Source organism: Pseudomonas sp. SMN5 (assembly GCF_052041925.1).
Lineage (GTDB): Bacteria > Pseudomonadota > Gammaproteobacteria > Pseudomonadales > Pseudomonadaceae > Aquipseudomonas.
On record NZ_JBKGGX010000032.1, the window covers coordinates 1 to 54,166 of the forward strand.

The 54,166-nt window shown below is 59.4% G+C and carries 64 protein-coding genes and 1 pseudogene (1 of these 65 cut by a window edge); 53 read left to right on the forward strand and 12 right to left on the reverse strand.

The window, feature by feature from the left end:
* The 8 genes from ACLEJR_RS23945 to ACLEJR_RS23980 form a co-directional block, all read left to right on the forward strand.
* The coding region (locus tag ACLEJR_RS23945) for a hypothetical protein (RefSeq protein WP_440816957.1) at window positions 1-186 on the forward strand (186 nt) is incomplete at its 5' end.
* A 94-nt stretch (window positions 187-280) separates the two neighbouring features.
* The gene (locus tag ACLEJR_RS23950) at window positions 281-697 is read left to right on the forward strand and encodes a recombination protein NinB (protein ID WP_440816959.1); all 417 of its coding nucleotides are present in this window, start codon (window positions 281-283) and stop codon (window positions 695-697) included.
* Complete coding sequence (locus tag ACLEJR_RS23955) at window positions 697-852, forward strand: hypothetical protein (protein ID WP_440816960.1); 156 nt, start codon at window positions 697-699, stop codon at window positions 850-852. Before ACLEJR_RS23950 ends, ACLEJR_RS23955 begins: the two co-directional genes overlap by 1 nt.
* On the forward strand, window positions 849-1,457 hold the full coding sequence (locus tag ACLEJR_RS23960) for a recombination protein NinG (RefSeq protein WP_440816962.1): 609 nt from the start codon (window positions 849-851) through the stop codon (window positions 1,455-1,457). The genes ACLEJR_RS23955 and ACLEJR_RS23960 overlap by 4 nt, the downstream gene beginning before the upstream one ends.
* Window positions 1,458-1,660: 203 nt before the next feature.
* A complete protein-coding gene (locus tag ACLEJR_RS23965) occupies window positions 1,661-2,284 on the forward strand; it encodes an HNH endonuclease signature motif containing protein (protein WP_440816964.1) in 624 nt (207 codons plus the stop codon).
* A complete protein-coding gene (locus tag ACLEJR_RS23970; protein ID WP_440816966.1) occupies window positions 2,281-2,871 on the forward strand; it encodes a hypothetical protein in 591 nt (196 codons plus the stop codon). The genes ACLEJR_RS23965 and ACLEJR_RS23970 overlap by 4 nt, the downstream gene beginning before the upstream one ends.
* A complete protein-coding gene (locus tag ACLEJR_RS23975) occupies window positions 2,868-3,104 on the forward strand; it encodes a hypothetical protein (RefSeq protein WP_440816968.1) in 237 nt (78 codons plus the stop codon). Before ACLEJR_RS23970 ends, ACLEJR_RS23975 begins: the two co-directional genes overlap by 4 nt.
* A gap of 23 nt (window positions 3,105-3,127) precedes the next feature.
* Entirely contained in the window at window positions 3,128-3,538 is a 411-nt protein-coding gene (locus ACLEJR_RS23980) for a hypothetical protein (RefSeq protein WP_440816971.1), read from the forward strand.
* Window positions 3,539-3,948: 410 nt separating this feature from the next.
* Here the strand turns inward: ACLEJR_RS23980 and ACLEJR_RS23985 are convergent, their stop codons facing one another.
* Window positions 3,949-4,371, reverse strand: coding sequence for a type II toxin-antitoxin system HicB family antitoxin (locus ACLEJR_RS23985; RefSeq protein ID WP_440816973.1), 423 nt, complete (start codon window positions 4,369-4,371; stop codon window positions 3,949-3,951).
* Between the two features lie 52 nt (window positions 4,372-4,423).
* Window positions 4,424-4,603, reverse strand: coding sequence for a type II toxin-antitoxin system HicA family toxin (locus ACLEJR_RS23990; protein WP_072458260.1), 180 nt, complete (start codon window positions 4,601-4,603; stop codon window positions 4,424-4,426).
* A 203-nt stretch (window positions 4,604-4,806) separates the two neighbouring features.
* Between ACLEJR_RS23990 and ACLEJR_RS23995 the strand changes: the two genes are divergently transcribed.
* The 31 genes from ACLEJR_RS23995 to ACLEJR_RS24145 all read left to right on the forward strand — a co-directional run bounded on the left by ACLEJR_RS23995 (window position 4,807) and on the right by ACLEJR_RS24145 (window position 29,071).
* A complete protein-coding gene (locus ACLEJR_RS23995; protein ID WP_440816976.1) occupies window positions 4,807-5,130 on the forward strand; it encodes a phage holin, lambda family in 324 nt (107 codons plus the stop codon).
* Complete coding sequence (locus tag ACLEJR_RS24000; RefSeq protein WP_440816979.1) at window positions 5,127-5,513, forward strand: hypothetical protein; 387 nt, start codon at window positions 5,127-5,129, stop codon at window positions 5,511-5,513. Before ACLEJR_RS23995 ends, ACLEJR_RS24000 begins: the two co-directional genes overlap by 4 nt.
* Before the next feature lie 199 nt (window positions 5,514-5,712).
* Window positions 5,713-5,880 (forward strand): hypothetical protein, encoded by a 168-nt coding sequence (locus tag ACLEJR_RS24005; RefSeq protein ID WP_440816980.1) that lies wholly within the window; start codon window positions 5,713-5,715, stop codon window positions 5,878-5,880.
* Entirely contained in the window at window positions 5,877-7,673 is a 1,797-nt protein-coding gene (locus tag ACLEJR_RS24010) for an anti-CBASS protein Acb1 family protein (RefSeq protein ID WP_440816982.1), read from the forward strand. Before ACLEJR_RS24005 ends, ACLEJR_RS24010 begins: the two co-directional genes overlap by 4 nt.
* Entirely contained in the window at window positions 7,652-8,602 is a 951-nt protein-coding gene (locus ACLEJR_RS24015; protein WP_440816984.1) for a phage head morphogenesis protein, read from the forward strand. Before ACLEJR_RS24010 ends, ACLEJR_RS24015 begins: the two co-directional genes overlap by 22 nt.
* Window positions 8,603-8,605: 3 nt before the next feature.
* A complete protein-coding gene (locus tag ACLEJR_RS24020; RefSeq protein WP_440816987.1) occupies window positions 8,606-9,700 on the forward strand; it encodes a DUF2213 domain-containing protein in 1,095 nt (364 codons plus the stop codon).
* Complete coding sequence (locus tag ACLEJR_RS24025; protein ID WP_440816989.1) at window positions 9,700-10,209, forward strand: structural cement protein Gp24; 510 nt, start codon at window positions 9,700-9,702, stop codon at window positions 10,207-10,209. Before ACLEJR_RS24020 ends, ACLEJR_RS24025 begins: the two co-directional genes overlap by 1 nt.
* 11 nt (window positions 10,210-10,220) lie before the next feature.
* Entirely contained in the window at window positions 10,221-11,198 is a 978-nt protein-coding gene (locus tag ACLEJR_RS24030) for a major capsid family protein (protein WP_440816991.1), read from the forward strand.
* A gap of 9 nt (window positions 11,199-11,207) precedes the next feature.
* Window positions 11,208-11,588 carry a hypothetical protein gene (locus ACLEJR_RS24035; RefSeq protein WP_440816994.1) on the forward strand — a complete coding sequence of 127 codons (381 nt, stop codon included), beginning with the start codon at window positions 11,208-11,210 and terminating at the stop codon, window positions 11,586-11,588.
* Window positions 11,589-11,652: 64 nt separating this feature from the next.
* Entirely contained in the window at window positions 11,653-12,090 is a 438-nt protein-coding gene (locus tag ACLEJR_RS24040; RefSeq protein WP_440816996.1) for a DUF4054 domain-containing protein, read from the forward strand.
* Window positions 12,087-12,584, forward strand: coding sequence for a hypothetical protein (locus ACLEJR_RS24045; RefSeq protein WP_440816999.1), 498 nt, complete (start codon window positions 12,087-12,089; stop codon window positions 12,582-12,584). Before ACLEJR_RS24040 ends, ACLEJR_RS24045 begins: the two co-directional genes overlap by 4 nt.
* Window positions 12,584-13,003, forward strand: coding sequence for a hypothetical protein (locus ACLEJR_RS24050; protein WP_440817002.1), 420 nt, complete (start codon window positions 12,584-12,586; stop codon window positions 13,001-13,003). Before ACLEJR_RS24045 ends, ACLEJR_RS24050 begins: the two co-directional genes overlap by 1 nt.
* Window positions 12,996-13,553 carry a phage neck terminator protein gene (locus ACLEJR_RS24055; protein WP_440817004.1) on the forward strand — a complete coding sequence of 186 codons (558 nt, stop codon included), beginning with the start codon at window positions 12,996-12,998 and terminating at the stop codon, window positions 13,551-13,553. Before ACLEJR_RS24050 ends, ACLEJR_RS24055 begins: the two co-directional genes overlap by 8 nt.
* A gap of 67 nt (window positions 13,554-13,620) precedes the next feature.
* Entirely contained in the window at window positions 13,621-14,667 is a 1,047-nt protein-coding gene (locus tag ACLEJR_RS24060) for a DUF3383 family protein (protein WP_440817007.1), read from the forward strand.
* A 13-nt stretch (window positions 14,668-14,680) separates the two neighbouring features.
* Window positions 14,681-15,085 carry a hypothetical protein gene (locus ACLEJR_RS24065; RefSeq protein ID WP_440817009.1) on the forward strand — a complete coding sequence of 135 codons (405 nt, stop codon included), beginning with the start codon at window positions 14,681-14,683 and terminating at the stop codon, window positions 15,083-15,085.
* Complete coding sequence (locus ACLEJR_RS24070; protein ID WP_440817012.1) at window positions 15,082-15,567, forward strand: phage tail assembly chaperone; 486 nt, start codon at window positions 15,082-15,084, stop codon at window positions 15,565-15,567. Before ACLEJR_RS24065 ends, ACLEJR_RS24070 begins: the two co-directional genes overlap by 4 nt.
* Before the next feature lie 187 nt (window positions 15,568-15,754).
* Entirely contained in the window at window positions 15,755-17,308 is a 1,554-nt protein-coding gene (locus ACLEJR_RS24075; RefSeq protein ID WP_440817015.1) for a phage tail tip lysozyme, read from the forward strand.
* Window positions 17,305-17,925 (forward strand): phage baseplate protein, encoded by a 621-nt coding sequence (locus ACLEJR_RS24080; RefSeq protein WP_440817017.1) that lies wholly within the window; start codon window positions 17,305-17,307, stop codon window positions 17,923-17,925. Before ACLEJR_RS24075 ends, ACLEJR_RS24080 begins: the two co-directional genes overlap by 4 nt.
* Window positions 17,922-18,224, forward strand: a complete 303-nt coding sequence (locus tag ACLEJR_RS24085) for a phage baseplate plug family protein (protein ID WP_440817020.1) — start codon at window positions 17,922-17,924, stop codon at window positions 18,222-18,224. Before ACLEJR_RS24080 ends, ACLEJR_RS24085 begins: the two co-directional genes overlap by 4 nt.
* Window positions 18,217-19,167, forward strand: coding sequence for a baseplate hub protein (locus ACLEJR_RS24090; RefSeq protein WP_440817022.1), 951 nt, complete (start codon window positions 18,217-18,219; stop codon window positions 19,165-19,167). Before ACLEJR_RS24085 ends, ACLEJR_RS24090 begins: the two co-directional genes overlap by 8 nt.
* Entirely contained in the window at window positions 19,164-19,820 is a 657-nt protein-coding gene (locus ACLEJR_RS24095) for a Gp138 family membrane-puncturing spike protein (protein WP_440817024.1), read from the forward strand. Before ACLEJR_RS24090 ends, ACLEJR_RS24095 begins: the two co-directional genes overlap by 4 nt.
* Window positions 19,817-20,182, forward strand: coding sequence for a hypothetical protein (locus ACLEJR_RS24100; protein WP_440817027.1), 366 nt, complete (start codon window positions 19,817-19,819; stop codon window positions 20,180-20,182). The genes ACLEJR_RS24095 and ACLEJR_RS24100 overlap by 4 nt, the downstream gene beginning before the upstream one ends.
* Window positions 20,182-21,441: a baseplate J/gp47 family protein gene (locus ACLEJR_RS24105; protein ID WP_440817028.1), complete on the forward strand. Its 1,260-nt coding sequence runs from the start codon at window positions 20,182-20,184 to the stop codon at window positions 21,439-21,441. Before ACLEJR_RS24100 ends, ACLEJR_RS24105 begins: the two co-directional genes overlap by 1 nt.
* Window positions 21,438-22,097 carry a DUF2612 domain-containing protein gene (locus tag ACLEJR_RS24110; RefSeq protein WP_440817030.1) on the forward strand — a complete coding sequence of 220 codons (660 nt, stop codon included), beginning with the start codon at window positions 21,438-21,440 and terminating at the stop codon, window positions 22,095-22,097. Before ACLEJR_RS24105 ends, ACLEJR_RS24110 begins: the two co-directional genes overlap by 4 nt.
* A complete protein-coding gene (locus ACLEJR_RS24115; RefSeq protein ID WP_440817032.1) occupies window positions 22,097-22,876 on the forward strand; it encodes a phage tail protein in 780 nt (259 codons plus the stop codon). The genes ACLEJR_RS24110 and ACLEJR_RS24115 overlap by 1 nt, the downstream gene beginning before the upstream one ends.
* Window positions 22,876-23,085, forward strand: a complete 210-nt coding sequence (locus ACLEJR_RS24120; RefSeq protein ID WP_440817034.1) for a hypothetical protein — start codon at window positions 22,876-22,878, stop codon at window positions 23,083-23,085. The genes ACLEJR_RS24115 and ACLEJR_RS24120 overlap by 1 nt, the downstream gene beginning before the upstream one ends.
* A gap of 7 nt (window positions 23,086-23,092) precedes the next feature.
* Complete coding sequence (locus tag ACLEJR_RS24125; RefSeq protein ID WP_440817036.1) at window positions 23,093-23,536, forward strand: terminase small subunit; 444 nt, start codon at window positions 23,093-23,095, stop codon at window positions 23,534-23,536.
* Entirely contained in the window at window positions 23,533-25,143 is a 1,611-nt protein-coding gene (terL, locus tag ACLEJR_RS24130; RefSeq protein ID WP_440817038.1) for a phage terminase large subunit, read from the forward strand. The genes ACLEJR_RS24125 and terL overlap by 4 nt, the downstream gene beginning before the upstream one ends.
* 75 nt (window positions 25,144-25,218) lie before the next feature.
* A complete protein-coding gene (locus ACLEJR_RS24135; protein ID WP_440817041.1) occupies window positions 25,219-27,399 on the forward strand; it encodes a hypothetical protein in 2,181 nt (726 codons plus the stop codon).
* Window positions 27,400-27,461: 62 nt separating this feature from the next.
* Window positions 27,462-27,887 carry a cell wall hydrolase gene (locus ACLEJR_RS24140; RefSeq protein ID WP_440817043.1) on the forward strand — a complete coding sequence of 142 codons (426 nt, stop codon included), beginning with the start codon at window positions 27,462-27,464 and terminating at the stop codon, window positions 27,885-27,887.
* Window positions 27,888-27,982: 95 nt separating this feature from the next.
* The gene (locus ACLEJR_RS24145) at window positions 27,983-29,071 is read left to right on the forward strand and encodes an acyltransferase family protein (RefSeq protein ID WP_440817046.1); all 1,089 of its coding nucleotides are present in this window, start codon (window positions 27,983-27,985) and stop codon (window positions 29,069-29,071) included.
* A 23-nt stretch (window positions 29,072-29,094) separates the two neighbouring features.
* On the opposite strand, the gene ACLEJR_RS24150 is transcribed toward ACLEJR_RS24145, so the two are convergent.
* Together ACLEJR_RS24150 and ACLEJR_RS24155 are read right to left on the reverse strand one after the other, a co-directional pair.
* The gene (locus tag ACLEJR_RS24150) at window positions 29,095-29,790 is read right to left on the reverse strand and encodes an SOS response-associated peptidase (protein ID WP_440817074.1); all 696 of its coding nucleotides are present in this window, start codon (window positions 29,788-29,790) and stop codon (window positions 29,095-29,097) included.
* A 46-nt stretch (window positions 29,791-29,836) separates the two neighbouring features.
* A complete protein-coding gene (locus tag ACLEJR_RS24155) occupies window positions 29,837-30,061 on the reverse strand; it encodes a hypothetical protein (RefSeq protein WP_440817047.1) in 225 nt (74 codons plus the stop codon).
* A 113-nt stretch (window positions 30,062-30,174) separates the two neighbouring features.
* On the opposite strand from ACLEJR_RS24155, the gene ACLEJR_RS24160 reads away from it, so the two are divergent.
* Window positions 30,175-30,519 carry a hypothetical protein gene (locus ACLEJR_RS24160; protein WP_440817048.1) on the forward strand — a complete coding sequence of 115 codons (345 nt, stop codon included), beginning with the start codon at window positions 30,175-30,177 and terminating at the stop codon, window positions 30,517-30,519.
* A 571-nt stretch (window positions 30,520-31,090) separates the two neighbouring features.
* Here ACLEJR_RS24160 and ACLEJR_RS24165 read toward each other — a convergent pair.
* Window positions 31,091-31,276, reverse strand: coding sequence for a hypothetical protein (locus tag ACLEJR_RS24165; protein ID WP_440817051.1), 186 nt, complete (start codon window positions 31,274-31,276; stop codon window positions 31,091-31,093).
* A gap of 16 nt (window positions 31,277-31,292) precedes the next feature.
* Window positions 31,293-31,556 carry a hypothetical protein gene (locus ACLEJR_RS24170; protein WP_440792869.1) on the reverse strand — a complete coding sequence of 88 codons (264 nt, stop codon included), beginning with the start codon at window positions 31,554-31,556 and terminating at the stop codon, window positions 31,293-31,295.
* Window positions 31,557-31,755: 199 nt separating this feature from the next.
* Between ACLEJR_RS24170 and ACLEJR_RS24175 the strand changes: the two genes are divergently transcribed.
* Window positions 31,756-32,460: a TetR/AcrR family transcriptional regulator gene (locus tag ACLEJR_RS24175; RefSeq protein WP_440817052.1), complete on the forward strand. Its 705-nt coding sequence runs from the start codon at window positions 31,756-31,758 to the stop codon at window positions 32,458-32,460.
* Window positions 32,450-33,235, forward strand: coding sequence for a pyrroline-5-carboxylate reductase family protein (locus ACLEJR_RS24180; protein WP_440792873.1), 786 nt, complete (start codon window positions 32,450-32,452; stop codon window positions 33,233-33,235). The genes ACLEJR_RS24175 and ACLEJR_RS24180 overlap by 11 nt, the downstream gene beginning before the upstream one ends.
* Window positions 33,236-33,277: 42 nt before the next feature.
* Here the strand turns inward: ACLEJR_RS24180 and ACLEJR_RS24185 are convergent, their stop codons facing one another.
* The gene (locus tag ACLEJR_RS24185; RefSeq protein WP_440817054.1) at window positions 33,278-35,314 is read right to left on the reverse strand and encodes an oxidoreductase; all 2,037 of its coding nucleotides are present in this window, start codon (window positions 35,312-35,314) and stop codon (window positions 33,278-33,280) included.
* A gap of 338 nt (window positions 35,315-35,652) precedes the next feature.
* Between ACLEJR_RS24185 and ACLEJR_RS24190 the strand changes: the two genes are divergently transcribed.
* A complete protein-coding gene (locus tag ACLEJR_RS24190) occupies window positions 35,653-36,501 on the forward strand; it encodes a glycine betaine ABC transporter substrate-binding protein (RefSeq protein ID WP_440793081.1) in 849 nt (282 codons plus the stop codon).
* Window positions 36,502-36,651: 150 nt separating this feature from the next.
* On the opposite strand, the gene ACLEJR_RS24195 is transcribed toward ACLEJR_RS24190, so the two are convergent.
* Window positions 36,652-37,506, reverse strand: a complete 855-nt coding sequence (locus ACLEJR_RS24195) for a methyl-accepting chemotaxis protein (protein WP_440793083.1) — start codon at window positions 37,504-37,506, stop codon at window positions 36,652-36,654.
* A 6-nt stretch (window positions 37,507-37,512) separates the two neighbouring features.
* Window positions 37,513-38,595: pseudogene (locus ACLEJR_RS24200) on the reverse strand (HAMP domain-containing protein); the annotation flags it as partial.
* Between the two features lie 277 nt (window positions 38,596-38,872).
* Between ACLEJR_RS24200 and ACLEJR_RS24205 the strand changes: the two are divergent.
* Window positions 38,873-39,916: a GlxA family transcriptional regulator gene (locus tag ACLEJR_RS24205; RefSeq protein WP_440817057.1), complete on the forward strand. Its 1,044-nt coding sequence runs from the start codon at window positions 38,873-38,875 to the stop codon at window positions 39,914-39,916.
* A gap of 52 nt (window positions 39,917-39,968) precedes the next feature.
* Here the strand turns inward: ACLEJR_RS24205 and ACLEJR_RS24210 are convergent, their stop codons facing one another.
* Window positions 39,969-40,691 carry a pirin family protein gene (locus tag ACLEJR_RS24210; RefSeq protein ID WP_440792879.1) on the reverse strand — a complete coding sequence of 241 codons (723 nt, stop codon included), beginning with the start codon at window positions 40,689-40,691 and terminating at the stop codon, window positions 39,969-39,971.
* A 364-nt stretch (window positions 40,692-41,055) separates the two neighbouring features.
* On the opposite strand from ACLEJR_RS24210, the gene ACLEJR_RS24215 reads away from it, so the two are divergent.
* Together ACLEJR_RS24215 and ACLEJR_RS24220 are read left to right on the forward strand one after the other, a co-directional pair.
* On the forward strand, window positions 41,056-42,006 hold the full coding sequence (locus tag ACLEJR_RS24215; RefSeq protein WP_440792881.1) for a GlxA family transcriptional regulator: 951 nt from the start codon (window positions 41,056-41,058) through the stop codon (window positions 42,004-42,006).
* Between the two features lie 184 nt (window positions 42,007-42,190).
* Window positions 42,191-43,657: an ATP-binding protein gene (locus ACLEJR_RS24220; RefSeq protein ID WP_440817059.1), complete on the forward strand. Its 1,467-nt coding sequence runs from the start codon at window positions 42,191-42,193 to the stop codon at window positions 43,655-43,657.
* On the opposite strand, the gene ACLEJR_RS24225 is transcribed toward ACLEJR_RS24220, so the two are convergent.
* Window positions 43,604-46,408: an ATP-binding protein gene (locus ACLEJR_RS24225; RefSeq protein ID WP_440817062.1), complete on the reverse strand. Its 2,805-nt coding sequence runs from the start codon at window positions 46,406-46,408 to the stop codon at window positions 43,604-43,606. The two genes, ACLEJR_RS24220 and ACLEJR_RS24225, sit on opposite strands and share 54 nt — an antisense overlap.
* 367 nt (window positions 46,409-46,775) lie before the next feature.
* On the opposite strand from ACLEJR_RS24225, the gene ACLEJR_RS24230 reads away from it, so the two are divergent.
* The 7 genes from ACLEJR_RS24230 (at window position 46,776) to ACLEJR_RS24260 (ending at window position 53,740) form a co-directional block, all read left to right on the forward strand.
* Entirely contained in the window at window positions 46,776-47,597 is an 822-nt protein-coding gene (locus ACLEJR_RS24230; protein WP_440817065.1) for an alpha/beta fold hydrolase, read from the forward strand.
* 179 nt (window positions 47,598-47,776) lie between these two features.
* Window positions 47,777-48,724 carry a LysR substrate-binding domain-containing protein gene (locus ACLEJR_RS24235; protein WP_440792887.1) on the forward strand — a complete coding sequence of 316 codons (948 nt, stop codon included), beginning with the start codon at window positions 47,777-47,779 and terminating at the stop codon, window positions 48,722-48,724.
* A complete protein-coding gene (locus ACLEJR_RS24240) occupies window positions 48,721-49,134 on the forward strand; it encodes a DoxX family protein (protein WP_440817067.1) in 414 nt (137 codons plus the stop codon). Before ACLEJR_RS24235 ends, ACLEJR_RS24240 begins: the two co-directional genes overlap by 4 nt.
* Window positions 49,127-49,744 carry an antibiotic biosynthesis monooxygenase gene (locus ACLEJR_RS24245; protein ID WP_440792890.1) on the forward strand — a complete coding sequence of 206 codons (618 nt, stop codon included), beginning with the start codon at window positions 49,127-49,129 and terminating at the stop codon, window positions 49,742-49,744. The genes ACLEJR_RS24240 and ACLEJR_RS24245 overlap by 8 nt, the downstream gene beginning before the upstream one ends.
* A gap of 157 nt (window positions 49,745-49,901) precedes the next feature.
* Window positions 49,902-51,740: an amidohydrolase gene (locus tag ACLEJR_RS24250; RefSeq protein WP_440792892.1), complete on the forward strand. Its 1,839-nt coding sequence runs from the start codon at window positions 49,902-49,904 to the stop codon at window positions 51,738-51,740.
* A 141-nt stretch (window positions 51,741-51,881) separates the two neighbouring features.
* Entirely contained in the window at window positions 51,882-52,511 is a 630-nt protein-coding gene (ycaC, locus tag ACLEJR_RS24255; RefSeq protein ID WP_245144820.1) for an isochorismate family cysteine hydrolase YcaC, read from the forward strand.
* 350 nt (window positions 52,512-52,861) lie between these two features.
* Window positions 52,862-53,740, forward strand: a complete 879-nt coding sequence (locus ACLEJR_RS24260; protein ID WP_440817069.1) for a LysR family transcriptional regulator — start codon at window positions 52,862-52,864, stop codon at window positions 53,738-53,740.
* A gap of 62 nt (window positions 53,741-53,802) precedes the next feature.
* Here the strand turns inward: ACLEJR_RS24260 and ACLEJR_RS24265 are convergent, their stop codons facing one another.
* Window positions 53,803-54,166 carry the 3' portion of a hemerythrin domain-containing protein gene (locus ACLEJR_RS24265; protein WP_440792897.1) on the reverse strand. The gene runs 113 nt beyond the window's last position, so only the last 364 of its 477 coding nucleotides appear in the window; the start codon falls outside the window, past its right edge — the gene reads right to left on this strand; it ends in the stop codon at window positions 53,803-53,805.

A 54,166-nucleotide genomic window follows, 5' to 3' on the forward strand; every position in this document is an offset into this window, starting at 1 on the left:
CTCGAGGAGGTGGCGCTGGAGCTGCTGGCGGAGAACGAGGTGCTACGCAAGATGCTGGTTGATGCATCCGAGGAAGTTGCCACTTGGGGCGCTTACGCAAGCGAGTACTTTCAGCAGAAGCACAATCTGGCGGGATGCGTGGCTAAGTTTCATGACGCCGCCATGGGCAAGGCGGTGCAGCCATGACTGGGTTTATCCAATACGCCTTCTGCGTTGCGGTCCTGTACTGCGTGGTTGATACGCTGGTTTATGCGGCTAGCTGCTTGTTTGGAGCGTGCGTATGACCAGCCTCCAAATCCGCAATGAATCAGACCGCACCAGGGCCATGGGCTATATCGCTGGGCTGGACCTGGCCAGGCCCAAGAAGCTGGCCATCACCGACGTGGACCGCAGCGGGGAGCAAAACAAGGCCCTACACGCGGCCCTGTCCGATATCGCCGCCCAGGTTGAACACGCAGGCAAGAAGTGGGACGTCCTGATCTGGAAACGCCTCCTGACGGCCGCCTGGCTGCGCGAGTCTGGCGATCAACCGCAGATGATACCGGCGGTCGATGGCAACGGCTTCGACGTCATCTACGAGCGTACAAGCAAGCTCACCGTGAAGCAGTGCGGAGAGTTGATCGAATGGGTCATGGCATTTGGCGCCGAGCATGGCGTGCGGTGGACGCAGAAGGACAACTGGGGAGGTAGATACTGATGGATTACGTAGACGTTTACGGGGCCATCCTTGTCCTGTCGATTATCGCCGGCGTGGTGCTGGACCATCGCCGCAAGCGCTCGGTGGAAGAGTTCGAGCGTAAGCGCAGGGACCGAAAGGCCGAAGTTGAACGGGCCGCGAGGAAAGCACTATGACCATCGAACGGAAGCCGGCCAAGCCGAAGAAATGCCGCGTTGCTACCTGCAGGGCCTCATTCGTGCCTTCGCGGATGGGCCAGGCGGTGTGCAGTCCAGCCTGCGCGATCCTCGATGCTCCGAAGCAGCCAGTGAACCAGGAGAAGGCCCGCAAGTCCCTGGCCCAGGTCGAGCGCCGGGAGATAAAGGTTCGCAAGGAGAAGCTGAAGAGCAGGGCGGATTACGCCAAGGAAGCCCAGGCGATCATCAATCGCTACGTCCGACTGCGTGATGCGCATCTCGGCTGCATCAGTTGCGACAAGCCTGCCTCATGGAGCGGTCAATGGCATTGCTCACACTTCCGCAGTGTTGGCGCCGCCGCCCACCTCCGCTTCAACCTCTGGAACATGAACAAGTCCTGCTCCCAGTGCAATGCCCACTTGAGCGGAAACATCATGGTCTACCGGCCCCGCCTAGTGGAGAAGATTGGCGCGGAAAAGGTGGACTGGTTGGAGTGCAATCAGGACCTGGTCCGCCATGAAATCCCATACCTAAAGCGCTTAAAGGCAGTTTTCGCCAAAAAGTGCAGACGCCTGGAGGGTCGAATCCAATGCAATGCAGCGTAGATAACTGTGAGCGCGAGGCGACCTACAAGGCGGCTCAACTCTGCCAAATGCATTACTTCCGGGTTATGCGAAACGGGACAACTGACAAGCTTCCGACAACCCGACAGCAACGGGTGATTACGCCAAACGGCTATGTCCGAGTGTACGAACCAGGCCACCCTCTGGCGGACAAAGGTGGGTACGTCTTTGAGCATCGACATGTCATGTGGGCAGATGTTGGCCCAGGTTGTCGCGACTGCGAACTGTGCGGTAAGCATGAGACTTGGCTCACCTGTCACGTCGATCATTTCGACGAGGACAGGCAGAACAACGAGCGTTCCAACCTGAGAATTCTCTGTCGTGGTTGCAATACGCGCAGAGGGTTCACCCCTGAGAGCCATGCTAACCGCAGCGACGTCGGCCTGATCGAATTCGATGGCAAGCGTGAAACAGCTACTCAGTGGGGGATGGATCCTCGGGTAATGGTAACCGGAGCAACCATCATGCGGCGAAAGCGCTCCGGGATGTCTGATTTCGAGGCGCTGTTCGGCGCAAAGCGAACACACAACGGCCGCGAGAAGGCCCCCCAGCCGCGCAGAACCAATCACAAGCATGAGCGGAGCAATGCGTTCGTAATCACGATCGATGGTACGACTGACACGCTCGCGGGGTGGTCGAGGCTTCCCGGTGTGGTGGTTACCGAGCGCACGATAGCGAACAGAATCAATTCTGGGTGGGACCCAGTCGAGGCGTTGTTCACTCCTCCGCGCAGTCGGGTAAGGCTGAGCGAATCCGAGAAGGCCGAATACCGGGCCAAGACCCGTGAACTGAAGAGGGCTGCAGCATGAAGATCAACTCAGCGCGCCAGGCTTGGCATGACGCCCTCTACACGCCTTGGGATAGTCAGGGTTCTCACGTTGAGCAAATCGGGATGCTCGGCTGCTCAGTGCAAAAGACGGAGAAGTCGATAAGTAGCCGGCATGCCATGCACCAATCAATATCAGCGCGAATTCAGCATGCGATCTCTACATTGCCGGTTCACTTGCAGGCATTTGGAAATCACATGTACAGCCCCCTCGCTACCGATGATGACAAGGATGATGCTCATGAGGCCCTATTCAGGGTCGCATACAGCATGGGGCCAACTATGTACGCCAAGAAATACGAGCGTGCCCGCGTGGTATGTGAGGGGGTACTTTATCGATACCGCCGCATGCATCAGGGAGGTCAGAGCGAAGGGATTGACCCGTGTCCAACACCAGAGTCATTCCGTAAATGGCTTTTGCTGATCCTCGGTATTGAGTTGTCTTCGGAACAGTGGTCCCGCGAATGGGGCGGTTTTATCGACGCCTGCTTCGCTGCATGTAATGATCTGGATAAGCAGGCTCTGGCGCCAGTGGCCAGATGCATCAACGTGATGAAGGAGGCAGCATGAAATACGAGGATGTACTGGTAGTTGGCGGCCCGAGAAGCAAAGAGACGGTCAGCGTACTGGAGGGCATGAACCTGATGCGATCAGGTGATCCGTCCTCGGATGAGCGGTGCGTTTACCAATACCATCGCAGGGAATGGATCTCCAATTCCGGAGAGCAGAAATCGGTATTTGTTCTTGAAGGGATGTCTGACTCGGATTCCCTAAAAATCATCCATGAAATTTATGGAGAATAGGGTATTGACCAAATGTCCGGCTGATGGCACTATTTCGCCATCCTGATAATTTTGCCTTCGGCAACTTACCCGGAAGCAAACGAAACCCGGCCACTGCGCCGGGTTTTTTATTGCCCAAAGAAACCCACCGAAAGGAATGCCGAATGATGAAGCGAATGTCCGCTTACCTGGGCTTGGCGCTCGCCGCCTGCCTGTCCTGTTTCTCTGTATCGGCATTGGCCGAGCCCGTCGCCTATGTCTACCGTTCCGCCGTGATGCTGGCCGGACTGCCGAGTGTTGGCGTGAAGCGCCTGGAGCTGACTCTCGCCATGTGGCGAACGGGTAGCCAGTCAAGTGGCGAAGGTCTCTCTTCCAATCTGCGCGCATCCAGCAACCACTTCGTGATGGCCACGGCCAGTCCAGCGCCTGACGGTGTCGGTCTGACTCCCTGCTGAATACGCCTGGAAGCAATAGAAAAAGCCCGGACAAGAGCCGGGCTTTTTTGTACCTCCGAGGAAAGCCGCTACCCAGTGGATGCTTTCCCGGATGTATCCAGTTTCACCTGTAGCCAGGACAGCCTTCGGGGCGGCCTGGACGCGGTATAGCCGGAAGTCACGCGTCACGAAAGAACACCGGCAGCCCGCGCACCCTGACCTCACATGCTTGCAGGGTGGCGCGAGACTGGAACGGCGAGATCGATGCATTGGGGCGTCGACGCTGTGAAGGTCTTTGGCAGACAGCTCGGAAAGACGAGCGCGTTATGCGGATATCGAGCCCGGCGGAAACGTGCAGGGGTAACAGTCATCGTGGGGACTGGAGGGAAGCGCCACGACGGTGACCTGAAAGGGTCGCGATCCGCACCTATTCAGGCTGCCTCGACGGTTAGCGTTACGCGCTTTCCAAGAGCGGCCAGGGCTTTCTCGATCGCTTCCATCTTGGAAGTGTGGAGGAAGTCCACCAGGCGATCTCCTTGGGTCTGAGCAATACCCAGCAACCGGCACAGATCAGCCTTGCGCATATCCCGCGCCATCATTTCGTTCCACAGCGCGATCTTTGCCACTGTAACCGCTGGCAGGTGGACGACGTGTTCCCCTTCCTGGGGAGCGGATGCCGACGGAATCGCTCGGCGCTGATCGACATACAGCGACAGGGTCGTCTCGATAGCATCCATCGCCTCACGGATCGCATGCTCGACGTCATCGCCAAAGCTGTTCAGTTCTGGCAGATCCCGGCAGAAGACGGCCACACCGGTGGCGTCTTGTTCAAATCGAATTGCAAAGTCGTACATGGGTCACTCCTCGGAGGTGATCGTTCAGCTTGCCGAATGGCGAAGGGGGCCCTTAGAGCCCCAGTTGTTTAATGATCGCCTTGCGGGTCGGTTCCGGCATTTCCTTGGATCCGTGGTCCGCGAAGGTTGTCTTGTTGCCGTTTGGGGCCGTGACTTTGAAGTGGCTTCCTTTGCCTGCTTCGAAGGTCACCCCTTGGGCCTTCAACCATCGTCTGAACTCGCTGAACTTCATCACCTCGCCTCGTTGTTTGGATGAGTCCAGTATACAACATATTTGTGGAAATACAACAGTTTTGTTGTATTTGATTGGCACCTATTCAGGGCCTCGACATTGATCGGGGCCTTTTCGTTTTCGGCTCCCCACACCCATTGCTCCAAGCTGGGAGTGCAGTGGATGCCGGATTTATCAATCTCCCCAAGAGGGAGGCAACCCGGATGCCTGACATGCCTGATAAGCCAGACACATGGGCCAAGATCTGGCTGGCGTTGAGCAATCCGCTCTGGCAGGGCGCAATCATGGCCGTCGTCGTATCCCTACTGCGCGTTCTCTACGACGCCAAGGAAACCAGCAAGCGCCGGATATTTTTCGAGTCGCTGATCTGTGGGTCGTTGAGCCTGGTTGCGTCCAGCATCATCGAGTGGATGACCTGGCCGCCCAGCCTATCGGTTGCTGCTGGCGGGACGATCGGGTTTCTGGGGGTGACAGCCATTCGCGAGCTGGTGACCCGCTTCCTGGGCCGCAAGGTGGATTCAGCATGAAGGCCATAGCCGCAGCAATCATCATCGCCCTGGTGGGCATTCTGCTCGTTGGTATCCAGCAGTACCGAGTTGTTGCCCTGCGTGGGGAGGTGGCGCTGGAGACCAAGAGCAAGGACGACGCCATCAAGGCCAACCTCGAAAGCCAGGCGACGATCACCACGCTCCGTGCAGAGGCCAAGCGCAACGAAGCGTATCAAGCGGATCTGAGTCGCCGGCTTCAAGCGAGCCAAGCCAAAGCCCGAAAGGCGGAGAAGAACTTTGAAGACCTCAAACGGAACAGTCCGGCTGTTCGTGATTGGGCTGCTCAGCCTCTTCCTGACGGCCTGCGCGGGAAAGCCGGTAGTGGTAACCAAGACCCAGGTCGAAAGAATCGAGCCCCCTGAGCTTGTCCCCTGCGAGCGGGTAGAGGAGGAAGGCTTGGTGGACAATGGTCAGCTGTGGGAGCTGAAGAACCTGGCTATCCGGCTGCTCGACACCTGCGCCGACCAGGTCGATGCGCAGATCCAGCGCAGCAAAAGCAAGTAAGGTCGCGACACGTTTCGCGAATCAGTAAATTGTGTCGCGACATTGGAGATCATCCCCATGGCGAAGATGAGCATAAGCATTGTCGTCAAGCGCTCCTGGTGGGTCGATCCATACCTTGCTGCGGTAGTGGCATTCAATCATCTGACGGGTATCGAGCCTGATTACGACAAGGTCGTCGCCATGGCAATGCGCGGAATCAGCATCAAAATGGTTGACAATCAATGACCACATCAAAACCGCGAATCAAGATTAAGGGCGGCCAGGTCGTCACCAATGACAGCCTTTCCAACATGGTCGCCAATATCGGCACCAATCGCGACAAGCGCACGCACAGCCAATTCGGATTTGAGTTCGTCAACCAATTCGAACTGGAGGCGGCATACCAATCGAACTGGCTCGCCCGCCGGATCGTCGATAAGCCGAACGAAGATGCATTGCGCGAGTGGCGCGCCTTCAGCGGGAAGCAGGCCAAGGATATTGCAAACGAGGAAAGGCGCCTGGGCGTCCAGCAGGCATACCTTGATACGTGCTGCTGGGCTGACCTGTACGGGGGGGCAGCACTATTGATGGTGACCGGGCAGGATCTGAGTCAGCCGCTCGACCTGGACAAGATAAAAAAGGGCGGACTGAAGAATCTGGTTGTCCTCGACCGCTGGGATATCCAGCCAACAGAATTTAACCTGACCGACCCGCTCAAGCCGAACTGGATGCTTCCCGAGTTCTACATGATGGTGAACGGGCAGCAGAAGATTCACTACAGCCATATCATCCGCAGAACCGGAGCGCGACTGCCGCGCCGTATGCGCATGTTCGAGCAAGGTTGGGGTGACAGCCGCCTGCGTCGATGCATGTCTGACCTGCGCGATGTGGTGGCGACCAAGAGCGGTATTGCTTCCTTGGTGCTTGAGGCCAACGTCGATACTGTCAGCGTGAAAGGATTGCAGGGCGCACTTGCCAGCGCTCAGTGCGACAAGATCACAGAGCGTTACCGCCTGTTTGGCATGATGAAGTCGATCATCAACCTGGGCTTGCTGGACGCCGACAACGAGGCGTACGAGCGTAAGAGCATCGCCTTCTCTGGCCTGAGCCAGATCATGGAGCAATTCATGGTCTGGACGGCTGGCGCTGCTGAAATGCCTGTTACCGAGTTGTGGGGCCAATCAGCAGCCGGGCTCAGCTCTACCGGTGAAGGCGACCTGAAGACCTACCACGGCACCATCAAGGGCAAGCAAGACGGCCAGATGCGCCTGGACTTGGAAGCGCTGGACCAAGTGTTGATCCGCTCCGCCTTGGGTAGCTACCCGGATGACATCGAGTTCGAGTGGAATCCACTGGCCCAGACCTCTGGTATCGAACAGGCACAAGAAGACCTAGCTGACGCCCAAGCCGACTCGCTACACATCGAGAACGGCGTGATTCGTCCAAGCCATGCCATGCGTCGCGCTCAGGCGAAAGGCACCTACGCTATCACCGACGAGCAGATTGCAACCCAAGAGCAACGCGAAAAGGACGAAGACAATGGCCTTGGCGATGACGAGGATCTCGACAGCTTCGACCTGGATGCGAAGCCTACGGCTGATGCAGCCCTAAACGGGTTCGTTTCGGTCAAGCCTGACAAGCTGTCGGCCAGTGTGATCGCCAACCATGTGCTCGATGCTGGAGTGGGTAGCGGGGTTCTGGAGGGCGACCTGCATGTGACTCTGTTCTATGCCCGCAACGGCATCCCAGCAGGATCACCAAGCGACGGGATGTACATCGCCAACCTGACGGACCAGTACGAGATCATCGGGCAGGCGCCATGGCGTGCGCTCGTGGTCAAGCTTGACTCCCCTGACCTGCAGGCGCGTTTCGATGAGATCCGTGCAACAGGCGCTGAGCACAGCTATCCGGACTACCTGCCGCATCTGAGCCTCAAGTACGACCCGACGGACGATGAGTTGGAGGCTCTTCGAGCCAACCCCCTGCCTCTGACTTCGATCGTTCTTGGTGGTGAAAAATGGAAGCCGGTAAAAAGCTGAGCCCGCTTGAAACCCTGACGGCAACAAACAAGGCCCTGCTGGGAAGGAAGCGCAAGCCACGGGCGCCTGATCCGGTAAAGCCCAGCCAGGACGCCGAGCGTTTTTACCGAGGCCAGCTGAATGCCCTGGTTCGGCTCATGTCCCAGCAGCTTTACGCTGTACTTGGTCCCAACTTGGTCCGACTTAGGCCCCAGTACATCGCCGACAGCCAGGTCACCCTGGATGGCTGGACAGAGGACATCCTCGCGGTGATCCGCCGGGTATCGTCGACGTTCACCACCGGCCTGTTCGATGAGCAGGCCAGGCGGGTGGCTGCCGGCACCATCAGCCGGGCCGAGGCCGACAACGCCGAGGACTTCCGCAAGTCGGTCAACAGGGCCGTGGGTGTGGACTTCGAGCTGATCACCAAGCCCAAGGGCATGGTCGACTACCTCGAAGCATCGACCGCCGAGAACGTCAACCTTATCAAGTCCATCCCTGCCGAGTATTTCCAGCGGGTGGAGACGATCGTGTTAGGCGGCATGAAAAGCGGGCTCGCGCCTACAGCCATCGCCAAGCAAATTCAGGAGCAGACAGGCGTAAGCGCTCGGCGGGCAAAGCTGATCGCACGGGACCAGGTATCGCAGCTCAATAGCGACCTGACCCGCCAGCGGCAAACAGCAGCCGGCATCGAGTTCTACCGCGTCGAGACGTCCAAGGACCAGCGTGTCTCTGGTGACCCAAGCGGCAAGTACCCCAATGCCAAGATCAGCTGCTATGGCATCGCCCGGCAGGACATCGGGTACGGCCCTGGCGTGTACAAGGTCTCCGAAGGCGCCACCTGGCGCGGCGTGACCGGACTACACCCAGGCAAGCACCATCCGCTCTGCCGGTGCGTAGGGATCTCCCTGATACCTGGCGTGAACTACTTCCCCGATAAGAACGGGTAACACATGAAGAAAATGACCATCGATGAGGCCTTCAAGCCTACGTCGCGAACACTCACGCCTGAGGGTTTCCTCTGCGTGAAAGGGATCGCAGCCCGGACCGGGGTTTATCAGTACCTGTCGAGCGAGCTTGATCTCGATGGCCCCGAGCGGATCGTCAACGTCTACCGGTCGCCGGAAGAGGTGTTCAAGCCTGAGTCTATGGCTACCTACCTCGACAAGGACGTGACCAACGACCACCCGGACGACCTGGTCGACTCGACCACGTTCAAGAATGTCTCTGTGGGCCACGTCCGTGGCGTAGAGCGCGACGGCGACAACCTCATCGTAGACATGATCATCAAGGACCAGTCGGCCATCGACGACATCCAGTCAGGCAAGGCCGAGCTTTCCCCCGGCTACTTGGCCGAGTACGTGGAAGCCCCTGGCATCGCCCCTGACGGCACAGCCTACGAATACGAGCAGCGTGACATTCAGATCAATCACAACGCCGTTGTAGAAGCAGCGCGGGCCGGAAAGGTCGCCCGCATTTTTGACCACAAACCGAAAGGTATTACCCATATGGCGACCCGGAAAGTCTTTCTGGACTCCAAGAAAAGCCGCTCCATCATCCTGGACGAAGAGGCCGCAACGGTAGTCGAAGACGCCGTGGCAGCCTTGCAAAAGTTCGCGGATGAAGAGTCGGAACGCGCAGACAAAGCTGAAGCCACCAAGGACGAAGCCGAAGAGAAGCTGGAAGAGGCCAAGAAGGAAACTTCCGACGCCGCTATCGGCCTGCGCGTCAAAGCAACCCTCGACACCATCGCACTGGCTGCCAAGGTCGTGAAGTCCTTCGACGCCAAAGGCCTGGTCTCCCCCTTGGAGATCAAGCGTGCCGCGATGGCCCAACTCAAGCCGACCCGTGACTGGGCTTCCAAGTCCGAAGCGTACGTGACTGCCGCCTTCGACGCGGCCGCTGATGAGGCGGACGAAGAAGACGAGGACGACAGCACCAAGACCAACGACAGCCTTCGCCAGTTCGCCAAGGACGCCACCAAGGCGCCAAAGCTGACCACTGATGGCTCCGACGCCTATTCCAAGTTCTTGCGAGGTGAAAAGTAATGGCTACTGCTTTCGATACCTTCGACCAGTACGCAGGCAAGGCCTTTGAAGGCCAGATCAATGACCTGTCGATGGCTGATATCACCTCTGGCGTGGCTGACGTGGTAATCCCGTTCGCTCGCGCCGTGGTCTCTGGTTCGGCTGCCAAGCGCGATGCTTTGCCTGGCGCAGGTGCCGGATTCTTCCTCGGGATCTCCGTGCGCAAGACTGTTGGCGTCAGCACCAGCTACGTCACCGGCCAAGGCCAGGGCAGTGCAAACCTTCCAGGCTCCTATCGAGTCGGTGAAGAGACCAGTCGTGTCAGCCATGGCCGTGTCTGGGTGCGCACCGTCGATGGCGCGACCGTCGGCGCTCAGGTCTACGCCAAGCCAACCACTGGCGAACTGACCAATGCTTCCACCGCCGGCAACCACGTGCTCCAGGGCTGCACCTTCCTGACCGCTGCTGCGGCTGGTGAGTTGGCGCTGATGCAAGTCAAGGCCATCAACCCAACCACCATTGCCGCTTAAGGAGCGCTCACATGAGAACAATGGACGCACAGGCCCAGGCACAACTGGGCTTTCTGATCGGCAACCTGACGTACATTGAGCAGGAGGTGCTGCGTCAGCCATACCCGGAGATTCGCTATCCAACCGTGCTGAATGTCGACACTTCGGCGCCGGATTATATCGAGTCTATCGGTTTCAAGGTCCTGGACTACAAGGGCGAGCCTGCTCCAATCGGCGACCTGTCGCATGACTTCCCGCTGGCTGAGATCGCGTCGAAGATCGGCGGTGTTGACGTCGTCCAGGCTGGCCTGGGCTACACCTACACCCAGATTGAGGTGGGTAAAGCCATGGAAATGGCGAATGCCCAAGGTTTCGGCGGAGCTATCAACTACCTGGCCGAGAAGCCTATCGCGACCCGCACCCTGACTGAGCAATGGCTTGACCGAGTCGCAATGGTTGGTGATGTGCGCTGGCCTTCGCTGTCCACCGGTGGGCTGATCAAATACCCAGGCGTTCCAGTGCTGGCCACCGGCACGCTGCTGGGCGGTGCGAACAAGACCTTCGCGCAGATCCTGGCCCAAGCCCCGGACACCGCCGCCAGCGAAATGCTGACCCTGCTGAACAACCTGATCCTTCAGGTGTACCAGGTGCAGACCAACAGCATTTTCCGCCCTACGCACATCCTGTTGCCGCTGAAGCAATACGGCCAGCTGACCACCTTCCGCATCCCGAACACTGCGGAAACCTTGATCAGCTACTTGGAGCGCGTGCTCAACATCACCTTTGAGCCGATTTTGCAGCTCGCCGGTGCTGGCGCTGGCGGAACTGACCGCATGATGGCGTACACCAAGAACGCCCAGTTCGCGAAGTTCCACCTGCCAATGCCGTTTACCCTGAACGCGCCTATCCCGTCTCACGGCGGCCTGCGCTTCGAAGCGGCTGGTGTTGTCCGCACCGCCGGCACCGAGCTGCGGGTTCCGCTGAGCCACGCCTACGTCGACGGCATCTAAGGGGGTCACATGACTTCGAAGAAGGTTTACACCAACATCAGCGCGAACCCTGTCGTACTGTCGGATGGCAGCTCGGTTCAGCCAGGCGAGCAGACCAAAGAAGACCAGCACGCGCTCGCCAAGGGTTCTTTCTGGGAAGAGCATGGTTTGCTGGTGCCTGGCGCGCCTGACGTGGCGCCAGAGACCAATGCCCAGCTTGACGAACTGCGCAAGGAAAACGGCCAGCTCAAGCAAGACCTGTTCAATGAGCAGGCCTCGCGCCAGAAGCTGGAATCCGACCTGAAGGACCTTCCCGCTCAACTCAAGCAGGCGCAGGACAAGCTGGCCGACGAGCAAGCTCGTTCGCAGAAGCTGGAATCCGACCTGAAGGCCGCCCTGGCGAAGAAGTAAACGATCCACCAGCAACGCCATTGCCCCGCCCAGTGCGGGGCTTTCTAATTCTGGAGCCTGCAAAATGTCCGAGCTGACCATCGAAGTGACGCCGGCGATCATTGCTGACTTCCGAGCGTTCTACCCTGAATTTACTGATGTCACTGCCTGGACTGATGCATCCATCACCCGGGCGCTGTACATCGCACGCGGCGAGTTTGGCGGTTGCGCCCACTGGGGCGACTACAAGCCATATTCATTCTTCCAGCGAGCATGGTTCGCTCTGGCGGCGCATTACCTGACCTGGAACAAGGCGACATCCGACGCGACCGGCTCCGATGGAAGCGCCTCGACACCCTACGCGCAGTCCAGCAAGTCGGTGCGCGATGAGTCAGTGTCCTATGCCATCCCGGCGGCAAACGCCGACCTGACCGTATGGGAGGCTGCCCTGGCCCTGACTCCATACGGTCTTGAGTACCTGCACCTGCGTTCTCGGGCTGCTATGGGAGCGGTCTGCGTATGATCGAGCCGACGGTAAGTCTCGTGAACAAGCAGCAAGTCGAGCAGGCCTTGAAGGCCCTAGCCAAGACGCTGCAGGGCCCAACCCGAGTGCTTGCCGGGGTGCCCAAGGGCGCAGGTTCCTACGAGGATGGCCTGACCATCGCAACCGTGGCTGCGGTGAACAACTTCGGATCGGCCGATGGCGTCATCCCAGAGCGTCCGTTTCTTGGTCCTGCCATCGAAAAAGGCGCCCCCCAATACCGGCGCCTGGCCGAGGTGATGATCCCCAAGGTTCTCTCCGGCGATATGACCTTGCGAACCCTGCTCGAGCAGATGGGAAATCTGGCCGAGGGCCACATCAAGCAGGAAATCACTGATCTACGGACTCCGCCCAACGCCGCATCAACCATTGCAGCCAAGGGATCGGATAACCCGCTGATTGACACCGGTGCGCTCCGTCAGTCCATCCGCTACGTCATCGATGACACCGGCGAACAACTCGAAGAGGGTGTGTAATGGGCCTGAACATGCGCGGCCACATCAGCGGGCCGTTCATCACCCACAAGGGGGTGGTGCTCAATCGCTACTCCAGCGAGATCGTCGACTTCGAGCCTGTGCTGACCATCGCCTACACAGACGCCTTCGACGCGAACGTTCAGCCGGTCAGCGACAAGGAGATCGAATTCCTCCAGATCGGTGCCGAGCGGATCAATGACGTTCGGGTGATCCACCGCAATGACGGCAAAGGGATCGAGGTTTCGACCCCGGGCAAGCTGGCCGACATCCTGGTGTTCGCCGAGACGCCCGACAAGCCTGCAACCTGGTGGAAGTCCATCGCGACGGACTATCGGCCCTGGCACAACTTCTGCCGCGCCGTGGTAGCCAAGCTGGACCCGGCCGAGATCGCACGCCTGGAGGTCATCACCGATGCTTGACGCCAAAGCGCTTACCAAGGCCGTGTGCAATGTCGTTGTGGCGGTGACAGGACTTCCAGCCAACAAGGTGATCATCGGCGATAACGGGATTGATGCGCCGACCGGCAGCTACTGTGCGGTGCGCCTGCAAAACCCAGAGCAATGGGGTCAGGCGCTCAACTCGCAGACCAACGTCCAGGCCCTTGATGACCCTCAATACGAGGACATCATCGCAAGGGTCGCAACCCAGTTCACGCTGGGCTTCAGCATCAACTTCTACCGGGCCGGCGCGGTGATGTACGCCGCCGCCCTGTGTGAAGCCAACAAGCGCGAGCCAGTGAAAACCATCCTACGCGCCGCGAAACTTGGCTGGTCCCGCGTATCGCCAATCAACAACCTGACCGGCCTGTATCAGGCGGCCATGGAAGAGCGAGCCCAGCTCACCCTCTACCTGTATGGCGAATCCATCGCCGAAGACCGCATCCAGCGGATCTATCGCGCTGGCTTCACCGTGGAAACCGAACAATCTGGCGCCGTTGCGCAAGGGGAAGTAAATGGCTTATCCGGCTGAAAGCATCATCAACATCGACACGCTGATCAGTTCGGCTGGCCTTGGCACTGCCAACTTCGGCGCTGGCATGGTCTTCGCCGACTTCGATTCATCCAGCGATGTGGGATTTGTCGAAGGAACCTATCGCGATTACGGTTCAGCCGCAGCTGTGGCCGTTGATTTCGATATCGCGTCCGATCCATACAAGGCGGCCCTGGCTTGGTTTTCGGCGCTGCCGAAGCCCAAGACCCTGCGTATTTACCTGCGCGTCGAAGAGCACACACCAGTTCAGTCCTTCAACGATGCGATCAACAAGCGCATCTGGTTCTACTGGTTCGAGTTCGAAACCGCCATCCGCGCCGTCGACGCTGACGTGCTTGCGCTGGCAGAAGCAGCAGACGCTGCCGGCAAATTCTTCGCCTACACCACCAACCAAGCAACGGTTCGAGACCCTGCGGTAACCACCGACATCGTGAGCAAGGCTGTAGTGCAAGGTTCTCGTCGCCTGTTCATCGCCAGCCACGCCACTGAGCTGTACGAGGGCTTCGAGATCGCCGCCGTGTTCAGCAGGGTGAATTTCAACGCCGCGAACTCCACCATTACCGGCGAGTTCAAGAAGCTGCCAGGTATCGATGCCGAAGACCTAACCCAGACCGCCTACTCCGCGATGAAGCAAAAAGGCGCGGTCTTCTACACCGTAGTGGAAACCGGTGGCGAGAAGGACATGGGCCGGGTCATCAATTCAAAGACCACATCCACATTTGGCGAGTACATCGACGATGTGTTCAACCTCGATGCCTTCGTCAACTACCTGACCATCAATCTGTACAACGCACTGACCAAGGTGCCGACCAAGCTGCGCCAGACCGCAGCGGGCCAGCAGGTGCTGATCGATGCCGCATCGCAAATCGGGGAGCGCTTCATCGACAACGGTTACTTGGGCGAGCGCTTCTATCCGAGCGACGAAACCGGTGAGCAGGTCCTGAGCCGCGGCTACGAGGTGCTGACCAAGGCTGAAGACATCCGCAACATAACTGATGCAGAGCGAGCCGATCGCCAGGCCGCGCCGATCATTATGCGTCTGTTCCGTGCCGGCGCTATCCATGCCGTCGACGTGACGGTTCAAGTTGAATAAGGGGCGATAACGCATGGCACTTTCAGACCTTTCTGTAGAAAACACCATTGTGGTCATCACCGGCGTTGGCGTGCTGGACGACTGGGGTCGCACTGACCCACCGTTCACCGTCGAGCCAATCGATGATCAGGCGAATCTTAGCCGGGGCCTGGGCGGCAATGCCGTTCGCTTCCATCGCAAGAATCCAGGCGTTCGATTGACGGTTAACTTGATGCCCGGAAGTCCGCAAGCTCTGGCCTTGCAGGCACAAATCACTGCGAAGGCCGAGGTTTCCGGTTCATATGCCTCTATCGCCGGCTTGGAGGGCGGGGTCTTTTCAGAAGGCGTGATCACTCGTGGCAAGTCCATGGCTCGTGGGGGGCCGGGAATGAATGACGCGACCTTCGTTATGGAATTCAACAAAGGCGTCCTTGTATGAATCAGGCAGAAGCTCATATTCGTACCGTCGAGCATGACGGCGTGACGTACCGTTTCGCCATGCCTAGCGCGGAGAAGCAGCGGGCCGTGCTGTTCCGCTTGGGTAAGTACGGTGTTGAACCAATGATCCGGGGCCTGGCGCTGGCCGAGGTTGGCGCCAGCTCTTCGGTAGCGGTCGCCGGCGGCATCGTAGGTACGATGCTGGCTCGAATGCCGGAGGATGACTTCAATTTCATCTGTGACTCACTGCTGGGCAAGCTATTCAAGGAAGGCTCCACGACACCGCTGACGCTCGAAGACTTCTCCGGAAAACTGAAGACCTACTTCACGATCGTGGTGCTGGCGCTCGGAGTGACGTTTGAGGATTTTTCCGCACTCCTGACCCTCTTCCAGAAATCTACCGCTTCAGCCGCGGAGCAGGATTCGAGTCAGGAGAGCGCATCAACCCCGCTGTCGACTGGGAGCTATGGCGGCCCTGTGTAGGTATTCCAGGGCTTTGCCCGCCGCTGTGCACTTATCGCGACCTGACGGATGGAACCTATTCACTTGGTTGGGTTAAGCGGGCAAACATGGTCATGGACGAGATGATCTATGCCAGGCACCTGTCCAGAGCAAATATCCAAAAATAGCCCTGCATTCGCAGGGTTTTTGCTTTTCAGGGGGCCTGAACTTGAAAGTATTAGAAAGCTTCTTGATCGCCCTCGGCATGAAGGTCGACGAGAAATCCTTCCAGAAGGCCGACGCGGCGTTTGGAGGGCTCACCAAGTCAGTCTTGCAGCTCGGAGCTGTAATGGCTGGGAAGCTCGCCATCGACAAGGTAGTGGGAGATTTCAAAAGCGCGGGCACCGAACTGAACAACTTCAACAAGCTGACCGGCATGAGCACGCAGAATGTGCAGATGCTCGGGCAGGCGCTGAAGGCTCAAGGCGGCAATGCCTCGGACGCCTTCGCGGCGATGAAGAAGATCCAGGATCTGATGGCATCCCCTATCACCGGCGACACGGGGTGGTTCGGCGACGTCGCTAAGCTTGGCCTGAATCCGGATGTGATCATCGGCGCGCAGAGCACCGCCGAGGCCCTGGCTGGTATCGCGGGCGAGTTCGAGCACATGAGCTCCCTCAATCAGCGATTGGCGGGCCAGGCCCTGGGCCTGGACGACTCTACCGTGCGTCTGCTGATGCGCGGCCGCGATGAGGTCGAAAAGCAGCTGGATTCCAGGGGCAAGCTTGCCCTGATGACGCAGAAGCAGATCGAGGATGCTGCCCGGCTGACGCACGCAACCAGCGAGCTTGACCAGGTGTTCACCGATATCGGCAACACCATAGCTGGCGAGCTCACCCCTGCGTTCGCGGAAATGGCCGAGGACTTCGTTGCCTTCTACCGCGACAACAAGGATTTGATCGACTCAGGCCTGAAGGAGTTCTTCGGTGGCCTGGCCGACAACATTGAGCTGGTGTCCGCGGCGCTGATCCTCATGGGCGGTGCTGGAGCACTCAAAGGCCTGGCCGCTCTGCGTGCCGTGGTTGGCTTGGGCGCGGCAAGTGCCGGGGCGGCTGGTGGTGCTGCTGCCGCCGGCGCCGGGGCTTCCATGCTCGGCGTGGCTGGCGGCGGCGCGGCGGCTCTTCTGTACTCCAGCAGCCTGAACGTCGGCGAGGACACTGACCTGCTGAATAACCGCCTGAAGAAAGGCGGTGGTGAGGCGGTGGCCGCCGTCGTTGACTACTTCATGGCTAAGGGTTGGACTCAGGATCAGGCCGAAGGGATAGCGGCCAACTTGGAGCAGGAAAGCGGGTTCAAGGCAAACGCATCCGGTGACAGCGGCCAAGCCTATGGTCTCGCCCAGTGGCACCCGGACCGGCAAGCAGAGTTCGCCAAGCAGTACGGCAAGGACATCCGCAACTCCACGGGCGCCGAACAGCTTGAGTTCATTCAGCACGAGCTCACCAAGGGCAACGAGCGCGCCGCCGGCAAGAGCCTGCGCACCGCGACCAGTTCCTATGATGCTGCAGCAATCGTGTCTCGAGAGTATGAGCGTCCAGGTATCGACGACAAGGCGCGGGACCGCGAGGCGGCGAGCCGAGGTGATCGCGCCGCCAGTTACACCGACAACCGCGTGTACCACATCAGCGGGGCAGATACCGAAAAGGTCAAGCAGGTCCTCAATGAGCAGATGGGCATGATGACCGAGCGAACAATGCAGGATTTCAAGAGCCCCGAACTATGAGCCTGATGAGCATCTTCACCAAGACGTTGCCGAAGATCGGCCCGCTTGAGTTCGACGCAAAGCTTGAGGGCATCACCAGCAAGGCCATCAGCCTGACGCAATACCCTGTTGAGTTTGGTGCCAACACCAATGATCACGCGATCCTTCTGCCAAATCGCTATCTGCTGACAGGAGCCGTGTCCAACAGCCCCCTTGGACTTGGCTTGGATGATATCGGGATGATGGGGGCCGGCGCTTTGGCGACTGTGGTCGGCGGCATTGGTGGCGCGGCGATTAGCGCCGTCTCCGCCTACCTGCTATCTGGCGGGGATGAAACCAGGGCATCCACTGCCTGGGCGTCCCTGACAGCACTCTTGGAGGCTCGCGCCAGGTTCGACCTCGATACCGGTAAGGAGATCATGCGGGACATGATCATCGTCCGTCTGGATGAGCGTACCCGTCCCGAGAACGAGGACGGACTGGTGTTCATTGCCGAGCTACAACAGGTTCGAATTGTGCGTTCTACGGTTGGTCGTGGCGTCACTTCGGCCGACCAGCTCATGCAGAACGACACGGTGTCAACGCAGGGCGCGCCCATGGTTTCCACGGGTGACGCCGCCGTAGAGGTAATTCCATGAGCCGTTACAGCGTAGCCGTGCAAACACTGCCGGCTCAGACTTTTGTCGCCCGTCTTGGGCAAAACACCGTAACCATTGAGCTCCAATGGATGGTGCGGTTTGAAGTATTCCGGGTGAACATCCTGACCGCCCTGGGCGTGCCGCTCACCATGGGTCGATTCCTGCTACCGAATGTCAACCTCTTGGCAGGGTTATACCCACCACCGGTTATCTCCTACGGGTCGCTAACCCTGGAGGGCGATCCAGCAACGCCGGAAAACCTAGGCATCGACAACATGCTGGTGTGGTCCGATGAATGATGAAATCTTCCTGCGCAACTACCGCCTGAAGATAGGGCGTAGTACGGGGTCGCGGGTCTACGAAATGAGGCCTAGCGAAACTAACCCCGCCCAGGACGGGCTGCGAATCACATTCCAGGTCACTCACTTTGCCGGCGGCGCGTTCAGTGTCGCTGAGATCACCATTTACAACGTCTCGCGCTATGCATCCAGACAAATGCTCGGCGACGGCTCTACAGGGAGATATGAGTTCATTTCGTTGGAGGCGGGCTACGACGGGTTGTTCGGCTCGATCTTCATCGGCCAGATCACGAACGTTCAGCTTCATCTTGAGGACGGCGGCGCTACTCGGGGAATTCGCTTTTTCTGCAAGTCGTCTGCCAAGGAGCGCGATCAGAACCTGATAAACCTGACCCTGTCTCCAGAAACAGATCCGGTCCAGATCATTGAGGAGTGCGCAGCGGTATTTGGTGCTGAGATCCAATTTTATGGGGATTTTTCGGAGCTCAGGCGTCGCTCGCGTGGAACCGTGCTTCAAGGCAGCCCTACCGCTTGCATGAACGAACTGGGCGAGACCTACCAGTTCGATTGGATGGTTGAGAACGGGGCAATCAAGATCATCAAGCGCGATTTTGCGCTGGACAATCAGATCTACGTGATCAGTGCTGGCACCGGAATGATCGGCTCGCCCGTAGTCAGTGATACTGAGGTGGGTATCCGCTACACCCTCAACCCCAAGATCAAACTTGGCGACACCATCAAACTTGAGTCAATGGCGCCTCGCTTCGAGTTCTCCGGAGCGTTCTTCTATGACGTTCCCCGGACCATCGGCGAAGGCTACTACAAGGTCAACTCGCTGGTGTTCGCCGGCGACTCCCATGGTGATCAGTGGGAGAGCCAGATTAGCTGCCTGCGTCTCAGCGCGGCTGCGCAGGCCGGCATTTCACAAAGGGCAACACGATGAGCGACCCGCTTTCCACAAGAACGCAGGCCGAGTACTCCAAAATGCTGCGCGGAATATTCGGTGAGTACTTGAAAGACAACATGCGAACCAGTGTGCCTGGGCATGTCCTGAGCTTCGATCCAGCAACCCAAATGGCAGAAGTGCAGATCGGGCTGATGCTGGAGGACCGCCTGGGCATGCAGCAGCCGCGGCGTCCGATCATCCATGTCCCTGTTCAGTTCTGGGGGGCGGCCGGAGGCACTTTGGAATGTCGGGTTGCCAACAACACCGAGGGCGTCTTGTTCTTTTCGCAGGAGTGCATCGATTCTTGGGTTGACCAAGGTGGCGTAGCGGTGAAGTCCGAGCCGCGGCGTTTCTCTATCAATGATTGTTACTTCATCCCAGGCGTGCGATCCGTTCCGGGCGCGATATCTGATTTCGCAAACGAGGGCATCCGCCTACGCAGCAATGACGGCTCCGCCTACTTCTGGATTCATGATGACAAGTCCCTTGAGATTGGCGGTGTGTCACTGAATGTGAAGTGTCCTGCGAATTTCGAACAAGCCGTCACGACCATGACAACCATTCACAACCAGGGCGTGAACATTGGCAAGATCCATACCCACAACGGCGTCCAATCGGGCAACGGAAACTCTGGAGTGGTGAACCCATGACAGTAAGAAAACTGGACGCCGACGGCGACCTGGCACAGGGCAGTCAGGAATTTTTGACAGGCTACACCGCAGAAGAGGTCGCGCAAAATGTGCTGACTCGTCTCAAATTCTTCCTCGGCGAGTGGTTTCTCGACATCACGGACGGTACGGATTGGTTTGGAAGTGTGCTTGGTAAAGGGTCCGTTTTGGCTTCAAGAGAGTCAGTGATACGGCAAAGAATCTTGCTGACGCCTGGCTGTGCCGGGATGACGGCGTTCAGCCTTACTACAGACATCGCTACTCGGGAGCTGACTGTTAGCGCATCAATCATCAGCGCATCTGGCGATAGCGCTGAAATCAACTATGTCCAGGCGATCGTCTAATGGCTGAAATCACTGATCAAGGTATCACCGGCCGCTCGCTGAGCGAGTATCTGAGCGACATCGAATCCAAAACGTTGGAAATTGATCCACTGTGGAATATCGAGCCTGATAGCCCAGACGGACAACGAATAGGCATTGAAGCCGAACTGTTTGCGAATCTTGATGAGGCCGTTGTCGCCGCATTCCGCAGTAAAGATCCCGACAGCGCTACTGGCGAAGCACTGCGCGATATTGGGAAAATCTCAGGCGTGCCGATCCGAGAAGCAACCTATTCGGTTGCCCCTATTACGGTCACCGGTCAACCCGGGACGGCAATCCCATCTGGTTCACAAGTTCGCAGCAAGGTTGATAATGGTGTATGGCTGACGACGTCGACCATTGTGATAGGCGTGAGCCAGACGGCAAACGGTTTCGCCACTTGCTCAACTCCGGGTCGAGTACTGGCATCCTCAGGCGACCTGAATATCATCGGTACGCCGTTCCCTGGATGGGCAACAGTAACAAATGGTGAAGCTACTGCCGGCGAAGACGCAGAGAGCAATGAGGATTTCCGCAAGCGTCGAAATGACTCGGTTGCCCGTGCGGGCAGCAATATGCGAGACAACATGCATGCCAATCTCGCGAGCGTGCCCGGTGTAACTGACGTCAGGGTTCTGGAGAACAGCAGTGTCTCTCCGTTCGATTCCGACGGAGTTCCCTACACCGGCATTGCGGTGATTGTTAATGGCGGCTCAGACGTTGATGTTGGCCTGGCTATCTACCAGAAGCACAATCCGGGAACGCCCATGTTTCCGCGCTACAACTCCAAGACGGAGACATGGGTGGATGCACCAGGCACAAACGGCGTCAAAGTAGTGGTGACGTCTCCCGTGACGGGCAACAAAGACACTGTGACCTTCCGTCGTGCCCTGGGGCTGCCCATTTTCGTGGCGGTTACCTTTCAAAAGGTGGGGGATCTGCCAAGCGATATAGACGCACAGATCAAGCAGGCGATAGTCGCCGACTCGACACGCTCTCTTTTCAACGGTGAAACAACAACCGGCTTCAACAGAGGCGGGTATGACATCGGCGAAAAGGTCGCCGCCGGCAGGCTTTACACGCCGGTGAATAAGGTTCTCGGTAAATATGGTGATAGCTATGTCACTTCCCTGACCATTGGCCTCAGTGCCGGATCGCAGGGGCTTGTGCCGATACAGCCGGCCATAGACCAGATCGCTACCTTCGACACCGCCAATATTGCAGTAACGGTGATCCCATGATCATGGACCATGTCGAGCGAGCCAAGTCGCGCATCATCAATGAATACCGTGACAAGCAGCGCATGGTGCGCTGGCTGACCATCACGCCAGATATCGCAAATCAACAGCTGGAAGAGCCACTGAGCCAAATTTACGGAAGCTATGACGTCGATAATGTGACCGGTGAAATGTTGGACATCATCGGCCGTATTGTTGGCGTCCGGCGCCCGATTCTTCGTGCCGCCGAGTTCGATGTGTTTGGTTACGCTGGGAATGACAGCTATACCAATTACAACATCGCGCCCTACATCGGTGACGGAGGGTCAACAGATTCGCCGCTAAACAATGACCTCTATCGCAGGCTCATCAAGGCAAAGATTGCAAGAAATATCAGCGACGGAACGGCTGACGACATCATTCAGCTGGTGGAAATAATCATCGGCATGAAGGTTACTGCGCTGGTGTGCAATGGCGACAAGTCTTTCGATATTGGTATCGCCTCAGAGCTGGACAACACCATGCTCTATCTTATTGAAAATTTTGATTTGATTCCTCTACCTCAAGGCGACCGGCTCGGCGAGATATTTGTTCTGCCGGTGAATATCGATGACATCGAATCCTCGTCGTCGAAGATCTACGAATACTCAAACTTCACTCTCCCTGGAGATATAGCCTGATGGCACGACAGCCTTTCAATACTCGCTGGGCTCAGGGCGTGGAGACTGACAACAGCCTAAACAGCTTCGCAACGCCGAGTGATGTGCGCCTTGCGACAGGTTGGGAAGGTGGACAAGACAAGGACGCGCCACCGGCCGGGCACGAGAACTGGTGGCATAACCGTGCTGACACGGCTTTGCAGAGTCTAGAGCGTAACGGCGTAATGACCTGGCATCCGCTGGCTGTTTATGGTCTCGGCGCGCCAACATACGCGTCCGATGGTAACTACTACGAAAGTATTACGACGAACAATTCAGGTAACGACCCCACGCTCACTACAGGTTTCTGGCGATATATCGGATCGTCTTTCTTTATTGGGTACGATCCAGGCGATCTGAAGATGGTAGCGCATAACAATGTCCCAGCCGCTGGCTGGTTAAAGTGCAACGGAGCGGTCCTGCTGCGCGCCTCCTACCCACGATTGTTTGCGGTGATCGGGACAGCCCACAACAGCGGTGGAGAAACAAGCCTCCAGTTCAGACTTCCTGATTACCGGGGCGAGTTTGTCCGTGGATTTGACGATGGACGTGGCGTCGACTCTGGGCGAGTTTTTGGAAGCGCTCAGAGCGACATGCTTCGGAGTCACAGCCATGAAATTGCGGCCAACGGATATTTAGTCAATCTGGGTACCGGGCAAGCCGTCCTAACAACCACTGGCAGCCAGGCGGCTACTTTGCCAGCCGGTGGCGCCGAAACGCGCCCACGGAACAAGGTTGCCAACTATTGGATTAGGTACTGATGGAAGTCGAACTTCAGCAGGGCCAGCTCCTGGTCTACCAGACAGACGAGAACGGGCTCTATATCGGTGAAGCGGTAGCTGATCCAGACCCGCAAAACATCGGTCGCTGGCTTATTCCTGCAGGCTGCGTAGAGGAAAAGCCGCCCCTCCTGACGGCAGGGAAGATCCCCAAGTGGGTCGGCTACAAGTGGAAACTGATCAACCCGTAGGTGACATATGGAACGCAAGGCAAAGAAACGCTTCACCGACAAAATGGAGCTTTTCTGCCTCGCCTATGTCGAGACCGGCAACGCCTCCGAGGCATACCGCCGGTCCTACAACACTGCAAAAATGGCTGACAAAACAGCTCAGCGTGAAGGCTACAACACCCTCCAACGGCCTCAAGTGCAGGCACGCATAGAAGAGTTAAGGAATAAGGTCATGGAACGTCACGAAATCACCGTGGACTCGCTCCTGGCTGAGCTGGAAGAGGCTCGCCTGCTCGGTAAGGAGACCGGCAAGGCATCTGCAATGGTCACGGCCTCAATGGGCAAGGCCAAGCTCCTGGGCCTCGACAAGCAGATTGTCGAGTTGACCGGCAAGGACGGAGCCCCCATCGAGACGAAATCCACGGTCAAGGTGGATCAAGAAGCGCTTGAATCCGTACTGGCCCGCCTATGACCGCACTCCTCGATTGGGAGGCGATGAGCATCGAGGAAAAGCAGGCCGCCAAAAGTATCAGTGAGCACTCGCCCCTGTCGTTTATGCGTGTGTGGTTCCAGCTGAATCAGGGCATGAAGATGCTCTGCAACTGGCACCACCGGTACATGGACCACACAGCGCTGCGAGTGCTCAATGGCGAACTGAAGAACGTCGTGTTCAACATGCCACCTGGTGGCACCAAGACCGAATACTGGTCCATCCACCTTCCAGCCTATGCCATGACCGTGCGCGACCGCACACGCACTCTGAACGTCTCCTACTCGAATTCCTTGGTCGTGGAGAACTCTGGCCGCATCCGGTCGATCGTCTCCAGTCCTGAGTACCAGGAGCTCTGGCCTGTTTCGATGGGTAAGGCCGATGTCGAGAACTGGTCGCTTATCGACGGCAAGGGTCGCACCCGGCACCAGCTGTTCAGCCGCTCCACGGGCGGCCAGATTACCGGCTGCCGGGGCGGCTACATTTCCAAGGACTTCACTGGCTTCATCAACCTGGACGACCCAGAGAAGGCCGACAGCGCATTTTCGGCGACCATGCGGGCCAAGGCCCAGCGGATCGTCACAAACACGCTACGCAGCCGGCGCGCATCGCCTGATACACCTGTCATCTGCACTCAGCAGCGCCTGCACACGGACGACGTGTCGGGATTCCTGCTCAAGGGCGGCATGGGCCTGGACTTCGCGCACATCAAGGTTCCGGCCCTGGTGACCCGCGATTACATCGCCAGCCTGCCCCCGCAGATCCGTGAGCACGCAGAGCGCGACGTTTTCAGCGGTCCGTCAGTGGTGCGCGGCGGGGTTGAATACTGGTCCTACTGGCCGGCCAAGGAGTCGGTCCACGACCTGATGGCCCTGTGGGACAAAGACGCCTACACCATGGTCAGCCAGTACCAGCAGGAGCCCGTAGCGCTCACAGGCGGCATGATCGACCCGGACTGGTTCAAGACCTACGAGCAGCTGCCATTTTTGGTCTGGCGTGGCGTCTATGTGGATACCGCGCAGAAGACTGGCGAGCAGCATGACTTCTCGGTTTTCGCGCACTGCGGCCTGGGAGTGGACGGCAATCTGTACATCATCGAGATTGTGCGCGGGAAGTGGGACGCCGGTGACCTGGAAGCCGAAGCTTTGCGGGTGTGGGAGCGCTGGAAGCCGTGGGACCAGTTCAGGCCCGCGGCCTTGCGCTACATGCGCGTCGAGGACAAATCCAGCGGTACCGGCCTGATCCAGACCATCAGCAAAAAGGGCGCGATCCCGATAGAGCCGCAGCCGCGCGGCCCGGCCGCCAACAAGGTCACCCGCTGCATGGATGCCGTGCCCTGGTTCAAATCCGGGCGGGTATTCGTGCCCGCTATTTACGACGAGCAGGGGAAGCCCATCACGCACGTCAAGGACCACCGAGGGCAGGACCTGTGCACCACTGAGTGGGTCACCACCTTCCTCACCGAGGCCGCAGCTTTCACGGCCGACGACAGCCACAACCACGACGACCAGGTGGACACCATCTTCGACGCAGTAGCCGACATGCTCATCAGCAACAGCGGTGATTTTTTCTCCGGCAACTGGCTTTAACCAAACTCGCCAATCGCCTCATTTCTAGTTGACCGCAACCGGTCACGCTCCTTAAACACGCCCCAGGGGAACTATATGACTGACCAGACAGAGCGCCTTGAGATTGCTACCGTGAAAGCTGAAGTAGGCAGCAATATTCTTTCGCGCTTCGCAAACGACGCCATAGCCGCGCCACCCATCCCCACGGAATCAGGTGATATCCAAAACCTGAAACAGATAATTGCTGGAATCGAGACGAAGGCCAGCGTTTCGACATCTATTTATCCCGATGTCGCTACCGGACTCTCGGCCACGGATGAGGGCGGCATGTTTCTCGTCGCATCGAGCGAGAATGATGAAATCTATGCTGTCTGGAGGAAAGTTGGAGGCGTGGCGGTAGACACAGGCAAGCGGTCCATGTCTTCGCAGGCAGTGGAGGACGCCGTGGTGGAGGCCGAAGCAAGTGCGGCCCAGGCGGCAGCAGCGGCCGCCGAAGCTATGGCCGCAGCGGCGGACGCCGGCCCGCTACGTGCGGATTTGCTGGCGCCGGATGGCGCTACGAGAGTCGGCTGGATCAGGGACCAGCTTGCACCTTCAATCGAAAGCGTTGCGCAAATGCTAAACGCCCAATCGGTAAGCCTCTGGGAGTTCGCAGACCTTGTTGTGACCAAGCCAACTCCAACAAACGCGGCTACATGGGATTGGACTCCCGCCATGCAAGCGTTCGTAGATTACTGCGCAGCCAACAAGCTGGCCGGATCCATCCCGGCAGGCACGTTCAAATTCAATCAGGTTAACTTGCCTGACGGTAATCTGTGCATTCATGGCGCCGGCCCATTTTCCACATTTTTGAGCCCATACAGCGCTGGGACGACCCTTCTCTATAAGAATCAGGTTACCCCGTCAGGCGTGGATAATCAGACGAATCAGTTGCGAGGCATCACTGACCTTGCGTTTGCTGACGAGGCTGGGCTCGGCGGCTGCCGTGCGATCTTTTGCCAAAATGTTGTTGGCGTGGTCCTTCAAAGAGTTCAGTTCAGGAAACTCGATAAAGCTCTTGAGTTTAATCGCTGCCAAAATATAGTTCTGGATTCTTGGTTCTATTATAAAGGTGGGCGTTTCATATTCGACGCCAGCCCTTATCGTAAAATCGCTCCAAGCACCTACGATTACACAAAGACTGTACAGGTCACCAACGGCCAAGATCTTCTAGGATATTCAGATCTTGGCGGCCAGCCATGGCTCCACTTTCGTGACACGGTTAACGCTTTTGTTTCCAACGTTCAAACACCTGCACTCATGGGCAAGGCGGACGGGATAAAGATCGAGGGAGGATGTGAGGGGATATGGCTCAATAACGTCATTTTGGTCTGGCCGGTAATTGGGGTAAATATGCGCGCCGGACTGATTGATATTGGAAACGGAATTCCTGATACAGTGATAGATCCGGAGTGGAACAATTTTGTCGCGGTGGCGGTCGACCAGCCCTCGGGCGATGCGTTCTTCATGGAGGGCGACTACTGGAATATGGAGTCGTGCCTAGCAGTTAACGGCGATCTCAGAGGAACGACGGGGTCCGGGATCAAAATTACTTCTCGGTCAAAACACTTTAACGTGTCGAAAACCACCGTTAGGGACATGCCTGCTAATGGTATTGAGGTCGACCTGGGTGCTTCAGAGGGCGTATTCAGTTATATGGATGTGTTCGATAACGCCTCCGTTAGTGGCGCTCAGGTCAATGCCGCCCTTACAAGACCTGATAGTGTTAAATTCAGGGATATGCGGGTTGTAGGCAGCGTTTCGGTTTCTGGGGGGAGATTGGTTGGTGGCAATACATCGCCTGTGATTAGCCGAGATACCGGCTCGGCAAGCACCCCAGCCAGTGTGACACCTACTGACTTGATGTCATATACGATCCCGGCCGGCACTTTGAAAGCAGGGCAAAAAGTTAAGATTCTGGCTTACGGAACGTTTGCGGCGAACGCGAATAACAAGACGATACGTGTATTTTTTGGGGCGCTGAACGCAGGTGGGTGGGTCTCTACCACTAATGGTGGGGCCTGGCGCATTGATACAGAGATAGAACTGATCTCTGCTGGCTCCCAGGAATACATTCGTCGATCTGATGTGCAAGGCGCTAGCAACTCCATCGCCACCGGAATCGGGGCAGTGGATGAATCCGCTGCTGTTCTTGTAAGGGTGCAAGGCGAGAATGGGGTAGCCAGCGCCGGGGACATCGTATGCCAGCACCTCAGCATTGAGTTGAGCCCGTTTTAATACGCCCCAATAGACGTCTATCAGGCCGCCATCGAGCGGTTTTTTTGTGCCTGGAGAAAATCATGACCGTTTCTGAGAGAGACCGCGACATCCTGGCCCGCACACTTTGGGCGGAAGCAAGAGGTGAGGGGTTGGCCGGCCAGATCGCCGTGGCCTGGACGATCCGCAACCGAGTGGAGGACGGCCGGGACAAGTCCTGGTGGGGTGAGGGCTATGCTGGCGTGTGCCTGAAGCCGTACCAGTTCAGTTGCTGGAACAAGAACGACCCCAACTATCCATTCCTAAGCGGCGCGAAGCCCATCCCGCCGAAGCAATTCGCCCAGGCGCAGCGGGCGGCGGACCTGGTGATCTCCGGCGCAGAGGCCGACCTCACCAAAGGCGCGACCCACTACTACGCAACCACGATGCCGAAGCCTCCCGCCTGGGCGGCCAAGGCAACCCAGACCCTGCGGCTGGGCAATCACGTCTTCTTCAAGGGCGTACCCTAAACCAAAAAGGCCGGATTTTGTGTCGCTATGGGTCGGAATAGCTTTGCCGTTGGAAGGACATTCAGCGACAATCGTCTATTTACAGGGAGGTTCAAATGGACCGTAACAACAGTCTCGACTCATTGCGGTTCCTGGCGGCGCTTTGCGTTGCTGTAGCGCACTGCTTAACGGCTTTTTCGACTCAGCCATACCACGCCCAGACTTTATCGATGATGGATTTTTCCAACGTCGAGGGCGTGTTTGCGCGCCTCATCCAGCTTGTGTTCAACGCACACTCTGCAGTTATAATTTTTTTCGTCCTGAGCGGTTTTGTATTGACGATGTCTTTGCAGCGTCTATCGGCTGTGAATTATGGTGTTGAATTCTTCGCATTTGTTATACGTCGTGTTTATCGAATATTCCCAGCTTTAATCTGTAGCCTTATTATTCTAGGGGTCTTGATCAGCTACCCGTCCGAAAAGCTAGTACAAAACATGTTTTTAATGGATACGTCAATTAACAGTGTGGCCTGGACATTAAAGGTTGAACTGTCCGGGTGCGCTGTAGTTTTCCTAGGGTTCGCGGTACATCGTATTTGGCGGCCTGGATTAGTGTTCGTGGGTTTGGCGCTATCGCTACTTTATTTTTCGAGCCTGATTTCACCCATATATACTAAATACCTTCCGGCGTTTTTTGTAGGCTGCCTGATAGCGAATGCAAAGAAGGAATTTGTTATTGCACCCTTCCTATCTTATGCGGGCCTAATTCTGATGCTCGTATCGGATATGGCGCTTGGATATAAAAGTGATACATCGATTATTGTACAAACAATATGCGCAGGTATAATTATTCTGAGCATTTCGCGCTCTAAATTTATGCCATGGCTGAATAGCCCAGTTCTGACATTTTTAGGGAAAATATCGTTTTCATTCTATCTTATGCATTTGATAGGGATGATTCTCACCAGGCAGCTTTGCGTGAAGTTGGGAATCCCCCTTGGCGGTATGTCTATGCTTGAAAATGCAGCCGTTTATGCGGCGATCTCCGTGCCTCTAACAATTGCGATATCAGTGATAACGTATTACTTGGTAGAGCAACCGATGAATAAGGTTGGGGGTGACACCGCCAACTCATTTAGGAAGACGTTTTTTCGTAGATCTTTGGCACGCGCATCAAATGTATCCGAGGCACAGCCAGCCCCCTGATCGCCGACACCTTTCTATAGGTGTCAACCGATTGAATCAGCGATAGGCCTGATCAACTCCGGGCCCTGGTTTCTCACATTTCCCACGGCTCGGTCCACCTTGAACCACTCGAAGGCCTCGGCTGGCTCGCCCTGATGAAGGACCATCTGTTCGGCGCGCTCCATCGGTGTTGCTGGGTCGAGCCATTCCCGGGCCAGCTCGGGATTCAGCACCACCGGCCGCCGGTCGTGGACATCTATCATGCCTCCCTGGCTGTCAGCGGTGATGATGACAAAGCCGTCGTGTTCCTTCGGCTCCCGGCCTGCTGTGGGGAATTGGCCTATGGCCGCGCAGAAGATCGGCGCCCGGTCTCGCCGGCGGATCAGGTAGGGCTGTTTCTTCGGTCCGCCCTCATCGACCCACTCGAACCAGTTATTTATCGGGGTGATGGCGCGGTTCGGCCAGATCGAACGGTAGAAGGGGCCGTGGGCAACTTTCTCGACCCGGGCGTTGATTGGGGCGGCGCGGTCCTTGGCCCAGTGCGGCCGCCAACCCCAGCGCACCAGGTCGGCGTGCAACTCGTCGCCTTCCTGATGGAAGAGGGCAAGCTGTTGCGAGGGAGCGGCGTTGTATCGCTCCAGGGGTTGATCGCCCAGGGTATCGACATAAGCCCCTGGCCACATTGCCAACACAGCCACGAAGTCGTGGATGCCGGTGTACTGGGAGAGTCGTCCGCACATCGTAGGTTCTCCTGGGGCGCGGGCTGCCCGGTCTTTCTTGGGCAGCTCAGTCAACAGGCAGTTCCTCCAAGGCCATGCAATAGAAGGCGTTCGCCATCTCGTCGAGGTCGTACTGCTCCAGTCGGTCGATCACGCCGCGCTGGGCCATGGCGGCGCTCTGTTGATACAGGCGTGCGCGGTAGAGGTCGGGATCTCGGGACCGCAGTTCTTTGTCATCGAGAGCGTCGTGCCATAGGCGAAGGCCGGGAGAGTCAGGTAGGTCTGGCAGCATCGTGTGATTCGTCATTACTGTTTGCACATACAGTAATCTGGTGTTGAGTTGCGCTGCTTGATCAGCCGACGAACAGCAGGATCCGCCCATCGGGATCATTTGAGGAAACCCTTGTGCGGATCGATACTGTGTTTTTGTACAGTATCGAGCATGAGATGTATTTTCTTATAGTGACCATGAGAGAGAAGGGAGTGGCGAAGACTTGGCCGGCCATCAGGGCGGAGGTCCCGATTCGAGCTGACGTTAATATCAGGAACGGTCCCTGCGAATTCCTCAATCGAAGCTGCGAGATTGCCGAGGTTAGGTTTTCGACCTGGCCGCTTAACGCTCCGGCCTTTTCGCCGCTCTACGATGCCAGGATATCGGGAATGGCCACCAACGGATTTTCGATCAGCGGGCTGGAAGAGGTCGACGGGGTGTTATACGCCCAGTCATGGTATTGCAGACCTGAGAATTGATTGTGTTCGGTCGGCAGGACGCCGGAGGAGGGATGCGTGACTTTTGCGTGACTCTCTCACGCATCTGTAATCACTCATGGACAGTCGATTGCAGCGAGCGCCAATGATTACAGCCAGTACAGAGGGTCTTGCATGGGTACTGCGTGCATGGGGTGCTAGGGGTCGAGTGTTCGAATCACTCCGTCCCGACCATATATTTAATGACTTAGCCCAATCTGCAAAGGTTGGGCTTTTTCATTGGTGGGGAGTTTTCGGGACTTTATCCATTTCCTTTCAAGATTGTCGGCGCCGTTCCCCGCGGATTGGTGGCTGACAGCCTGCCCATGTCCTACATTACGTTTCTTGGTCCGGCACGCATAAAACAGCCCATCTAAGAGGCCAATGCGTTTACGTAACGTTTATCACCTGTCGTGGCGAGGGAGCTTGCTCCCGCTGGGCCGGTCCGACGCCTCGGCGTAGCTGCCCCAAAAGCTTGGGACCGCTGCGCGCTCCAGCGGGAGCAAGCTCCCTCGCCACGGGATGGTGGCGTTCTTAAGTGATCGGTAATGCGCCGAAGAGGCGGGACGAGCCTTCAAAGGCAATCGGACTTGCCTATCTGAAATTCAGTGATCGGAGAGTTGCTCGCGTCATTGAGGGTGTAATTCACCAGAAGCCCGGACCGCACGAATGGGCCTAGAAACTTCTCATCGCAGGATGCGGCGGCGGCAACGTCCTTTCTATCCTTGGTGAGTGCATCGAGATCGACCTCATCTTTCAAGACTCATCCAACACCCTCAATGCAACGCCCAAGACCTCGGCACCGGAACATGGTCAAACTTTGAAATCGTCTTGATCCAATAACGGCGATAATCAGTCTGATCCGGCGCCAGCGGTTTGTGGGTCGACCACTGATGCCCAGCCTTGAGGCTGGCGCGATAAGCCTCCCATTCTTTCTGTTCAGCGACTTCCCGGGCTTTTTGCCTGTCGTCGAACCAGCCGAGGACGTAGGGTTCGCCCTGGTCCGTGCCGTGCGCTATCAGCAGATAGATCTCTGTCATTACTGGCTCGCCTTGATCCTGAAACTTACTCACTGCTCTTACCCAGGGTATCGGCAGTGCTTTCGTGTTTTTGAGAGTTATTAATGAAGGCCGACAGTTCGCCGAGTAGTAGTTTGGGCGTCGATAAAATGTACTTGGGTGTACATTAATCAGTCGTCACGGTACATTCGCAGCAAGCATCGTTGATAAGGCTAGCAAGATGTCCCAAGTAGGAAAGACACGTGGCAAGGCTCAGGACGCGGGTTGGCGCGGTTCGCCGGAGGGGTGGCTGGAGGCGGCTTACGAGGCGCTGAAGGAGGCGGGTATCGACGCGGTCCGGGTCATGCCGTTGGCCAAGCGCCTGGGCTTGTCTCGCACCAGTTTCTATTGGTTCTTCGAGGATCGCGAACAGCTGTTGGCGGCCTTGCTTGCACGTTGGCGGGACACCAACACCGGGGGGCTGATCCGCCAATGTGAAAGCTACGCCGAGAGTATTTCCGAGGCGATCCTCAACGTTTTCGAGTGCTGGTTGAATCCCGGATTATTCGATTCGCAGTTCGAGTTCGCCGTGCGCAGTTGGGCCTTGCAGTCGGTCGAAGTGGCCCATGAAGTCTCGGCGGTGGATGAGCAGCGGATGCTCGCGTTGGCGAACATGTTCAAGCGCTTTGGCTACGACAGCCAGGCCGCTGATACGCGGGCGCGGACGATTTATCTGACGCAGATCGGCTATATCACCATGAACACCAGTGAGCTGATCACCGTGCGTTTCCAGCGCATCCCGCATTACGTGAGCATTTTCACCGGGAAGGTGCCCAAGCAGCGTGAGCTGGATCGTTTCTACGGGAAGTTCGGTTACGCCGAAAAAGAACCTGGGGTCTTCGTACCTTTAACGGAGACTTTCGCGGGGGCCAGCGATGATCAATGAGACCATCGGTATCGTGGGTGGCACCGGCTGGTTGGGCGGTGCGATCGCCAAGGCGCTGTTGACGAAGGCCTTGTTGCCGGCGGGTAAGCTGGTCATTTCCAACCGTTCGGGTGCGCATCCGTTGGCGCAACAGGGCGTCTGTCTGGTCGCCGATAACCAGCTGCTGGTGGATCGCAGCGATGTGATCGTCATCGCTGTCCGACCTGAACATTTCGCCGGCCTGAACATCGATGCAACCGGCAAGGTCGTCATCTCGCTGATGGCCGGGATCAAGGCGCAAACGATCGCCGAACGAACCTCGGCGCCGGTCGTGATACGGGCGATGCCCAACGCGGCGGTGGAGATCGAACAGTCGTTCACGCCTTGGTATTGCGCGGGTGAGGTAGCCGCAGCGACGCGTGATCTGGTACAGCGGTTGTTCGAAAGCGTCGGTACCGCGGCGCAGGTGCAGGAAGAGGATTTTATCGACTACCTCTCGGCGCTCTCGGGGACCGGGCCGGCCTTTGCTGCTCTGTTGATGACGGCGCTGACCGATCAGGCGGTGGCTGCCGGTATCCCGGCTGATATTGCCCGGCTCGCGGCAAAGAACGTCGTGGTCAATAGCAGCCAGCTGCTGGCGAGCCATGATCCCCGGCAGATGATCGATTCGCTGGTGGCCTATCGAGGTGTCACGGCCGCCGTTTTGCAAACGATGACCGAGGGTGGTTTCAAAGAGCAGGTCGGCAGGGCGCTGCAACAAGGCGCTGCCGTGGCGCGCAGGGGGCTTCAGGCCTGACGGGAAATGCAGATTGCCCCTGGAGCCTCCAGGGGCAAGACTTCAGATGTCTTTGAGCAACCGCAGCGCATCGTAGATGGCGGCGTGGGTATTGCGCGCCGACACCGCGTCGCCGATCCGGAACAGCTGGAAGCGGCCTTCGGGGTGGGTCACGATGTTCTGGGGGTTTCCGGCGATCAGGTCGTGCTGTTCCACCGCGCCGCCATTGCTGGAATGGGGACGCAGTTCGAAGTACAGGTCGTCCAGGGGAAGCGTGCCGTGGTTGATCACCACTTGATCGATCACACGCTGTTTGTGCACCTGTCCATAATCGCTGCCAAAGCGGGCGAGCAACTGGCCGTCGTGTTTTTCCACGGATTCGACCCGGTAAGTCACGGTAAAGGTCACGTCCAGGTCCTGCAGGCTGCGCATGTAGGGCACCAGGTTCATCGCCATGACCTCTGGGGCAAACGAGCGGTCCGGGGTGACGATCTCCAGTTTCGCACCGCTGTTGGCGATGATCTCGGCAGCCTGTAGCGCCGCGTGGTCACCGGCATCGTCGAAGATCAGCACGTTCCTGCCCGGCTTCACGTCGCCGGAAATGATGTCCCAGGTGGACACCACCAGTTCGTTGCCCTGCTTGAGCACCTCGGTGTGGGGCAGGCCGCCGGTGGCGACGATGACCACGTCCGGATCCTCGGCCAGCACGGTCTCAGCCTCGGCCCAAGTGTTGAAATGGAATTTCACGCCCAGGCGTTCACATTGCGCCATGCGCCAGTCAATGATGCTGATCATCTCGCGGCGCCGCTCGCTCTGGGCGGTCAGGCGAATCTGCCCGCCCGGTTGGTCGGCGACTTCATATACCGTGACGTCATGGCCGCGCTCACCCGCGACTCGCGCCGCCTCCAGCCCCGCCGGGCCGGTGCCGATCACCACCACCTTGCGCCGGTGCGGCGCCTTGGCGATGTCGTGGGGCATGGTGGTTTCACGACCGGTGGCGGCGTTGTGGATGCAGTACGCGGCGCCACCCTGATAAATGCGGTCCAGGCAATAGTTGGCCCCCACACAGGGACGGATGTCCTCTTCGCGCTTCTCGATGATCTTGCGCACGATGTGCGGGTCGGTCATGTGCGCACGGGTCATGCCGACCATGTCCACCTTGCCGGAGGCGATGGCATGGCGCGCGGTGGCAACGTCGGGGATCTTGGCCGCATGGAAGGTCGGGAAACCCGTGGCGGAGCGGATTTCTCCGGCAAAATCCAGGTGCGGTGAATTGCGCATGCCCTGGATCGGAATCACGTCGGTGAGGCCCGCATCGGTATCGATGTGTCCACGAACCACGTTGAGGAAATCGACCAGGCCGCTGTCCTTGAGCATGTGCGAAATCCGCAGGCCATCCTGCGCACCGAAACCGCCCGGCAGGTCCTCGTCGCCGGTGTAGCGCACCCCCAGCAGGAAGTCCTCGCCGCAGCGCCGGCGAATGCCACGCAGGACCTCGAAGGTAAAGCGCAGGCGGTTTTCCAGCGAGCCACCGTACGGGCCGTCTAGATCGTTGGTCAGGGGCGACCAGAACTGGTCCATCAAATGACCGTAGGCCTGCAACTCCAGACCGTCGAGGCCGGCGGCCTTCATGCGTTCGGCGGCATCCACGTAGTCCTTGATGATCCGGTCGATGTCCCACTCTTCCAGCTTTTTCGGAAAGGAACGGTGAGACGCTTCCCGGCGGTGGGAGGGCGAGACGACCGGCAGCCAGTCGGCCTTGTCCCAGCGCGTGCGCCGGCCCAGGTGGGTCAGCTGGATCATCACCGCGGCGCCATGCTCGTGGCATTCGTCCGTCAGGTCCTTGAGCCATTTGACCACTTCATCCCGATAGGCCAGCACGTTGTTGAACACCGGCGGGCTGTCGCGGGACACGGCGGCGGAACCTGCGGTCATGGTCAGCGCCACGCCGGCCTTGGCCCGTTCGACGTGATAAGCCCGGTATAAATCCTTGGGCATGCCGTCGACGGGATAGGCCGGCTCATGGGCGGTGGTGATGATCCGGTTTCTGAGCGTCAGGTTCTTGATTTTGTAAGGCTGCAGCAATGGATCGCTGGACATGGTGGTGCTCCGGAACAGAACAACGGGCGTGGTTTTGACATGACGGTATGTTCAATGTTCACGTGTGTCAATGTCTGTGACACAAGTGTACATTTTACTTGTCTGAAGAAAGAACCAGGATTAACATCCCTTCGAAACGGGAAGTCGGAATCACCGTTTGCGTTATCAGAAGCTGTCCAGGACCGACATGAATTCCCTCGTGGGGGCGACGTCCGGTTGCGTCCCGAGGAAGTTGATCTTTCTGCTGCCCTGCCAATAACAACTCATACAGTACGCGGAGATGAACCATGATGAGGTTAACCAACAGCACTTCCATCGGCTGGCTCGCCGGCGTTGCGATGGTCATCAGCAGCTTGATGGCCCAGGCCGACGAGCCCACGCCGATCCGCATCGGATGGGTGAACTGGTCGGATACGGAAATCGCGGTGAAGCTGGCCGACACGGCGCTGCGAGATCACCTCAAGCAACCGGTCAAGTTGGTCCTGGCCGATATAGGCATTCAGTTCCAGGCATTGGCCAATGGCAGTATCGACCTGATCCCGATGGTCTGGCTGCCCAGCACTCACAAATCGTTCTATGACAAGTACAGCGACAAGCTCGAAGACCTCGGCGCGCTGTATGAGGGCCGGATCGGCATGGCGGTGCCCACCAGCATTCCCGTCAGCGAGATCGCCAGTGTCGAAGACCTCAATAAGCCACAGGTGCGGGAAAAGCTGGGTGGCAAGATCCTCACTTCAGAGGTCGGCAACGGCCAATACAAGCTCACGGAAAAGGCCATCAAGGAATACAGGCTCGACGGCTACAAGATGGTCGCGTCTTCTGAGTCCGGGATGTTGAGCGAGCTGGACCGTAACTTGAAGCGTGACAAATGGTCCTTGATCAACGCCTGGAGTCCACATTGGATGTTTTCCAAATGGTCGCTGCGTTACCTGGACGATCCCAAGCAGATCTTTGGCGGTGCCGAGCAGATCCACGTGATGGCCCGCAAAGGCTTCAGTGCTGAACATCCCGATGTCGCCCGGTTCTTCGCCAACTTCAAGATTCCCCAGGCGGATCTTGAAAGACTGATGGCGGCTGCCCGTGACAGCTCGGCGGACAACGTCGTTGCCGAGTACTACGCAGCCAACAAGCCTCGTTTCGAAGCGATGTTCGGCGCCCAGGCTGGATCGGCTACGGCGAGTCAGTAATCACTGAGGTGGAAGCGGCCGCAGGGCCACCGTCTGGCCGAGATCAAAATGTGGGAGCGAGCCTGCTCGCGATGGCGGTGTTTCAGTCGGTGCAAATGTTGAATGACAGACCGTTTTCGCGAGCAGGCTCGCTCCCACAGGGCGGTGTACTTAGAACTTGAAGCGTCCCACCAGGCCTTTGAGTTGTCCGGAGATGTCGGTCAACCGCCCCGATCCGCTTTGTGCCGAATGGGCGAATTCCTCGACCAGTTGGGCATCGGCATGGATCTGGGCGATGTGCCGGTTGATGTCTTCGGCCACCTGGTGCTGTTCCTCGGCGGCGGTAGCGATTTGGGTGTTCTGGTCGCGAATCGAGTCCACCGAGTGGCGGATCTTGTCGAAGCTGTCACGGGCCTGTTGGATACGTTCCACACTGGTCTGCGACACTTGCAGGCTGTTCTGCATCTGCAGGGTCACTTCCTGGGTGCGGCGGGCGAGGTTGCCGAGCAGGCTGTCGATCTCGCCGGTGGAGTCGGCGGTGCGTCGTGCCAGGGCCCGTACCTCGTCGGCCACCACGGCAAACCCACGGCCCTGGTCACCGGCGCGGGCGGCTTCGATGGCGGCGTTGAGCGCCAACAGGTTGGTTTGTTCGGCAATCGAGCGAATGGTATCGAGGATCGTGTTGATGTTCTTGCTGTCCTGCTCGAGCGCTTGCATGGTCTGGGTCGACTGCTGCAGGTCCTCGCTCAGTTTCAGCACGCTGCCAGTGGCCTCGCCGATGTGATGCTGGCCGTCGTGCACGTCACGGTAGCCGGTATCCGCGCTGGAGGCGGCCTGGCTGCAGGAACGGGCGACTTCGTTGGCGGTCGCGACCATTTCGTTGAACGCCGTGCTCACCAATTCCACTGCCTGACGCTGGCGGCCGGCGGCTTCGTTCATGTTCTGGGCGACTTCGCTGGTATCGGCGGCGGCGTTCTGCAGGTCGGAAGAGGCGCTGCCGATGCGCTGTACCAACTGCGCGATCATGCCCAGGAACTGGTTGAACCAACTGGCCAGGGTGGCGGTTTCGTCCTTGCCCTGCACTGCGAGTTGGCGGGTGAGGTCACCTTCACCTTCGGCGATCTCTTGCAGACCGCTCGCCACACCGCGGATCGGGCGCACGATCACGCTGGCGAAACTGGCGCCGACAATGGCGAACACCACCGCCAGCACTGCGGCAATGGCTGCTATCAGCCAGGTCAGGCTCGAGGCCTCGGCCATCACTTCGTCACGTTTGATCAAGCCAATAAAGCGCCAGCCCAGGTCCTTGGAACTGACCACGTTGGCCATGTACGGCACGCCATCGATCTCGATCTGGGTCACGCCGTCCTTGCTTTTGGCCAGTTCGGCATAGTTGGGGCCAAGGTCGGCCAGGGGCTTGAAATTGTGCTTGGCGTCGCTGGGGTCGACCAACACGTTGCCACTGGCTTCAACCAGCATCAGGTAACCGCTGTCGCCCAGCTTGATGTTCTTGACCAGTTCGGTCAGTTGCTTGAGCGACACGTCCAGGCCGACGACACCTACCAGCTTGCCGCTGGCATCGGCGATGGTGTGCACGATGCCGATCAAGGACACATCATCCGGTGCCCAGTAGTAAGCATCCGTGCGCACGGTGGTGCCCGGCGCGGCAATGGCGGCCTTGTACCAGGGGCGAACACGCGGGTCGTAGTTGGAAATCTTCGGGTCGTCAGGCCAGCTGGCATAACCACCATCGGCCAGTCCCACGGAAAGATAGGCGGTAGTAGGGTGGCTCTTGGCGAATCTGTCGAAGATATCCAGCAACTGCTTGTTGGTCTCCGTCAGGGGAATTTGTGCGGCGTCGGCACCGGAATAGTTCTTCAGATCCTTGGCGCCGACGATCCGCGGATCCTTGGCGAAGAATTCGACGTTCTGGCTGATGCCGTCGAAGAATGTCTTCATGCCGTTGTCGATCTGCCGGATTTCACGACCGCTGCTGTCAAGGAAATTGGTTTTCGCCGCCTCGCGCAGGTTCAGCACGACGAGCACCGCGACCAGGACAACGGGCAGGCAGGCAATGGTCGCGAACGCCCATGTCAGCTTCTGTTTGATGTTCATGAAAACTCCCGCAGGTATTTATTAATGTTGGGACGGCGGAAACAGTAGCGGTGAGCGTCGCAAATGCTGGAACGAGAGGTAGCGCCCATGCTTACTCTCAGCATATCGACTGACGCGTTTGCCACTTGAGCCCGTTCGGCGCCGCGAGGACGTTGGACGAGTGATGTGGCGCAGCGGTTATCGCCAGCGTCGCAAAACGGGTGGACAGCTGCTTGTGCTTCTCGCGAAGACGCCAGGCAGGTGAGTTCTGACGGTTTTAATGGAGCAACGAGGCCCTATGCCAAGCGCATTCGAGAGCGTACTCAAAAACAAGAACATGGCTTATCAACCGCAGGGCAAGGCCGCTGCGGGCCAGGCGCCGACGCGTGTCGCGTTCGTCTTGATGGACAATTTCTCGATGATGTCTTTCACCGGCGCGGTGGACGCGCTGGTGACTGCCAACCTGATGAGCGACTCGCCCCTGTATGAAGTGCTGACGGTGGGGGCTTCGGGCCCACAGGTGACGAGCGACCTGGGGATTGTCATTTCAGCCGACAACGAGTTGGCACAGTTGCCGGAAAACCTCGACGTGCTGATCGTGGCCGGCGGGTTTAGGGTGAAGTTGCAGGGCATCGCCACGCTGCGTCGCAAGCTGCGCGCCAATGCGACGTCCGGGGCCATCCTGGGTGGGCTGTGGAACGGGGTATTCTTCGTCGCCGATGCCAATCTGCTGGATGGCTATGAGTGCGCCGTCCATCCGGAAAGCCGCGCCATGATGGCCGAGGTCTTTCCCCATGTGAAAGTCTCCAATCGGGCGTATGTGGTGGATCGAGAGCGAGTCAGCTGTGCAGGCGCGAACAGCTCGCTGCGCATGATGCTGCAGTTGATCAGCAAGACCGGCGGCCAGGCGCTGGTGGGCGCGATCGAGGAGATCCTGCGCTGCGACGAGTCGGGCGATGACGCGACGGACCTGCCGCCGGTGTTCGTCGAGACGGACCCGACGCTGCCGGAAAGCCTCAAGCTGGCCTTGGAATTGATGTGGCAAAACGTCGAAGAGCCGTTGACGATCGATGAACTGGCAGCGTGCGTGAAAATTTCCAAGCGCCAGTTGGAGCGCCGTTTCTGTAGCTTTCTCGGTGCGACGCCGACCCGCTATTACCTGGAACTGCGCCTGACCCGCGCACGTCAGCTCATCCAGCAGACCAATCGGTCCGTGACGGAAATCGCCGTGGCGACCGGTTTCGTCAGTTCGCCGCACTTTCAGCGCCGCTTCCGCGATTTCTTCGGCGTACCGCCGGGCAGTTATCGTTCGGCAGCGGCGCGCAAGCAAGCCTTGCGCTAGAGCATGGTGAACGTGTTCCTTCGTTCACCATGCTCGACGCTTCCATCAGGCCTCACGGCATTTGCGGCAGTTCTTGCGGTCGCAGATCGAATACCAATACCTCGGCGTCCTGGCCGTTGCCCAAGGTCAGCACCTGCTCCGCACGCACCCGTACGCCATCGCCTTCCTTGAGCGGCACACCGTTGAGCTCAACGCTGCCCCGAGCCACATGCACGTAGGCATAGCGATCTGCTGCCAGGGTCAGCGTGGCGCTTTGCTCGCCGTCGAACAGGCCGGCATAGACCCGTGCATCCTGGCGCACGTGCAGTGAGCCGTCGGCGCCGTCCGGGGAGATGATCAGCTGCAAACGACCGCGTTTCTGCTCGGCACTGAAATGCTGTTGCTGGTAGCGCGGTGTAGCCCCCACCGCGTTCGGCACGATCCAGATTTGCAGGAAATGCACCGGCTCGTCCGCGCTGTGGTTGAACTCACTGTGGGCCACGCCGCTGCCGGCGCTCATCAGCTGTACGTCGCCGGGACGGATGACCGAACCGGTGCCCAGGGTGTCCTTGTGCTCCAGGGCGCCTTCGAGCACGTAGGAAAAAATCTCCATGTCGCGGTGCGGGTGCTGGCCGAAGCCTTTGCCAGCGGCGACCCGGTCGTCGTTGATCACCAGGAGATCGGAAAAGCCTTGCTCGTTGACGTTGCGGTAGCTGGCGAAGGAAAACGTGTGGAACGAGGTCAGCCAGCCGTGACGGGCGATACCGCGATCCGAAGCTTTACGAAGGGTCAGCATGATGATTTCTCCTGAGGTCAGTGGGCGGCCGCCGGGGCCTTTCGCCGGGTTCAGAAGAAGGTTAATAGTTATCGGTTTGAGCAATAAGCGGGTGAAAAATGAAAGACTGTCCGGTATGGGTAGACAATTGATGAAGTCTACCCGGTGGTGCTTTGCTTCGACATAATGCGAGGGTGTTTGCCTGATTCCCCGGCTAAATCATGAAACCCTGTGGGAGCGAGCTTGCTCGCGATAGTGTCGGTTCAGCTAGCCTGAATGCCACTGACACTACGCCATCGCGAGCAAGCTCGCTCCCACAGCAGGCATTTCAAGCTCGATATGGCGGATCTCAGGCCGCATTTCCCTGGATTCTGGCGTTTTACCCATGAAAACCGTTGCAATGGTGCTGTTCCCCGATTTTCTGCTGCTCGACATGGCAGGGCCTCTGGAGGTGTTTTCCATCGCCAATCGATACCTCGAGGCGAACCAACATTATAAATTGCTGACCCTGGGCACCGAGCGCGGGGCATTGCGGGCGTCCAACGGCGTGGCAGTGCAGGCCGACATCCATATCGACCAGGCCTGGGCGGCCTACGATGTGTTGCTGGTCCCGGGCGGGCCGGGGGCCTATAACGACCGGCATCCGGGGCTGCACACCTGGCTGCGGGCCGCCGCGCAACGTGCGACGCGCTACGGCTCCATCTGTACCGGGGCTTTTGTGCTGGGGGAGGCCGGGCTGCTTGATGGCTATCGTGTCACTACCCACTGGCACTACACCGAGCGACTGATCCGGCGTTTCCCCAAGGCTCTGGTCGAAACCGACAAGATCTACCTGCAGGATCGCCGCCTGATCACGTCGGGCGGCGTCACTGCCGGCATCGACCTGGCCTTGTCCATCGTCGCCCAGGATCATGGTCGCCGTGTGGCGCTGGATGTCGCCAAGGTGTTGCTGGTGGTGATGAAGCGCCAGGGCGGGCAGGCTCAGTTCAGTCCTCTGGTGGCAGCGGTGGGCGCCCAGGAATCGGCCATCACCCGAGTGCAGAATCATGTGTTGGACCATCTGGAAGAACCCTTCACCATCGAGCGCATGGCTGCACTGGCGTCCATGAGTTCGCGGCATTTCGCCCGATTGTTCACCCGCGAGGTGAAGATGACGCCGATGGAGTTCCTGCAAGGGGCGCGCATCGACCGGGCCCGGCAGTTACTGGAAAGCAGCGACCTGCCCCTTAAGACCGTAGCGTTTCGCAGCGGTTTCGGCAGCGTCCGGCACATGCGCACACTGTTCACGGAAAAGCTCGGCCTGACCCCGGTGCAGTACCGCCAGCAATTCAGCTGAGTGCTGACGTGTCCGTCCAGGGCACCGTGATGTCCGTGCTGCGCCCTGTGCCAGCATTGTTCTCCGATCATGGGCTGCCAAGATAACGGCGAACCCTCTGGAAAGGATGCGCAGGAGCCGGGGCAGACGCGTTCGATGGTCCGCGACGTCATGCCACCACCGGTTATCCGGCACTGAATCGCTGATGAACAGTTTCGTCAAACCCGACACAGAACCGGCGGTGGGCTTCGGCCCGTTTGCCTTCTACCGGCAGCAGCGGCTGGTCACTCGTGATGGTGACCCCCTCGCATTGGGCGGGCGGGCGCTGGACATTCTGCAGGTGCTGGTGGAACACGCCGGGAGTTATGTCAGTAAACAAGCACTGATCACCCGGGTCTGGCCGGACAGTGTCGTCGAGGACATCAACCTGCGGGTGCACATCGCGGCGCTGCGCCGGGCCTTCGGTGATGGACGCGACGGTTGCCGGTACATTCTCAATGATCCCCGACAAGGCTATTGCTTTGTCGCACCGCTGGCTTGCACGGCACCCATCGAAAAACACAACCTGCCCGCACGGCTGAGCCCGGTGATCGGCCGCGACAAAGCGTTGGGCCGGCTGCTCGCCGAGGTGCCACGCCAAGGCTTGACCACCGTGACCGGCCCGGGCGGGGTCGGCAAGTCCACCGTGGTGCTGCGAGTGGCGGAGCTTTTGCTGGAGCACTTTGAGGACGGTGCCTGGTTTGTCGATCTGACAGCCTTCTCCGATCCTCTACAGGTGCGCGCCCGGATAGCCTGCATATTGGGCCTGGAGTCCGACGCCTTGATCCGGAAACTCAAGGCGCGCCGGATGCTGTTGGTACTCGACGGTTGCGAGCACCTGCTCGACGCCTGTCGTGAACTGGCTCTGGCGCTGCGAGCAGCGGCACCGGGTGTGTCGTTGTTGTTGAGCAGCCGCGAAGCGCTGAGCCTTACCGATGAACATGTCGTGCAACTGCCAGGCCTGACGTTGGCCTCACCCCTTGAGCCAGAGCATCAGCTATTGGCATGCCCGGCGGTGCAGTTGCTGATCGAGCGGGTCGGGGCGCGACAACAAGGCTTCAAACCCAGCGACCGCGACCTAGTGACGATTGCGCAGATTTGCCAGCGCCTGGACGGCTTGCCCCTGGCTCTGGAACTGGCGGCCGCCCAAGTCAGCGTCCTGGGCGTAGCCGGAGTGCTGGAACAATTGGATTACGGGTTGTCACTGCTCAGTCACGGCCGGCGCACCGCGGTGCCCCGTCACCGGAGCCTGGAGGCGTTGCTGGATTGGAGCTTCGAGCGTCTGGCTGCCAGTGAGCAGGTGCTGTTCCAGCGCCTGGCAGTATTCGATCGACCCTTTACAGTTAAGGCGGCGAAGGCGGTGGTCAGTAGCCCGGAGCTGGATGCCGAGCAGTTACCGTGGCTGCTGTCGCGGTTGGCGAGCCAGTCGTTGCTGATGGTCGAACAGTGCGCCAGCGGGGTGCGTTTTCGCTGGCTTCATACTACCCGGGCCTATGCCCTGGAAAAGCTGCGCAGCAGCGGACATTGGCATTCCTATCATCGTCGCTACGTCCTGCAGGACGCCTGGACGCCGGTTCATTCAAACCCCGCTGTGTCCGGACAGCGCCTGGAGCAGCGCGTCGGCCTGCACTAGATCGGGGGTGTCGAAGCCTTCGGTGAAGCGGCGATAGACCGGTTCGAGCAACTGTTGCGCGGCCGATTCGCGGCCCTGGCGTTGCCATAGTCGCGCCAGGGACATGGCGCAGCGCAGTTCCCAAGCTTGTGCCGCTTGCTCGCGGGCTATCGCAAGGGCTGCTATCAGTTGCTCTTGCGCATGACCATCAGTGCACGGGTCATTCGAGGCCAACAGGGTTTCGGCGCCGGCCCGCAGGATTTCGGCGGTGCACCAGCCGGCGGCGCCACTGCGGGCGCGTTCGACTTGCGCGTCGTTGACCACGTCGGTGCGCAGGGTCACGACGATATCCTGGATCAACCCATTGACCGGATTGGCTTCAAGGGGGCCGCCGTTCAATGCGCTGTCGTAATAGCGGGCCCAGTTATGGAACAGGATCACCGAGTGTTTGGTGGCCTGGTATTGCAACATCTCCAGCCTCTCTCGAGCCGTGCCGTGATCGCCGTTGTAGTGCGCAATCACGCAGCCGGCCAACGCCAGGGTGTAGCAGATTGAAGTGCCATGGTTGATCTGCAAGGCGATCTGCAGCGCGAGGTCGGCTGCCCGTCGGGCTCTTTCAGCGAAGCCTTGCAGCCAGAGGATGCGCGCCAGGGTCGTCAGCGAGGCCACGCTCTGGTCGTATTGCACACCGAAACCGTGGGTGAAACGGCTCAGATGGCCGTTCTGGGCCAGGCGCTGGATGACCTGTTCGGCCTCTTGTCGAGCCGCGCCCTGGGCGCCGGCAAAATGCAGCGCCAGCACCCGCAGGCGTTGGGCACTCAAGGACAGTACCGGGTCGCCCTGGGTGCCGAGTCGATCGAAATCCTGGCTCTGCTCCAGTGCTTGTCGATAGTTCCCGCAACTGAGATTGACCGCCATGTGCCCCGACACTGCCCGCAGTTCGCCGGCGCGGTTCTGACAATGCCGGGCCAGTTGCCGGGCGGCGACAAAAGCGTGAATCGTCGCCGGCGTACCGCCTTCGGTGTGGTAGCTGAAGCTGGCGTGGGCCAGCTCCAGGGCGAGGCTCAGCCTGGGGCATGGCGCCGGGCTGGCCCGCAGCAATTGCCGGGCCTTGGAGACATACAGACCGTGTTCCTTGACCAGCGACAGTTCTTGCCACAGGGGCAGGGTGCGTGCCGTCAGGCGAACGGCCACCTCATGCGACCCGTTGGGGGCCAGTCCCCGGTCGAGGGCGGCACGGATGTCGTCGCGATAGGCGGCGTAGCGCGCAATCCACAACGGCGTAGGGGTGTGCTCCCAGTCGTTTTCGGCTTGCTCCATCAACGCCAGGCAACGCTCGGCGTGGCGTTCCTGGCTGGCCGCCAGTTCACCGGCTGCAGCCAGTTTTTCCGACGCATAACTGCGGGTAGTGTCCAGCAGGCGGTAGCGCACCTCTTCGTCGCCGACTTCGACATTGAGCAACGACTTGGCGACCAACTGGCTGATGGACACCAGCACCTGATCGGGCGCGACGTGTGGACCGACGATCACCGCTGCGGCCGATGCCAGATTGAAGCTGCCCATGAACACCGCCAGCCGGCGCAGGCAGATCTGCTCGCACACCGTGAGCAGTGCAAAGCTCCAGTCGAGCGTGGCAAGCAGGGTCTGCTGGCGCGGAGCAACGTCGGTGTGGCTGTGTAGCACGGCCACGCTGTCCTGCAATTGCCGATGCAGTTCCTCCAGCCCGAAACGGCCTACCTGCGCGGCGGCCAACTCGATGGCCAGCGGGATCCCATCCAGCCGCTGGCAAATCTGCGCCACCCATGGCACTTCGAGGTCGGTCAGTTCGAAGTCTTCATGGCTGGCCATCGCACGTTCGGCAAACAATTGCAGTGCCGGATATTGCAGGGCCGGATAACCTTCGATGGACGTTTCGCGGGGTGGAAATGCCAGGGAGTCCACGCGCTGCACGTGTTCGCCTTCGGCCCGCAGGCCTTCGCGGCTGGTGGCCAGGATGTGCAAGTGCGGGGCGCCGCGCAGCAGGGTTTCACAAAGCTGGGCGACGGCGTCGATCAAGTGCTCGCAGTTGTCGATCACCAGCAGCAGATGCCGTTCCTTGAGCTGGCGGGCGATGGTGTCCGGCTGATCAAGGTCGGGCAGCGGCAGGTTCAGCAGGGTGCACAGATCGGGGACGATCATCGCTGGATCGTTGAGCAAGGCCAGGTCCAGCAAAAACGTGCCGTCGCGGTAGTGCTCGATCAGTCGTTCGGCGACGCGCAGCGCGATAGTGGTCTTACCGATGCCGCCAGTCCCGACCAGGGTGATGAAGCGCTTGCGCGGCAGCTGTTCCACCAGGCTCTCTACCACCGCCTGGCGCCCGATCATCCGGGTACGCCGCAGTGGCAGGTTGTGGGGCGCTGACGATGGTGCGATGTCCACCGATGGCGCGAGCGGCTCGGCGGACACTGGCGCGACAAAACTGTAGCCGCGTTGCGCCACGGTGACGATGTAGCGTTGCCCGGCCTGACCGTCCCCCAATGCCTTGCGCAGTGCGGCCACATGCACCCGCAGATTGGTGTCTTCCACCACACTCCTGGGCCAGACCCGGGCGATCAGCTGTTGCTTGCTCACCACCTCTCCGGCGTGTTCGAGCAGTACCAGCAGAATCTCCACCGCCCGCCGTCCCAGGCGCAGCGGTTGCCCGCCCTCCAGTACCAGGCGCTGGCGAGGATGGACCTGATAAGGGCCGAAATGCACCGTCTGTTCGACGGGCAGGGTGAGGGGTTGGCTCATGGTGTTCTCAATGTGCTTGTCCCGGTGCATGGGCTTTATCCGAGCATGTTCCTCAGGTTTTGCGTTGAGCGCAACGGTGAAGGCGTCTGGCGCGGGCTTTGCGGAGCGCAATCGTGGCGAGGGAGCTTGCTCCCGCTGGGCTGCGAAGCGGCCCTTGGGACCCTGCCGCTGATCAATCTGACACGGCGAGGTGACGATCTGGGGTCGCTGCGCAACCCAGCGGGAGCAAGCTCCCTCGCCACAAAGAACCTCGGCACTCTCAGTTTCAGCACCCGGCTTCCAAAAAAATTAACAACGTTTAACTCACGCCGTTGTCGCGTCTGACCGGACCATGAAGACCTCCCAATCACCGCAAGGAAGTCATGTCATGAGCACCTTCATCACCCGCGATGGCACCGAGATCTACTACAAGGACTGGGGCAGTGGGCAGCCGGTGGTGTTCAGCCATGGCTGGCCGTTGAACTCGGACAGCTGGGAAGCGCAGATGATGTTCCTGGCATCCAACGGCTATCGGGTGATCGCTCATGACCGTCGTGGGCACGGGCGCTCCAGCCAGCCTTGGGACGGCAACGACATGGACACCTACGCCGATGACCTGGCCGAGCTGATCGAACGCCTGGACTTGAAGAATGCCGTACTGCTCGGCTTCTCCACCGGCGGTGGCGAAGTGGCGCGCTACATCGGTCGTCATGGCGCCGCGCGCGTCGCCAAGCTCGGCCTGATCTCGGCGGTGACACCGTTGATGGTGCGGACCGCGTCCAACCCCGGCGGCCTGCCTATCGAAGTGTTCGACGGCTTCCGCCAGGCCTCCCTCGCCGATCGTTCTCAGCTATACAAAGATGTGGCCAGTGCATTTTTCGGCGCCAACCGTCCAGGCGCCAAGGTTTCCCAAGGCATGATCGACTGGTTCTGGATGCAGGGCATGCTCGCCGGCCACAAGAACACCTATGACTGCATCAAGGCATTTTCGGAGACCGACCTGACCGAAGACCTGCGCAACATCGATGTGCCGACCCTGGTGGTCCATGGCGACGATGACCAGGTGGTGCCGATCGAAGCCGCCGGCATTGCTGCCGCCAGGTTGCTCAAGAACTCTCAGCTGCTGGTCTACCCCGGCGCGCCTCATGGCTTGACCGATACTCACAAGGACCGGCTGAACGCTGATTTGCTGGCGTTTATCCAGGGCTGAAGGGGGAGGGGCTGACCCTGATGCTTGGGCAAGCCACAAAACCTGGTGTGGAAGCGAGCTTGCTCGCGAAAGCGGAGTGTCAGTCGACAAGGATGTTGAATGTCGGTACGCCTTCGCGAGCAAGCTCGCTCCCACAGAGATTTTACCCATCCCTGGTCATTCAACAGGATCAAAAACCCATGAATCGCAACGATCTACGCCGTCTCGACATGAACCTGCTGGTGATTTTCGAGGCGTTGATGTTCGAGAAAAACCTGACCCGCGTCGCCGAGAAGCTGTTCATGGGCCAGCCGGCGGTGAGCGCGGCGTTGGGGCGGTTGCGGGATCTGTTCGATGACCCGCTGCTGATCCGCCACGGTCGAGGCATGGAGCCGACTCCACGAGCCCTGGCCATTCTCAAGGAACTGCAACCGGCCATGGACACCATTTCCGGTGCGGTCAGCCGGGCCAAGGCGTTCGATCCGTCCACCAGTTGCGACGTGTTTCGCGTCGGCCTGTCCGACGATGCCGAGTTCGGCCTGTTTCCGCCGCTGCTGATGCAACTGCGCGAAGAAGCGCCGGGCATCATCGTGGTGGTGCGCCGGGCCAATTTCCTGCTGATGTCGTCGCTGCTGGCCAGCGGTGAAATCAGCGTTGGCGTCAGCTACACCACCGACCTGCCGGCCAATGCCAAGCGCAAGAAACTGCGGGACATTCCCTGCAAGGTCCTGCGCGGCGACAAGCGCCCAGGGCCGCTGACCCTGGACGAATACTGCGAACGGCCCCATGCCATGGTGTCGTTCTCCGGCGACTTGAGCGGCAACATCGACCTGGACCTGGCGCGTATCGGCCGGACCCGCAAGGTGGTGCTCGCAGTGCCGCAGTTCAGTGGCCTGCGCGCCTTGCTCGCCGGCACCGAGCTGATCGCCACCGTGCCTGACTACGCGGCCTGCGCGCTGGTGGAAGGCTGCGGGTTGCGCGCCGAGGATCCACCGTTCGAGATCAATGCGGCTGAGCTGTCGATGGTCTGGAGCGGGGTGCACGACAACGATCCCGCCGAACGCTGGCTGCGCTCACGCATCGCCAGCCATATGTCCCAACCGTTGCCGGCGGCTGCTTCGACGCCGTCGGTCGGAGACCACCGATGAACCTCACCGATGAACGCCCGTTGCAGGACCTGGGCTTGTTGTTCCTGCGCTTGAGCGGCGCGCTGTTCCTGCTCTGGGTCCATGGGTTGCCGAAACTGTTGCACTACAGCGTCGAGCTGACCCGGATCGAAGACCCGTTTCACCTCGGTGCTGCGCCGACCCTGATCCTGGCGATCTTCGCCGAGGTGCTTTGCCCGTTGCTGATCATGGCCGGCGTCCTGGTGCGCCTGGCCTGCCTGCCCATCCTGTTTCTGCTGGCCGTTGCGCTGCTGGTGGTTCACCCGCAGTGGAGCCTGGAAGAAGGGCAGTTCGGCTGGCTGCTGCTGATTATTTTTACCAGCGTATTCATCGCCGGGCCTGGGCGCCTCGCGATCAACACGCGTTTTGCTGGAGTGCTTCGCCATGTCTGAATCTCAAACCCTCGAAACCAGTGCAACGCCCGGTGCCGATGAAATCGTCACCCTGGTGGTCAAGCACCGGGTCAAGGCCGGTCAGGACGCCGCCTACGAAGCCTGGTTGCGTCGCACCGTGACCGTGGCCGCCGGTTGGCCAGGTCATCTGGGTGTGGATGTGGTCCGGGGCAAGCAGGGTGGGCTGTCACTGTTCACCTGTGTGCTGCGTTTCCGCTCCACCGAGGCCATGCAACGCTGGCTGGATTCGCCTGAGCGCCGGCAGTTGGTCGACGAGGCCGCGCCATTGCTGGCCGACGGTGACCAGACTGAAGTCGGATCCCACAAGGAGTTCTGGTTCGCCCCGCTGGCAGATGCCTCCACGCCTCCCCCGCGTTGGAAGCAGGCCGTGGTGACGCTGTTGGTGATCTTGCCGCACACCTTGCTGGTGCCGCTGATCTGGGGGCCGGTCCTGCAACTCAACGCTTTCCTGTCCAACTACGTGGTCGCCACGTTCCTGATCACCGTGACCATCGTGCTTTCGGTCTGTTACGTGTGCATGCCGCTGGCGACCCGGTTGTTCGCGCCGTGGCTGGAAGCGTCCAAGGCCCATGAACAGCTGAAACCGTAAGCGATCACCGTTGTGACGAGGGAGCTAGCTGTGGCGAGGGAGCTTGCTCCCGCTGGGGCGCGAAGCGGCCCTGAGCTTTTTGGGGCGGCTGCGCCACCCAGCGGGAGCAAGCTCCCTCGCCACGGACTGTAATTATTTTTGATAGAAGGAAAATCCGATGAACGCCGATCTGATTCTGTTCAATGGCCAATTTCATACGGTCGACCGGGAAAAACCCCGTGCCAGCGCCGTCGCCATCAGCCAGGGCAAATTCGTCGCAGTGGGCACCGACGCCGAGGCCATGGCCTTGCGGGGCAGCGGCACCCAGGTCATCGACCTCAAGGGCCGCACCGTCATCCCCGGGCTCAACGACTCGCACCTGCACCTGATCCGCGGCGGCTTGAACTACAACCTGGAACTGCGCTGGGAAGGCGTGCCGTCCCTGGCCGATGCCTTGCGCATGCTCAAGGACCAGGCCGACCGCACGCCGACCCCACAATGGGTGCGCGTGGTGGGCGGCTGGAACGAGTTCCAGTTCGCCGAGAAGCGCATGCCGACCCTGGAAGAACTCAACCAGGCCGCGCCCGATACCCCGGTGTTCGTGTTGCACCTGTATGACCGCGCCTTGCTCAACCGCGCCGCGCTGCGCGTGGCTGGCTACACCCGTGACACGCCGAACCCGCCGGGCGGCGAGATCGTGCGCGACAGCAAGGGCGAGCCGACCGGCATGCTGGTGGCCCGGCCTAACGCGATGATCCTGTATTCGACCCTCGCCAAGGGGCCGAAGCTGCCGCTGGAATACCAGGTCAACTCCACCCGCCAGTTCATGCGTGAACTCAACCGCCTGGGCCTGACCAGTGCCATCGACGCCGGCGGTGGTTTCCAGAACTACCCGGACGATTACGCGGTGATCGAGCAGTTGGCTCGGGAAGAGCAGTTGACGGTGCGCATCGCCTACAACCTGTTCACCCAGAAGCCCAAGGAAGAACTCAGCGACTTCAAGAACTGGACCGGCAGTGTCAAGTTGCACCAGGGCGATGATTTCCTGCGGCACAACGGTGCCGGCGAGATGCTGGTGTTCTCGGCCGCCGACTTCGAAGACTTCCTGGAGCCACGTCCGGACTTGCCGCCCGGCATGGAACAGGACCTGGAGCCGGTCGTGCGCCACCTGGTCGAGCAGCGCTGGCCGTTCCGCTTGCACGCCACCTACGACGAATCCATCAGCCGCATGCTCGATGTATTCGAAAAGGTCAACCGCGACATTCCGTTCAACGGCCTGCCATGGTTCTTCGACCATGCCGAGACCATCACGCCGAAGAACATCGAGCGGGTCCGGGCCCTGGGCGGCGGCATCGCGATCCAGGACCGCATGGCGTTCCAGGGTGAGTACTTCGTCGACCGCTACGGTGCCAAGGCTGCCGAAGCCACGCCGCCGATCAAGCGCATGCTGGCCGAGGGTGTGCCAGTGGGCGCCGGCACCGACGCCACCCGAGTGTCGAGCTACAACCCGTGGACCTCGCTGTACTGGATGGTCAGCGGGCGCACCGTCGGCGGCTTGTCGCTGCACGAGGAAGGCCTGCCGCGCCTGACTGCGCTGGAGCTGTTCACCCATGGCAGCGCCTGGTTCTCCTCCGAGCAGGGCAAGAAAGGCCAGATCAAGGTCGGCCAACTGGCGGACCTGGCCGCCCTGAGTGCGGACTTCTTCAGTGTCGAGGAAGAAGCCATCAAGTGGATCGAGTCCGTGCTGACCGTGGTCGACGGCAAAGTGGTGTACGCCGCCGGTGACTTCGAAAAACTCGGCCCGGCCAGCGTCCCCGTGCTGCCGGACTGGTCGCCGGTGGTCAAGGTCCCAGGCCACTGGCGCCCGAACTCGCCGTTGCAAGCCCAGGTTCACCAGTGCAGCGGCCCGTGCACCGTGCATTCCCACAGCCATGAGCGCGCGCGTCTGTCGAACGTGCCGGTCAGCGATTTCCAAGGCTTCTGGGGCGCGTTCGGCTGTTCGTGCTTTGCGTTCTGACTGATTGATCCATTTCCCCTGTGGGAACGAGGCTGCTCGCGATAGCGGTTGAACATTCAGCATCGCTGTCGCCTGACACTCCGCCATCGCGAGCAAGCTCGCTCCCACAGGTTCCATATTTCCATCCAAAGGAGTCATCCCATGAGCAATGTTCCTACCTACAACCGTCTGAACAAAGATGACGCGGTCGTCCTGCTGGTCGATCACCAGACCGGCCTGATTTCCCTGGTCCAGGATTTCTCGCCGAACGAATTCAAGAACAACGTCCTGGCCCTGGCCGACCTGGCGAAGTTCTTCGAACTGCCGACCATCTTGACCACCAGCTTCGAAAAAGGCCCTAACGGCCCGATCGTGCCGGAGCTCAAAGAGATGTTCCCGGACGCGCCGTACATCCCGCGTCCAGGCCAGATCAATGCCTGGGACAACGAAGACTTCGTCAAGGCGATCAAGGCCACCGGCCGCAAGCAACTGATCATCGCTGGCGTGGTGACAGACGTCTGCGTGGCATTCCCGACCTTGTCGGCACTGGCTGAAGGTTTCGATGTGTTTGTGGTGACCGATGCTTCCGGCACCTTCAACGAAACCGTGCAGCAAGCCGCCTGGGTGCGCATGACCGCTGCCGGTGCTCAGATGATGAACTGGTTCTCGGTGGCCTGTGAGCTGCACCGCGACTGGCGCAACGACATCGAAGGCCTGGGCAACCTGCTGTCCCAGCGCATTCCGAACTACCGCAACCTGATGAACAGCTACTCGGCGTTGACTGCCAAGTAAGCTGAGCGTTGTAGCTGGACGACGCCCGCCTTGTGCGGGCGTTTTTTTGTGCCTGGAGTCGGACCAGCCACACACCCTGTGGCGAGGGAGCTTGCTCCCGCTCGGCTGCTCAGCAGCCGCAAAGCTGGCTCCGCGATATGTCTGGAAAAATGCAGGGCCTGCTTTGCAGGCCAGCGGGAGCAAGCTCCCTCGCCACATTGGGCTGGTGTGGAGCCGAAATTCGAGATCAGCCACAGCCCCTGGGTGGTGCCTGCTCGCGATGAGGGTGGCAGAACCGACACTTCCCAATCTGCCTGGCGCCGCCCACAATGCCCCGTTGAATTTCCTGACTGTCCACCCGCGGATCCCCAATGAACCCCTTCGAAGAAATGCGCATCTTTGCCCAGGTCATGGAGTCGGGCAGTTTCACTGCGGCGGCGGACAAGCTGGGGCTGTCCAAGCAGTTCGTCAGTCGCAGGCTCATGGAGCTGGAGCAGCGCCTGGGTGTGCGTCTGCTCAACCGCTCGACGCGGCGCCTGGATGTCACGCCCCTGGGCCAGCGTTATTACGAGTCGGCGCAGCGCCTGCTGGGTGAGCTGGAACAGGTGGAGCAGGGCATCAGCGGCCAGACCAGCGAGCCCCGTGGCACGATCCGTCTCAGTGCGCCGCTGTCGTTCGCCGTGGCACACCTGGGCAGCCTGTTGCCGCTGTTTCTGCAACGCCATCCCGGCGTCAGCGTCGAGGCCGACCTGAGCGACCGTCCGGTGGATTTGCTGGGGGAGGGCTACGACCTGGCGCTGCGCATCGGCGTGCTGGAAGACTCGACCCTGATCGCCCGGTGCATCGCGACCATCGAACGGGTGTACTGCGCCAGCCCGGCCTACTTGGTGCAACGCGGCACCCCGACACGGCCCGAAGAGCTGCGCGAGCATGATTGCCTGCCCTACGGCCACAGTCGTCAGGTGCAGTGGCGCTTCGGCGGCATCGGCAAACCGTTGACCCTGGAGGTCACAGGACGGATGCGCGCCAACAACGGCGATGTCCTCAGGGACGCGGCAATCGCCGGCATGGGCGTGACCTACCTGCCGACGTTCATCCTCGGCGACGCGCTGAAGGACGGTCGGTTGATCCAGGTGTTGGCGGGGTTCGAGCCCGAGCCGCTGACGTTGTCGGCGGTGTACCCGCAACATCGCCAAGGCTCAAGACTGGTGCAGGCCCTGGTGGAGTTCTTGCGCGAGCAGATGCAGTAAAGCGCCGCGAACACGTCCAGCCGTCTCGGGACGGCTGGACGTGTTCGCGCCGTCTGAGTGGATCAGGCGGCGATATTGGCGCTGCTCAGTTCTTTCTTGTACTGCGCTTTCATGGCTTCCATCTGTTCACCCAGGGCATCGAGCTTGGCCTTGCCCAGCAGCTTTTTCGCCTCAGGGAACATTTCCTTCTCTTCTTCCTCGATGTGGTGCTCCAGCAGTTCCTTGACCACTTTTACACGACCGGCGAACTCTGGTTGAGTCGGGTCGGTGGTCTTGAGGTCCGGCAGCACCAGGGAATCGACGGTGCGGTGTTCTTCCTTGGCCTCGTAGTACATTTCGGCCTGTTCCTTACCGCCAGCTTCTTTGAAGGCCGGGTACAGAATCTCTTCTTCCAGACGGGTGTGAATGGAAACTTCCATTTCGAGT

Coding starts and splice junctions, on each gene's coding strand:
- ACLEJR_RS23950 (WP_440816959.1), top strand. CDS start 281: ATGACCAGCCTCCAAATCCGCAATGAATCAGACCGCACCAGGGCCATG.
- ACLEJR_RS23955 (WP_440816960.1), top strand. CDS start 697: ATGGATTACGTAGACGTTTACGGGGCCATCCTTGTCCTGTCGATTATC.
- ACLEJR_RS23960 (WP_440816962.1), top strand. CDS start 849: ATGACCATCGAACGGAAGCCGGCCAAGCCGAAGAAATGCCGCGTTGCT.
- ACLEJR_RS23965 (WP_440816964.1), top strand. CDS start 1,661: ATGTGGGCAGATGTTGGCCCAGGTTGTCGCGACTGCGAACTGTGCGGT.
- ACLEJR_RS23970 (WP_440816966.1), top strand. CDS start 2,281: ATGAAGATCAACTCAGCGCGCCAGGCTTGGCATGACGCCCTCTACACG.
- ACLEJR_RS23975 (WP_440816968.1), top strand. CDS start 2,868: ATGAAATACGAGGATGTACTGGTAGTTGGCGGCCCGAGAAGCAAAGAG.
- ACLEJR_RS23980 (WP_440816971.1), top strand. CDS start 3,128: ATGGCACTATTTCGCCATCCTGATAATTTTGCCTTCGGCAACTTACCC.
- ACLEJR_RS23985 (WP_440816973.1), bottom strand. CDS start 4,371: ATGTACGACTTTGCAATTCGATTTGAACAAGACGCCACCGGTGTGGCC.
- ACLEJR_RS23990 (WP_072458260.1), bottom strand. CDS start 4,603: ATGAAGTTCAGCGAGTTCAGACGATGGTTGAAGGCCCAAGGGGTGACC.
- ACLEJR_RS23995 (WP_440816976.1), top strand. CDS start 4,807: ATGCCTGACATGCCTGATAAGCCAGACACATGGGCCAAGATCTGGCTG.
- ACLEJR_RS24000 (WP_440816979.1), top strand. CDS start 5,127: ATGAAGGCCATAGCCGCAGCAATCATCATCGCCCTGGTGGGCATTCTG.
- ACLEJR_RS24005 (WP_440816980.1), top strand. CDS start 5,713: ATGGCGAAGATGAGCATAAGCATTGTCGTCAAGCGCTCCTGGTGGGTC.
- ACLEJR_RS24010 (WP_440816982.1), top strand. CDS start 5,877: ATGACCACATCAAAACCGCGAATCAAGATTAAGGGCGGCCAGGTCGTC.
- ACLEJR_RS24015 (WP_440816984.1), top strand. CDS start 7,652: ATGGAAGCCGGTAAAAAGCTGAGCCCGCTTGAAACCCTGACGGCAACA.
- ACLEJR_RS24020 (WP_440816987.1), top strand. CDS start 8,606: ATGAAGAAAATGACCATCGATGAGGCCTTCAAGCCTACGTCGCGAACA.
- ACLEJR_RS24025 (WP_440816989.1), top strand. CDS start 9,700: ATGGCTACTGCTTTCGATACCTTCGACCAGTACGCAGGCAAGGCCTTT.
- ACLEJR_RS24030 (WP_440816991.1), top strand. CDS start 10,221: ATGAGAACAATGGACGCACAGGCCCAGGCACAACTGGGCTTTCTGATC.
- ACLEJR_RS24035 (WP_440816994.1), top strand. CDS start 11,208: ATGACTTCGAAGAAGGTTTACACCAACATCAGCGCGAACCCTGTCGTA.
- ACLEJR_RS24040 (WP_440816996.1), top strand. CDS start 11,653: ATGTCCGAGCTGACCATCGAAGTGACGCCGGCGATCATTGCTGACTTC.
- ACLEJR_RS24045 (WP_440816999.1), top strand. CDS start 12,087: ATGATCGAGCCGACGGTAAGTCTCGTGAACAAGCAGCAAGTCGAGCAG.
- ACLEJR_RS24050 (WP_440817002.1), top strand. CDS start 12,584: ATGGGCCTGAACATGCGCGGCCACATCAGCGGGCCGTTCATCACCCAC.
- ACLEJR_RS24055 (WP_440817004.1), top strand. CDS start 12,996: ATGCTTGACGCCAAAGCGCTTACCAAGGCCGTGTGCAATGTCGTTGTG.
- ACLEJR_RS24060 (WP_440817007.1), top strand. CDS start 13,621: ATGGTCTTCGCCGACTTCGATTCATCCAGCGATGTGGGATTTGTCGAA.
- ACLEJR_RS24065 (WP_440817009.1), top strand. CDS start 14,681: ATGGCACTTTCAGACCTTTCTGTAGAAAACACCATTGTGGTCATCACC.
- ACLEJR_RS24070 (WP_440817012.1), top strand. CDS start 15,082: ATGAATCAGGCAGAAGCTCATATTCGTACCGTCGAGCATGACGGCGTG.
- ACLEJR_RS24080 (WP_440817017.1), top strand. CDS start 17,305: ATGAGCCTGATGAGCATCTTCACCAAGACGTTGCCGAAGATCGGCCCG.
- ACLEJR_RS24085 (WP_440817020.1), top strand. CDS start 17,922: ATGAGCCGTTACAGCGTAGCCGTGCAAACACTGCCGGCTCAGACTTTT.
- ACLEJR_RS24090 (WP_440817022.1), top strand. CDS start 18,217: ATGAATGATGAAATCTTCCTGCGCAACTACCGCCTGAAGATAGGGCGT.
- ACLEJR_RS24095 (WP_440817024.1), top strand. CDS start 19,164: ATGAGCGACCCGCTTTCCACAAGAACGCAGGCCGAGTACTCCAAAATG.
- ACLEJR_RS24100 (WP_440817027.1), top strand. CDS start 19,817: ATGACAGTAAGAAAACTGGACGCCGACGGCGACCTGGCACAGGGCAGT.
- ACLEJR_RS24105 (WP_440817028.1), top strand. CDS start 20,182: ATGGCTGAAATCACTGATCAAGGTATCACCGGCCGCTCGCTGAGCGAG.
- ACLEJR_RS24110 (WP_440817030.1), top strand. CDS start 21,438: ATGATCATGGACCATGTCGAGCGAGCCAAGTCGCGCATCATCAATGAA.
- ACLEJR_RS24115 (WP_440817032.1), top strand. CDS start 22,097: ATGGCACGACAGCCTTTCAATACTCGCTGGGCTCAGGGCGTGGAGACT.
- ACLEJR_RS24120 (WP_440817034.1), top strand. CDS start 22,876: ATGGAAGTCGAACTTCAGCAGGGCCAGCTCCTGGTCTACCAGACAGAC.
- ACLEJR_RS24125 (WP_440817036.1), top strand. CDS start 23,093: ATGGAACGCAAGGCAAAGAAACGCTTCACCGACAAAATGGAGCTTTTC.
- terL (WP_440817038.1), top strand. CDS start 23,533: ATGACCGCACTCCTCGATTGGGAGGCGATGAGCATCGAGGAAAAGCAG.
- ACLEJR_RS24135 (WP_440817041.1), top strand. CDS start 25,219: ATGACTGACCAGACAGAGCGCCTTGAGATTGCTACCGTGAAAGCTGAA.
- ACLEJR_RS24140 (WP_440817043.1), top strand. CDS start 27,462: ATGACCGTTTCTGAGAGAGACCGCGACATCCTGGCCCGCACACTTTGG.
- ACLEJR_RS24145 (WP_440817046.1), top strand. CDS start 27,983: ATGGACCGTAACAACAGTCTCGACTCATTGCGGTTCCTGGCGGCGCTT.
- ACLEJR_RS24150 (WP_440817074.1), bottom strand. CDS start 29,790: ATGTGCGGACGACTCTCCCAGTACACCGGCATCCACGACTTCGTGGCT.
- ACLEJR_RS24155 (WP_440817047.1), bottom strand. CDS start 30,061: ATGCTGCCAGACCTACCTGACTCTCCCGGCCTTCGCCTATGGCACGAC.
- ACLEJR_RS24170 (WP_440792869.1), bottom strand. CDS start 31,556: ATGACAGAGATCTATCTGCTGATAGCGCACGGCACGGACCAGGGCGAA.
- ACLEJR_RS24175 (WP_440817052.1), top strand. CDS start 31,756: ATGTCCCAAGTAGGAAAGACACGTGGCAAGGCTCAGGACGCGGGTTGG.
- ACLEJR_RS24180 (WP_440792873.1), top strand. CDS start 32,450: ATGATCAATGAGACCATCGGTATCGTGGGTGGCACCGGCTGGTTGGGC.
- ACLEJR_RS24185 (WP_440817054.1), bottom strand. CDS start 35,314: ATGTCCAGCGATCCATTGCTGCAGCCTTACAAAATCAAGAACCTGACG.
- ACLEJR_RS24190 (WP_440793081.1), top strand. CDS start 35,653: ATGGTCATCAGCAGCTTGATGGCCCAGGCCGACGAGCCCACGCCGATC.
- ACLEJR_RS24195 (WP_440793083.1), bottom strand. CDS start 37,506: ATGATCGCGCAGTTGGTACAGCGCATCGGCAGCGCCTCTTCCGACCTG.
- ACLEJR_RS24205 (WP_440817057.1), top strand. CDS start 38,873: ATGCCAAGCGCATTCGAGAGCGTACTCAAAAACAAGAACATGGCTTAT.
- ACLEJR_RS24210 (WP_440792879.1), bottom strand. CDS start 40,691: ATGCTGACCCTTCGTAAAGCTTCGGATCGCGGTATCGCCCGTCACGGC.
- ACLEJR_RS24215 (WP_440792881.1), top strand. CDS start 41,056: ATGAAAACCGTTGCAATGGTGCTGTTCCCCGATTTTCTGCTGCTCGAC.
- ACLEJR_RS24220 (WP_440817059.1), top strand. CDS start 42,191: ATGAACAGTTTCGTCAAACCCGACACAGAACCGGCGGTGGGCTTCGGC.
- ACLEJR_RS24225 (WP_440817062.1), bottom strand. CDS start 46,408: ATGAGCCAACCCCTCACCCTGCCCGTCGAACAGACGGTGCATTTCGGC.
- ACLEJR_RS24230 (WP_440817065.1), top strand. CDS start 46,776: ATGAGCACCTTCATCACCCGCGATGGCACCGAGATCTACTACAAGGAC.
- ACLEJR_RS24235 (WP_440792887.1), top strand. CDS start 47,777: ATGAATCGCAACGATCTACGCCGTCTCGACATGAACCTGCTGGTGATT.
- ACLEJR_RS24240 (WP_440817067.1), top strand. CDS start 48,721: ATGAACCTCACCGATGAACGCCCGTTGCAGGACCTGGGCTTGTTGTTC.
- ACLEJR_RS24245 (WP_440792890.1), top strand. CDS start 49,127: ATGTCTGAATCTCAAACCCTCGAAACCAGTGCAACGCCCGGTGCCGAT.
- ACLEJR_RS24250 (WP_440792892.1), top strand. CDS start 49,902: ATGAACGCCGATCTGATTCTGTTCAATGGCCAATTTCATACGGTCGAC.
- ycaC (WP_245144820.1), top strand. CDS start 51,882: ATGAGCAATGTTCCTACCTACAACCGTCTGAACAAAGATGACGCGGTC.
- ACLEJR_RS24260 (WP_440817069.1), top strand. CDS start 52,862: ATGAACCCCTTCGAAGAAATGCGCATCTTTGCCCAGGTCATGGAGTCG.